The 57300-nt window shown below is 68.6% G+C and carries 58 protein-coding genes (1 of these 58 only partly in view); 8 read left to right on the plus strand and 50 right to left on the minus strand.

The genetic code is table 11. The features are described from left to right. The 4 genes from A5691_RS13240 to A5691_RS13255 form a co-directional block, all read right to left on the minus strand. Positions 1-497: DUF222 domain-containing protein (locus A5691_RS13240; RefSeq protein ID WP_156675671.1), on the minus strand; the 497-nt coding region annotated here is incomplete at its 3' end. Positions 498-598: 101 nt separating this feature from the next. Next, positions 599-1477, minus strand: coding sequence for a DUF4436 domain-containing protein (locus A5691_RS13245; RefSeq protein ID WP_068266636.1), 879 nt, complete (start codon positions 1475-1477; stop codon positions 599-601). A gap of 216 nt (positions 1478-1693) precedes the next feature. Then, a complete protein-coding gene (locus A5691_RS13250) occupies positions 1694-2608 on the minus strand; it encodes a formylglycine-generating enzyme family protein (RefSeq protein ID WP_067784037.1) in 915 nt (304 codons plus the stop codon). Between the two features lie 20 nt (positions 2609-2628). Beyond that, positions 2629-3582, minus strand: a complete 954-nt coding sequence (locus A5691_RS13255; RefSeq protein WP_067784042.1) for a DUF4436 domain-containing protein — start codon at positions 3580-3582, stop codon at positions 2629-2631. Between the two features lie 375 nt (positions 3583-3957). Here A5691_RS13255 and pstS point away from each other — a divergent pair, with 375 nt between their 5' ends. Then, positions 3958-5088, plus strand: coding sequence for a phosphate ABC transporter substrate-binding protein PstS (gene pstS / locus A5691_RS13260; RefSeq protein ID WP_067784043.1), 1131 nt, complete (start codon positions 3958-3960; stop codon positions 5086-5088). A 3-nt stretch (positions 5089-5091) separates the two neighbouring features. Here the strand turns inward: pstS and A5691_RS13265 are convergent, their stop codons facing one another. From A5691_RS13265 to A5691_RS13335, 15 genes are all read right to left on the minus strand, one after another. Beyond that, positions 5092-6027, minus strand: coding sequence for a DUF4436 domain-containing protein (locus tag A5691_RS13265; protein WP_067753520.1), 936 nt, complete (start codon positions 6025-6027; stop codon positions 5092-5094). Between the two features lie 43 nt (positions 6028-6070). Next, the gene (locus tag A5691_RS28630) at positions 6071-6748 is read right to left on the minus strand and encodes a hypothetical protein (protein ID WP_231981019.1); all 678 of its coding nucleotides are present in this window, start codon (positions 6746-6748) and stop codon (positions 6071-6073) included. Continuing rightward, the gene (locus A5691_RS13275) at positions 6729-9089 is read right to left on the minus strand and encodes an arylsulfatase (RefSeq protein WP_068017832.1); all 2361 of its coding nucleotides are present in this window, start codon (positions 9087-9089) and stop codon (positions 6729-6731) included. The genes A5691_RS28630 and A5691_RS13275 overlap by 20 nt, the downstream gene beginning before the upstream one ends. Before the next feature lie 115 nt (positions 9090-9204). Beyond that, positions 9205-9549: a 30S ribosomal protein S17 gene (gene rpsQ, locus A5691_RS13280; RefSeq protein ID WP_067753513.1), complete on the minus strand. Its 345-nt coding sequence runs from the start codon at positions 9547-9549 to the stop codon at positions 9205-9207. Next, complete coding sequence (gene rpmC / locus A5691_RS13285) at positions 9549-9782, minus strand: 50S ribosomal protein L29 (protein WP_067274850.1); 234 nt, start codon at positions 9780-9782, stop codon at positions 9549-9551. The genes rpsQ and rpmC overlap by 1 nt, the downstream gene beginning before the upstream one ends. After that, positions 9782-10198, minus strand: a complete 417-nt coding sequence (gene rplP, locus A5691_RS13290; protein WP_007167840.1) for a 50S ribosomal protein L16 — start codon at positions 10196-10198, stop codon at positions 9782-9784. The genes rpmC and rplP overlap by 1 nt, the downstream gene beginning before the upstream one ends. A 3-nt stretch (positions 10199-10201) precedes the next feature. Beyond that, a complete protein-coding gene (rpsC, locus tag A5691_RS13295; RefSeq protein WP_067753510.1) occupies positions 10202-11035 on the minus strand; it encodes a 30S ribosomal protein S3 in 834 nt (277 codons plus the stop codon). Beyond that, positions 11035-11577: a 50S ribosomal protein L22 gene (rplV, locus tag A5691_RS13300; RefSeq protein WP_067753507.1), complete on the minus strand. Its 543-nt coding sequence runs from the start codon at positions 11575-11577 to the stop codon at positions 11035-11037. Before rplV ends, rpsC begins: the two co-directional genes overlap by 1 nt. Further along, entirely contained in the window at positions 11574-11855 is a 282-nt protein-coding gene (gene rpsS, locus A5691_RS13305) for a 30S ribosomal protein S19 (RefSeq protein WP_007167837.1), read from the minus strand. The genes rplV and rpsS overlap by 4 nt, the downstream gene beginning before the upstream one ends. Before the next feature lie 18 nt (positions 11856-11873). Continuing rightward, positions 11874-12716: a 50S ribosomal protein L2 gene (gene rplB, locus A5691_RS13310; protein WP_067274860.1), complete on the minus strand. Its 843-nt coding sequence runs from the start codon at positions 12714-12716 to the stop codon at positions 11874-11876. A 29-nt stretch (positions 12717-12745) separates the two neighbouring features. Continuing rightward, on the minus strand, positions 12746-13048 hold the full coding sequence (gene rplW / locus A5691_RS13315; RefSeq protein WP_046183668.1) for a 50S ribosomal protein L23: 303 nt from the start codon (positions 13046-13048) through the stop codon (positions 12746-12748). Next, a complete protein-coding gene (gene rplD, locus A5691_RS13320; RefSeq protein WP_067753504.1) occupies positions 13049-13705 on the minus strand; it encodes a 50S ribosomal protein L4 in 657 nt (218 codons plus the stop codon). Further along, positions 13705-14358 carry a 50S ribosomal protein L3 gene (rplC, locus tag A5691_RS13325; RefSeq protein ID WP_067753501.1) on the minus strand — a complete coding sequence of 218 codons (654 nt, stop codon included), beginning with the start codon at positions 14356-14358 and terminating at the stop codon, positions 13705-13707. Before rplC ends, rplD begins: the two co-directional genes overlap by 1 nt. Before the next feature lie 14 nt (positions 14359-14372). Next, the gene (gene rpsJ / locus A5691_RS13330) at positions 14373-14678 is read right to left on the minus strand and encodes a 30S ribosomal protein S10 (protein WP_003873519.1); all 306 of its coding nucleotides are present in this window, start codon (positions 14676-14678) and stop codon (positions 14373-14375) included. A 337-nt stretch (positions 14679-15015) separates the two neighbouring features. Next, a complete protein-coding gene (locus A5691_RS13335; protein WP_082950301.1) occupies positions 15016-15621 on the minus strand; it encodes a TetR/AcrR family transcriptional regulator in 606 nt (201 codons plus the stop codon). 142 nt (positions 15622-15763) lie between these two features. On the opposite strand from A5691_RS13335, the gene A5691_RS13340 reads away from it, so the two are divergent. Then, a complete protein-coding gene (locus A5691_RS13340; RefSeq protein WP_068017835.1) occupies positions 15764-17359 on the plus strand; it encodes an MFS transporter in 1596 nt (531 codons plus the stop codon). A 656-nt stretch (positions 17360-18015) separates the two neighbouring features. On the opposite strand, the gene mftG is transcribed toward A5691_RS13340, so the two are convergent. The 7 genes from mftG to mftA form a co-directional block, all read right to left on the minus strand. Beyond that, positions 18016-19455: a mycofactocin system GMC family oxidoreductase MftG gene (gene mftG / locus A5691_RS13345; RefSeq protein ID WP_068017839.1), complete on the minus strand. Its 1440-nt coding sequence runs from the start codon at positions 19453-19455 to the stop codon at positions 18016-18018. 18 nt (positions 19456-19473) lie between these two features. Next, positions 19474-20886, minus strand: a complete 1413-nt coding sequence (mftF, locus tag A5691_RS13350; RefSeq protein ID WP_067783437.1) for a mycofactocin biosynthesis glycosyltransferase MftF — start codon at positions 20884-20886, stop codon at positions 19474-19476. Further along, positions 20883-21614 carry a mycofactocin biosynthesis peptidyl-dipeptidase MftE gene (gene mftE, locus A5691_RS13355; RefSeq protein ID WP_067753483.1) on the minus strand — a complete coding sequence of 244 codons (732 nt, stop codon included), beginning with the start codon at positions 21612-21614 and terminating at the stop codon, positions 20883-20885. Before mftE ends, mftF begins: the two co-directional genes overlap by 4 nt. Positions 21615-21778: 164 nt before the next feature. Then, the gene (gene mftD / locus A5691_RS13360) at positions 21779-22969 is read right to left on the minus strand and encodes a pre-mycofactocin synthase MftD (protein WP_068017841.1); all 1191 of its coding nucleotides are present in this window, start codon (positions 22967-22969) and stop codon (positions 21779-21781) included. Between the two features lie 3 nt (positions 22970-22972). Further along, on the minus strand, positions 22973-24139 hold the full coding sequence (mftC, locus tag A5691_RS13365) for a mycofactocin radical SAM maturase (RefSeq protein ID WP_067783447.1): 1167 nt from the start codon (positions 24137-24139) through the stop codon (positions 22973-22975). After that, entirely contained in the window at positions 24136-24408 is a 273-nt protein-coding gene (mftB, locus tag A5691_RS13370; RefSeq protein WP_067753474.1) for a mycofactocin biosynthesis chaperone MftB, read from the minus strand. The genes mftC and mftB overlap by 4 nt, the downstream gene beginning before the upstream one ends. Positions 24409-24412: 4 nt before the next feature. Next, a complete protein-coding gene (gene mftA, locus A5691_RS13375) occupies positions 24413-24502 on the minus strand; it encodes a mycofactocin precursor MftA (protein ID WP_046186817.1) in 90 nt (29 codons plus the stop codon). A gap of 98 nt (positions 24503-24600) precedes the next feature. Here mftA and mftR point away from each other — a divergent pair, with 98 nt between their 5' ends. Both mftR and A5691_RS13385 read left to right on the plus strand, forming a co-directional pair. Continuing rightward, positions 24601-25197, plus strand: coding sequence for a mycofactocin system transcriptional regulator (mftR, locus tag A5691_RS13380; protein ID WP_067753471.1), 597 nt, complete (start codon positions 24601-24603; stop codon positions 25195-25197). Beyond that, positions 25194-26240: a DUF2332 domain-containing protein gene (locus A5691_RS13385; RefSeq protein WP_068017844.1), complete on the plus strand. Its 1047-nt coding sequence runs from the start codon at positions 25194-25196 to the stop codon at positions 26238-26240. Before mftR ends, A5691_RS13385 begins: the two co-directional genes overlap by 4 nt. Positions 26241-26243: 3 nt before the next feature. Here A5691_RS13385 and A5691_RS13390 read toward each other — a convergent pair whose 3' ends face one another. The 9 genes from A5691_RS13390 to A5691_RS13430 form a co-directional block, all read right to left on the minus strand. Next, the gene (locus A5691_RS13390) at positions 26244-27422 is read right to left on the minus strand and encodes an NAD(P)/FAD-dependent oxidoreductase (protein ID WP_068017847.1); all 1179 of its coding nucleotides are present in this window, start codon (positions 27420-27422) and stop codon (positions 26244-26246) included. Between the two features lie 25 nt (positions 27423-27447). Continuing rightward, positions 27448-28266 carry a mycofactocin-coupled SDR family oxidoreductase gene (locus tag A5691_RS13395; RefSeq protein ID WP_082950302.1) on the minus strand — a complete coding sequence of 273 codons (819 nt, stop codon included), beginning with the start codon at positions 28264-28266 and terminating at the stop codon, positions 27448-27450. A 49-nt stretch (positions 28267-28315) separates the two neighbouring features. After that, the gene (locus A5691_RS13400) at positions 28316-29152 is read right to left on the minus strand and encodes an SHOCT domain-containing protein (protein ID WP_067753459.1); all 837 of its coding nucleotides are present in this window, start codon (positions 29150-29152) and stop codon (positions 28316-28318) included. Between the two features lie 89 nt (positions 29153-29241). Further along, positions 29242-29997 carry a PE family protein gene (locus tag A5691_RS13405; protein WP_067753456.1) on the minus strand — a complete coding sequence of 252 codons (756 nt, stop codon included), beginning with the start codon at positions 29995-29997 and terminating at the stop codon, positions 29242-29244. A 131-nt stretch (positions 29998-30128) separates the two neighbouring features. Then, on the minus strand, positions 30129-31319 hold the full coding sequence (tuf, locus tag A5691_RS13410; RefSeq protein ID WP_007167815.1) for an elongation factor Tu: 1191 nt from the start codon (positions 31317-31319) through the stop codon (positions 30129-30131). Between the two features lie 109 nt (positions 31320-31428). Continuing rightward, positions 31429-33534, minus strand: a complete 2106-nt coding sequence (gene fusA, locus A5691_RS13415; protein ID WP_073880591.1) for an elongation factor G — start codon at positions 33532-33534, stop codon at positions 31429-31431. A 69-nt stretch (positions 33535-33603) separates the two neighbouring features. Continuing rightward, positions 33604-34074 carry a 30S ribosomal protein S7 gene (gene rpsG, locus A5691_RS13420; RefSeq protein WP_066999224.1) on the minus strand — a complete coding sequence of 157 codons (471 nt, stop codon included), beginning with the start codon at positions 34072-34074 and terminating at the stop codon, positions 33604-33606. Continuing rightward, a complete protein-coding gene (rpsL, locus tag A5691_RS13425; protein ID WP_007167812.1) occupies positions 34074-34448 on the minus strand; it encodes a 30S ribosomal protein S12 in 375 nt (124 codons plus the stop codon). The genes rpsG and rpsL overlap by 1 nt, the downstream gene beginning before the upstream one ends. A gap of 269 nt (positions 34449-34717) precedes the next feature. Further along, a complete protein-coding gene (locus A5691_RS13430; RefSeq protein ID WP_067753453.1) occupies positions 34718-35362 on the minus strand; it encodes a TetR/AcrR family transcriptional regulator in 645 nt (214 codons plus the stop codon). Between the two features lie 137 nt (positions 35363-35499). On the opposite strand from A5691_RS13430, the gene A5691_RS13435 reads away from it, so the two are divergent. From A5691_RS13435 to A5691_RS28935, 3 genes are all read left to right on the plus strand, one after another. Further along, a complete protein-coding gene (locus A5691_RS13435) occupies positions 35500-35868 on the plus strand; it encodes a DUF3060 domain-containing protein (RefSeq protein ID WP_067753450.1) in 369 nt (122 codons plus the stop codon). Positions 35869-35946: 78 nt separating this feature from the next. Next, complete coding sequence (locus tag A5691_RS13440; RefSeq protein ID WP_369807416.1) at positions 35947-36402, plus strand: DUF3060 domain-containing protein; 456 nt, start codon at positions 35947-35949, stop codon at positions 36400-36402. A gap of 88 nt (positions 36403-36490) precedes the next feature. Next, positions 36491-37201, plus strand: coding sequence for a DUF732 domain-containing protein (locus tag A5691_RS28935; protein WP_067753541.1), 711 nt, complete (start codon positions 36491-36493; stop codon positions 37199-37201). Between the two features lies 1 nt (position 37202). On the opposite strand, the gene A5691_RS13450 is transcribed toward A5691_RS28935, so the two are convergent. From A5691_RS13450 to A5691_RS13495, 10 genes are all read right to left on the minus strand, one after another. Beyond that, positions 37203-37970 carry a crotonase/enoyl-CoA hydratase family protein gene (locus tag A5691_RS13450; RefSeq protein WP_067783817.1) on the minus strand — a complete coding sequence of 256 codons (768 nt, stop codon included), beginning with the start codon at positions 37968-37970 and terminating at the stop codon, positions 37203-37205. After that, the gene (locus tag A5691_RS13455; protein ID WP_067753444.1) at positions 37967-38686 is read right to left on the minus strand and encodes a PaaX family transcriptional regulator C-terminal domain-containing protein; all 720 of its coding nucleotides are present in this window, start codon (positions 38684-38686) and stop codon (positions 37967-37969) included. The genes A5691_RS13450 and A5691_RS13455 overlap by 4 nt, the downstream gene beginning before the upstream one ends. A gap of 3 nt (positions 38687-38689) precedes the next feature. Next, positions 38690-39628, minus strand: coding sequence for a crotonase/enoyl-CoA hydratase family protein (locus tag A5691_RS13460; RefSeq protein WP_067753440.1), 939 nt, complete (start codon positions 39626-39628; stop codon positions 38690-38692). Next, positions 39625-41253 (minus strand): acyl-CoA dehydrogenase family protein, encoded by a 1629-nt coding sequence (locus A5691_RS13465; RefSeq protein WP_067753436.1) that lies wholly within the window; start codon positions 41251-41253, stop codon positions 39625-39627. The genes A5691_RS13460 and A5691_RS13465 overlap by 4 nt, the downstream gene beginning before the upstream one ends. A 51-nt stretch (positions 41254-41304) precedes the next feature. Further along, positions 41305-42135, minus strand: a complete 831-nt coding sequence (locus tag A5691_RS13470) for a PHB depolymerase family esterase (RefSeq protein ID WP_067753433.1) — start codon at positions 42133-42135, stop codon at positions 41305-41307. An 11-nt stretch (positions 42136-42146) separates the two neighbouring features. Further along, positions 42147-42902: a deoxyribonuclease IV gene (locus A5691_RS13475; protein WP_068017880.1), complete on the minus strand. Its 756-nt coding sequence runs from the start codon at positions 42900-42902 to the stop codon at positions 42147-42149. A 147-nt stretch (positions 42903-43049) separates the two neighbouring features. Continuing rightward, positions 43050-47000: a DNA-directed RNA polymerase subunit beta' gene (locus A5691_RS13480; RefSeq protein WP_067753430.1), complete on the minus strand. Its 3951-nt coding sequence runs from the start codon at positions 46998-47000 to the stop codon at positions 43050-43052. A 41-nt stretch (positions 47001-47041) separates the two neighbouring features. Further along, complete coding sequence (locus tag A5691_RS13485) at positions 47042-50548, minus strand: DNA-directed RNA polymerase subunit beta (RefSeq protein ID WP_156670070.1); 3507 nt, start codon at positions 50546-50548, stop codon at positions 47042-47044. Between the two features lie 397 nt (positions 50549-50945). Beyond that, positions 50946-51956, minus strand: coding sequence for an ABC transporter ATP-binding protein (locus A5691_RS13490; RefSeq protein WP_067312439.1), 1011 nt, complete (start codon positions 51954-51956; stop codon positions 50946-50948). Positions 51957-52125: 169 nt separating this feature from the next. After that, positions 52126-53616, minus strand: a complete 1491-nt coding sequence (locus tag A5691_RS13495; protein ID WP_068017854.1) for a carotenoid oxygenase family protein — start codon at positions 53614-53616, stop codon at positions 52126-52128. Between the two features lie 62 nt (positions 53617-53678). On the opposite strand from A5691_RS13495, the gene A5691_RS13500 reads away from it, so the two are divergent. Continuing rightward, the gene (locus tag A5691_RS13500; RefSeq protein ID WP_369827123.1) at positions 53679-54365 is read left to right on the plus strand and encodes a TetR/AcrR family transcriptional regulator; all 687 of its coding nucleotides are present in this window, start codon (positions 53679-53681) and stop codon (positions 54363-54365) included. Positions 54366-54419: 54 nt separating this feature from the next. On the opposite strand, the gene rplL is transcribed toward A5691_RS13500, so the two are convergent. From rplL to A5691_RS13525, 5 genes are all read right to left on the minus strand, one after another. After that, positions 54420-54812 (minus strand): 50S ribosomal protein L7/L12, encoded by a 393-nt coding sequence (gene rplL / locus A5691_RS13505; RefSeq protein WP_068266640.1) that lies wholly within the window; start codon positions 54810-54812, stop codon positions 54420-54422. A gap of 43 nt (positions 54813-54855) precedes the next feature. Beyond that, on the minus strand, positions 54856-55473 hold the full coding sequence (rplJ, locus tag A5691_RS13510; RefSeq protein ID WP_067757458.1) for a 50S ribosomal protein L10: 618 nt from the start codon (positions 55471-55473) through the stop codon (positions 54856-54858). A 258-nt stretch (positions 55474-55731) separates the two neighbouring features. Beyond that, positions 55732-56640, minus strand: a complete 909-nt coding sequence (locus A5691_RS13515; protein WP_067891171.1) for an ROK family protein — start codon at positions 56638-56640, stop codon at positions 55732-55734. A gap of 5 nt (positions 56641-56645) precedes the next feature. Continuing rightward, on the minus strand, positions 56646-57254 hold the full coding sequence (locus tag A5691_RS13520; protein ID WP_067780510.1) for a malonyl CoA-ACP transacylase: 609 nt from the start codon (positions 57252-57254) through the stop codon (positions 56646-56648). Beyond that, positions 57251-57300 carry the 3' portion of an NEW3 domain-containing protein gene (locus tag A5691_RS13525; protein WP_068017861.1) on the minus strand. Its footprint extends 4105 nt past the window's final position, so only the last 50 of its 4155 coding nucleotides appear in the window; its start codon lies off the right edge, out of view — the gene reads right to left on this strand; its stop codon occupies positions 57251-57253. Before A5691_RS13525 ends, A5691_RS13520 begins: the two co-directional genes overlap by 4 nt.

A 57300-nucleotide genomic window follows, 5' to 3' on the forward strand; every position in this document is an offset into this window, starting at 1 on the left:
GCACCCAACCGGCCCTGGCTCATCGAGGGCCAGCGCGCCACGTTCGCCGCCAGCTGCGCGTCCACGGCCGCCAACACGTCAGCGTCGGTGAGCAGATCGGTGCGATACACCAGCGTCCGGAAGATTCCGAAGTCGATATCGCCGGCCGTGAAAACCTCACCCACCTTCGGCAGCCGCTCGCGCAGCGCCCGGGCATACCGCACCCGGCTGGCCGCCAACCCCTGACTGATCCGCAACTCCGCGGCCACCTCCGCGGCCACCGCCGCCTCGGTATCCACCGCCCACTCCTCACATTCGGCGCACCGGGAGAGCCGGTAGGCGAACAACTCCCCGATCGCCGCCAACTGCGCCGCCGCCGCCCGATTCTCCGCCCGCGACCAGCCCGAAACCTGCTCCAACAACGCCGACGACTCCGGCGTCACCGACGGATAGCGCCGCTCGAAGTGCTCATCCATCGCCGCGATCGACTCCGCCGACGGCACCCTCGAATCGAACATACATTCGATTATGCCACCCGGCTACGACAGGTCCAGCCCAACTTTCTCGGGCTGTGGATAACTCGCCGCGGCCCGGCGCGCCACGCCAAATCCGCGACCCGCTAGTCCCCCTGCCGGACCCAGGCGAAGATGTACAGGCTCATCGCCGTCACGAGCGCGATCAACACCCACTGCACGATGGCTTGGTCGATCCACGAGCCGGGCGGCGGCGCGCCGGGAAGGATGTTGCGCAGCGGCACGATGGCGAACAGATTCGCGGCGTACCAGGTTGCGAATGGCGGCAGGAACTTCCTTCTGCCCAGCGCCATCGGAATGGCGACCAGCAGCGCCAGGGTGGGCAGGCTGATCAGGACCAGACAGATGCCCAAGTCGAAGATCAGCGGGCCCTTCGCCCGCTTCAAGGTGATGACCACGTTCCCGTTGTCGGTGCCGCGCTGCGTCGGGAGCGCGCCGGGATCGTGGACGCGGTTGACGCTGATGTCCCAGCCGTCCAACTCCCCGGTCACCTCGACCCGCGCGGGCACCTTCTTCAGGTTGTCGCCCGACCCGACGAACGCGTCCGCCGAGATCGGCTCGGTCCGATAGGAGTCGAACGGCCAGTTGCCCGGATCGCCGTGCGCCACGACGGTGGTGTTGAGTTGCGCTGGCGCCTTGCCCTTGGGGTAATGCAGGTCGCCGAGGTCGCTCGTCGGATAAAGCCGCACGGCGACGTCGGTCCCCAGCACGTCGAAGCGGTTGTCGTATGCCGAAATGCCCGGGTAGACAAGCACATTCACCCCGAGGCGTTTGGCGACCGGTTTCAGCTCCTCCACCTGCAGCTGCACGATGGTCGCATCGCCGCCGCCCTGGCTCAGGTCAAGCGGAGGGAGTGGCCCCTCCGACCGTTCGAGCCAGTGCACCCCGAACAGGGACAACATGTAGGCGGTGACGACAACGGCCAGGATGGCCACGCCGATGACGATGCGGGGGCGTTTCGCCATGTGTTTGCCACTGGGCGGCGAGGACGGCGTCGGTGCGTCCGACGGGGGCGGCGGGGCCGGTGCCGCGGGGGCCTCGGCGGTCACGGGCAACCCACCGGTGTTCCGGGGCGCGTCGAGGGCCACACGTGGTCAGATGCTAGCGAACTCGTGCAGACCGTGCGCGCCTACGAACGCCCCGTCACTCGCCGTCCATGCGGCGGTAACCCGCTCGTCGCCTCAGTGTCGGGGGGCGTCTCCGCCAGCGGGGTCCGTTTGCTGCGCGACGCAGCGGAACCCGATGTGGGTTGTCGCGGTGTCCTGTGACTGTGGCGATCGGGCGGCCGGACGGTACCGGTGGCAGTACTCCGGCGCGCACAGGTGCGAACCACCCTTCAGCGTCTGGCTGACGGTCGGATCCGCGGGTCCCGTCGGGGCGCAACAGGCCTTGGGCGGCCCGCCGATCCGGTGGTGCGCGGAGAACTCCGTGGCGGTCCATTCCCAGACGTTGCCGATCATGTCGAGCAGGCCGAATCCGTTGGGTGGAAACGTTCCCACGGGCGACGTGCCCACCCAGCCGAGTGCGCCGTCGTTGCGGTAGGGGAACCGGCCCTGCCAGGTGTTGGCCATCAGTCGGCCGGCTGGTGTGGGCTCCTCCCCCCACGCGTACGTGCCGGCGCACCCGCCGCGGGCGGCGTACTCCCACTCGGCCTCGGTCGGCAGCCGCCGGCCGGCCCAGCGCGCGTATGCGGCGGCGTCGGGGTAGGCCACTTGCACCACCGGGTGATCGGGCCGGTCGGTGATGTCGCTGTCCGGGCCGAACGGATGCCGCCAACTGGCACCCGGCACCCATTCCCACCATTGCCGCCAGTCCCGCAGGTCGACGGGGCCGGAGGTGGGCCGGAAAACCATGGCGCCGGGACACAGGTCCGCCGGGTTGGCGCCCGGATACAGCGCCGGGTCGATCGGTTGCTCGGCCACGGTCACATACCCTGTGGCCGAGACGAATTCGGCGAACTGCGCGTTGGTCACCGGGTGCCGTTCCACCGCGAAGGCGGCAACGGTCACCGTGTGGATCGGGGCCTCTTCGGGGTAGAAGCTGGTCGAGCCCATGCGGAACGATCCGCCGGGTAGGTCGACCAACTCGCTGAGCACCCGTTCAGGGTACGAGCACCTCAGTCGGACTGGCGGTACCACGTGAGCATGTACAGGCCCATCGCACCGACCAGCGCGAGCAGCACCCAGATCACTAGCGCCTGGTCGATCCACGCACCGGGCGGCGGCGAACCGGGAAGGAAGTTGCGGATCGGTATGACGGCGAACAGCATCGCGGCGAACCATGTCACGAACGGCGGCACGAATTTGCGCTTGCCCAAGGCGATCTGGATGGCAACCGCGAACGCCAGGGCCGGCAGGGCGAAGAGGACCAGGCAGATGCCGAGGTCGAAGATCAGCGGACCCTTGGCCCGGTGCAGCGTGATGACCACGTTGTCCGGCCGGTCCGATTCCTGGCTGGCTTCGCCGACGCGCTGGACGCTCACGTCCCAGCCGTCCAACGCGCCCGCGACCTCGACCCGGGCGGGGATGTATTGGCGGGCGTCGCCCTGGCCGACGAGGACGTCGGCCGAGAGGGTGTCGGTCCGATAGGAGTCGAAGGGCCAGTTGTTGGGGTCGCCGTGCGCCTCGATCGTGGTGGCGACCTGCGCCGGCGACTTCCCCGCCGGGTATTGCAGATCACCGAGGTCGTTGGGGGGGTCCATGCGGACCGCGGTGTCGGTCTTCAACACGTCAAGGCGTTTGTCGAACATCGAGTCTTCGGGAATCACAAGCACTTTCACCGTCAGGCGATTGGCGACGGTGTCCAGCTTCTCGAGCCGGACCAGCACGATGGTGTCGCTCGTCGCGTTCAAATCCGGCGGCTTGAGCGGCTCCCCCGACCTGGCCAGCAGGTGGAAGCCGAACAGCGTCAGCGAATAGACCACGACGAAGCCGAGCAGGGTGACGAGACCGACGATCAGGCGCCGCCTGGGCTTGCGCGGCGGCTCGGGCGGCGCCGACGCCGTGGCGGCGGGCGGCGGCGTTGCTGGAGTTGCGGGCTGCTGCTGCGGGGGAGACGCGTGACTGGCCATCATTCTCCTTGGTAGAGATTGATCGATGCGCCACCCTGAGGCGACACCAGAGAGATCGTAGCGAACTTCGATCTCCCCGGCGGTGAATCGCATTCATATCCCGAGTCAGGCTTTTTAGCCGTTCCGGCGGCCGCGGATCGCCTCGGCAGCGAATCGTCGACGGCGCAGCTCGGCTCCGCCGGCAGCCGCAGCGGGCATTCATCGGAGCAGGTAGCCCGTTCACCTGATGTTTGTTTGCTTGGCGGGCGCGATGGCGGTAAGTCTCGACGTGTGTCGAATCGGGGCAGGTCGCCCCAGTGCTCGCCGCAGCCGCCGGGCGTCAGACGCATCGTCGCCCGCTCGGGCCGAGACCGCAGCCACCAGGAGCCAACCACCGTGAAGCGCAACCCACCGGCGACCGCCATCAGCCTGCTCGCCGCGGCGGCAGTGGCGGTGTCAGCTTGCAGCACCGACCCCCACCCGACGCTGGCCTACGCCGCCGGCGCCAAGGTGGACTGCGGCGGCAAGCAGACCCTGACGGCCAGCGGTTCGACCGCGCAGGCCAACGCGATGACGAAGTTCGTCGCGGCCTACGGCAAGGTGTGCGCCGGGCAGACCCTCAACTACACGGCCAACGGGTCCGGCGCGGGAATCAGCGACTTCCTGGCCGGCAAAACGGATTTCGGTGGATCGGACACGCCACTGGCCGGAAACCAGTACGCCGCAGCCAAACAGCGCTGCGGTGGCGCCGACGCCTGGAACCTGCCCGTCGTGTTCGGCCCGCTGGCGATCACCTACAACCTGGGCTCGGTTGACTCGTTGGTGCTCGACGCGTCGACGATCGCCAAGATCTTCGACGGCACCATCACACGCTGGGATGACCCGGCCCTCACCGCATTGAACGCGTCCATGCCGGCCGAAGACATCCGCGTCATCTATCGCAGCGACGCGTCCGGAACCACCGATAACTTCCAGTCCTATTTGCAGGCGGCGGCCGGCGGGGCCTGGAACAAGGGCACAGGCAAGGCATTCAACGGGGGCGTCGGCACCGGCGCGCAGGGCAACAACGGCACCGCGGCGCTGGTGAAGTCCACCGAGGGCGCGATCAGTTACAACGAGCTGTCTTTCGCGCTGCAGCAAGGGCTTTACGCCGCCGAGATCAAGACCCCGGCGAGCCGCAGGTCCTTGCGGCCGGTGCGCATCGGCACCGACACCGTCGGCAAGACCATCACCGGCGCCAAGATCATCGGCAGCGGCAACGACCTGGTGCTCGACATCTCGTCGTTCTACAACCCGGCCCAGCCCGACGTCTACCCGATCGTGCTGGCCACCTACGAGATCGTCTGCTCCAAATATGCGGACCCCGAAACGGCCAAGGCGGTCAAGGCCTTCCTGCAGGCCGCGATTGGTCCCGGCCAGGTCGACCTCGCCCGCAACGGGTACATCCCGCTCTCGCCGGACTTCCAGTCGCGGGTCTCGAGCGCCGTCGACTCGATCAGCGCTGCGGGAGTGACGAATTCGGAGTAGCGGCTAAGCCTTGTGCCCGCGCCTGCGGTCGCGTTGCCGCCACCAGCCGAACAGGAAGAGCGCCATCGCGGTGACCAGACCGATCAGGACCCAGAGCACGACGGCCTGGTCGATCCACGACCCGTACGGTGGGCTCCCCGGCAAGATGTTGCGCAGCGGAACAATGGCGAACAGCATCGCGCCGTACCACGTCGTCATCGGCGGCAGGAACGACGTCCTGCCCAGCGCCACCGGGATGGCCACCCACAACGCCAGCACGGGCAAAGCGATGAGCACCAGACAGATGCCCAGGTCGAAGATCAGCGGGCCCTTGGCCCTGTGCAACGTGATGATCACATTGTCCTGGACGTCCGGGTTGGCGTCCTCGGGATCATGCACTCGGGTCACCGTGGCGTCCCAGCCGTCCAGCTTCCCGGTGACTTCCACACGGGCGGCCGCCTTTTCGCGGTTCTGGCCGGTGCCGGTGAACACGTCGGCCGCGATGACTTCGGTCTTGTACGAGTCGAACGGCCAGTTACCGGGATCGCCGTGGGCCACCAGCGCGGTGCTGACCTGCGCGGGCGCCTTACCTACCGGATACTGCAAATCGCCCAGATCGTTCTCCGGATAGAGCCGCACCGCGGCGTCGGTGGTCAGCACGCCGAAGTTCTTGTCGTAGAGCGAATCCTTCGGGTAGACAAGCACGTTCACCGTCAGCCGGTTCGCGACGGTATCCAGCTTCTCGATATGGACCTGCACGACGCTGTCCTCGGCCTCGAGCTTGCTGAAATCGACCGGGGGCAGAGGGGGCGCCGATTTGGCCAGCAGGTGCACGGCGATCAGGGAAAGGACGTAGATGACGATGACGGCGACGACGATCCCGAAGGCGATCGCGATTTGCCGGCCGCGGGAACCGGTCGGCGCTGGCGGTACGGGCGGCGCCGGAGTCCCGGCGGTCATTGAGGCATCACGGGCCAGATGCTAGCAAGGGAAACGACAAGTTTCAGGGGATAATGACCGCGAATTGCTGCATCAGCGTGGATTTGGCCGCTTCGAACCCCTGGGCTTTGCCGGGGCCCTCGAGATGGACGACGACCAGATATTTCTGGGTGTTCGTCCAGACGTGGGTGACGCGGTCGGCGAAGTCGTTTGCGGCCGTGCCGCCGGTGCCGCTCAGTAGCTGGCTGCTGTAACCGCAGAACTGGGCGGCGGTGACGGTGACTTTGACTCCCGGATTCGCCGTTCGCAGATCGGTGGCGTAGCGCAGGAACGCCCCGCCCGGTTCGAGATCGGTCCGGGTGATGCTGACCCGCACCGCCATGCCGTCGGGGCCCGTCGCCGTCAGCGCGACGTCACCGGTACCCGGGGTCGGCGGCCAGCCGTCCGGCAGCGGCACCGTGAGCACCGGCGCCGCCGGGTCCGCGACCGAGGCCTTGGTCATGGATCCGCTCGCCGGCGGCGGCGGGAAGCACACCAGCGCATTGGGTGGAATGTGGTCGGGCAGGGTGGTTTCGACGCCGGGCACCGGCTCGGCCGGGTCGGGCACTCGTGTCGTCGAGGTCGCCGACGTCGTCGACGACGCCGGCCCGCTGGTCGCCGTGCCGGCGGTGGTCTTCTCGCAACCGACAGCGGCGACGGCCAGCAGGCACAGCGCCGCGGCTTCAGTCGCGCGAAAAGGCAAGCGCAACTTCGGCTTCCACGTCAACGTAGGGCCGACCGGACAGGTCGACGGTGACCTGCGCGATGGTGCCCCCCGTAAAGGAGAACGGGGCCTTGTAGCGGCTGCAAACCCCCGAGCCGCCGTTGCGCCCGACGGTGATCCCGGCGCCCGCGAGCCCGAACGTGCCGGGATGGGTTTGCACGTCCGCGAGCGTTCCGACCACTTCGTCGTCGATGAACAACGTGACATCGCCGAGTGGCGTGTGGCTGTTGGCCACGGTGCCGGTCCGCGAATAGCTCGCCCCCAGCAGGTGTTTGCCCAGCGGCACCGCGCCCGATGAGGAGACCACCTGCTGGCGCTCGCCCAGAAAGTTGTAGACGTAATGCAGCCGCCGGTCCTGGATGAACAGCACGTGCCCGCCGTGCGCGCCACCCTGCTTGAACAGCACCCCTTCCGCGCCGGTGGTATCTATGGTCACCTCGGCCAGCAGCGAGAACGACCTGCCCTGGATTTCGGCGGCGGCGCCGATGCTGACGTCCGCGCAGTCGGGATAGTAGACGTAGCTGGTCCGATTACCGCCGAGGTATGGGCGGGGCCGCGTCATCGTCTCGATGATGTTCAGGTCCGAGAGCGGCAGCCCGTTGTACTTGGCGGCCTCGGAGAACCACAGCGCCTTGAGTTCTTCCAGTTTGTCCGGGTGCTCGGCAGCCAGGTCGTGGCACTGGCTGCGGTCGGCCTCGATGTGGAACAGCTCCCAGCGGTCGGTGTCGAAATGCGACCAGCCGGCCGGGGTCGCCGCGTGGATGGTGTTGGCGAACCAGCCCTGATGCCAGATGCCGCGGGTGCCGAGCATGGAGTAGAACTGGGTCCGCTTCCCGGTGTCGGCGGCCGGATCGGTAAGGGCCGCTTTGAAACTCACTCCGTCCAGAGGCTTCTGAGCAATGCCCCTGACGGTCTCGGGCGGTGTCATGCCGAGCAGGTCGTAGACGGTGGGCGTGACGTCGCAGACGTTGACGTAGTTGTCGCGGATCTCTCCGTGTGCGGCAACGCCATTGGGCCAGGAGATGATGGCCGTGTCGGCAATGCCGCCTTCGTGCGAGGCGTACCGCTTGTACAGCTTGTACGGGGTGTTGAACGCCATCGCCCAGCCGATTGGGTAATGGTTGTACGTCTCCGGGCCGCCCAGGTGGTCGAACAGCTTCATGCTCTCTTCGACCGTGTCGATGTAGCCGTTGAAGAACTTGCCCTCGTTCACCGATCCGTTGGGGCCGCCCTCCCCGCTCGCGCCGTTGTCGGAGATCACCACGATGATGGTGTTGTCCAGCTGCCCGGATTCCTCCAGATAGTCCAGGATCCGGCCGATCTGGGCGTCGGTGTAGCTGAGGAAGCCTGCGAACACCTCGGCCATGCGGGCGAAGAGCCTCTGCTCGTCGGGGTTCAGCGAGTCCCACGGTCGCACCGTGTCCTGCAGCGGCCAGGGCTCGCCCTTCGGCCCCGTAACGTCCGCGTACGGGTTGACCGGCGAGAGCTCGGTGTCGGGCGGCACGATCCCCAACGACTTCTGGTTCTCCAGCACGATCTCGCGGTACCGCTCGTAGCCCATGTCGAACCGGCCGGCGTAGCGGTCCGCCCACTCGGAGAACACGTGGTGCGGCGCATGCCCGGCGCCCGGGCACACGTAGCTGAACCACGGCTTGTCCGGCGCGATCACCTTGGCATCGCGGATGAACTCGATGGTCTTGTCGGCGAGGTCCTTCGAGAGGTGGTAACCGTCCTCCGGTGTACCCGGCGGGTTGACCGGATGGTTGTCGTACACCAGGTCGGGATACCACTGGTCGGTCTCGCCGCCCAGGAAACCGTAGAACCGCTCGAAGCCGCGCGAGGTCGGCCAATGTCGTTTCGTCGACGCCAGATTGGACTCCTCGAGCGGCGTCAGGTGCCACTTGCCGACGCAGTATGTGTTGTAGCCGCGCTCGGCGAGCACCTCGGAGAGCAGCGCGGTGTCGAACGGGATGCGGCCGTTGGCGTTGGGGAACGCGTCGGTGAACTCCTCGATGGTGGCCATGCCGACCGTGGTGGCGTTGCGGCCGGTGAGCAGCGACGCGCGGGTCGGCGAGCACAGCGCGGTGGTATGGAACTGCGACAGCCGGACACCCCGCTCGGCGATGCGGGTCATCGCCGGCATCTCGACCAGGCCGCCGAAGCAGTCCCACGTCGCTATCCCGGTGTCGTCCCACACCAGGTAGAGGATGTTGGGCGAGTTCTCGGGGGCGGTCGGCGCGGCGTACGGGCCCCAGTCCGGTTCGGAGTCCCGGATGTCCAGCTCGATCTTGCCCTCGAAGGCGCGGGAGTCAGGCGACATGCGCCGAGAGTAACGCGGCCGCGAAAATTCCGATCGCTTTTCGCGGACCGTCAACCCTGCCAAAGCAAAACGCCCGGGACCATCGGGACCCGGGCGTTTCGATGTCGCTTCGGAGCTACTTGGCCTTCTCCAGGATTTCGACGAGCCGCCACCGTTTGGTGGCCGACGTCGGGCGCGTCTCCATCAGCGAGACGCGGTCGCCGATGCCCGCGGTGCTGTTCTCGTCGTGCGCCTTCACCTTCTTGGTGGTACGGATGATCTTGCCGTACAGCGGGTGACGGACGCGGTCTTCGAGCTCGACGACGATGGTCTTCTGCATCTTGTCACTCACCACGTAACCGATGCGCACCTTGCGCCGGCCACGCACCTTGGGGTTGGCCGGAGTGTGCTTGGGGCCCTTCTCTTTCGACCCGGTGTCCTTCGCGGCCGCCTTTGCCGGCGCCTTCTTCGCTTCTGCCATCACGATTCCTTACCGTCGGGCCCGGAAGCCAGGCCCAGTTCTCGTTCGCGCAGCACCGTGTAGACGCGCGCGATCTCCTGACGCACCGTGCGCAGCCGGCGGTTGTTCGACAGCTGCCCGGTCGCCATCTGGAAGCGGAGGTTGAACAGCTCCTCCTTGGATTCGCGCAGACGCTCGGTCAGCTCCTCGTCGGTGAGCTCACGCAGTTCACCAGGCGAAATTCCCACTGCCATCAGAACTGATCCTCTCGAGTCACGATGCGTGCCTTGATCGGCAACTTGTGGATTGCACGGGTGAGTGCCGCCCGGGCCACCTGCTCGTTGGGGTAGCTCAGCTCGAACAGCACGCGGCCCGGCTTGACGTTGACCACCCACCATTCGGGGGAGCCCTTACCCGAACCCATCCGGGTCTCGGCGGGCTTCTTGGTCAGCGGGCGGTCCGGGAAGACGTTGATCCACACCTTGCCCCCACGCTTGATGTGGCGGTTGATCGCGATACGGGCGGACTCGATCTGCCGGTTGGTCACGTAGGCGTGCTCGAGCGCCTGAATGCCGTAGTCGCCGAAGTTCACCGCGGTGCCACCGCTGGCGATGCCGCGCTGGCGGGGGTGGTGTTGCTTACGGTGTTTAACCCTGCGGGGAATCAACATGGTTCAGCTCTCCGTGCTCTGCGGTTCTGGAGCGGGCGGGGCCTCGGCCGCGGCGGCCTGCTCCTCGGCGCCCGCTGCGGCGCGGCCGGCCTCGGTGCTGGTCGCCGTCGTGCCCGACGCACCGCTGCGCCGGGGGCGGGTGCCCGACGGACGCTCGCGGCGCGGACGGTCGGCGCCCGCCGGCGCGGCCGCGGCCAATTCCCGCTTGCCACCGACGATGTCGCCCTTGTAGATCCACACCTTCACACCGATCCGGCCGAAGGTGGTCTTGGCCTCATACAGGCCGTAGTCGATGTCGGCGCGCAGCGTGTGCAGCGGCACCCGGCCCTCGCGGTAGAACTCCGAACGGCTCATCTCCGCACCGCCGAGACGACCCGAGCATTGCACCCGGATGCCCTTGACGTTGGGCTGGCGCATCGCCGACTGGATGGCCTTACGCATGGCGCGGCGGAACGCCACCCGGTTGCTCAGCTGCTCGGCGACGCCCTGCGCCACCAGCTGGGCCTGCGACTCGGGGTTTCTGACCTCGAGGATGTTGAGCTGAACCTGCTTGCCGGTCAGCTTCTCCAGGTCCGCGCGGATGCGGTCGGCTTCGGTGCCGCGACGCCCGATCACGATGCCGGGGCGTGCGGTGTGGATGTCGACGCGCACCCGGTCACGGGTGCGCTCGATCTCCACGTCGGCGATGCCGGCGCGCTCCAGACCGGTGGACAGCAGCCGCCGGATCGCGACGTCTTCCTTGACGTAGTCCGCGTACTGCTTGTCGGCGTACCAGCGCGACTTCCAGTCCGTGGTGATGCCCAGCCGGAAGCCGTGCGGATTGATCTTCTGGCCCACTAGTCTGAGCCTCCCTTCGCCTCAGAAGTCTCAGACGTTTTGGCAGGTGCCTTCTTGGCCGGCGCCTTCTTGGCGGCCGCTTTCTTGGCCGGGGCCTTGGTGGCCGCCTTCTTCGCGGGCGCCTTCGCGGCCGCCTTGCTGGCCTCGGCCCGGCGGGCCCTCGTCGACTTCGCCGAACGCTGGTCCTTGGCCGGCCGGCTCTCCACCACGACCGTGATGTGGCTGGTGCGCTTGCGGATCCGGAACGCGCGCCCCTGGGCGCGCGGGCGGATGCGCTTGGCGGTCGGGCCCTCGTCGGCATAGACCGTGGCGACCACCAGGGTGGCCGGGTCCAGCCCGTTGTTGTTCTGCGCGTTCGCCGCGGCGCTGGCGATCACCTTGGCCACCGGCTCACTGGCCGCCTGCGGCGCCCAGCGCAGGATGTCGAGCGCGTCGTTCACCGACTTGCCGCGCACCAGGTCGATCACCCGGCGTGCCTTGGTCGGCGACACCCGCACGAACCGCGCCTTGGCGACCGCGGACGGGAATTCGGTTGTGGTCATCGCCGTTTGGCCTTCCGGTCGTCCTTGATGTGTCCCTTGAAGGTGCGCGTCGGCGCGAATTCACCAAGCTTGTGGCCGACCATCGCCTCGGTGACGAACACCGGGACGTGCTTGCGCCCGTCGTGGACGGCGAAGGTGTGGCCGATGAAGTCCGGGATGATCGTCGAACGCCGCGACCAGGTCTTGATGACCTGCTTGGTGTTCTTCTCGTTCTGCGCGTCCACCTTCTTCAGCAGGTGGTCGTCGACGAACGGGCCCTTCTTCAGGCTGCGTGGCATGTGTTACTCCTCGACTTCCTAGCGACCGTGCTTCTTGCCGGTGCGCCGGCGCCGGACGATGAGTTTGTTGCTGGCCTTATTCGGGTGGCGGGTGCGGCCCTCCGGCTTGCCCCACGGGCTCACCGGGTGCCGGCCACCGGAGGTCTTACCCTCACCACCACCGTGCGGGTGGTCCACCGGGTTCATGACCACACCGCGGACCGAGGGGCGCTTGCCCTTCCACCGCATGCGGCCGGCCTTGCCCCAGTTGATGTTCGCCTGCTCGGCGTTGCCCACCTCGCCGACCGTGGCGCGGCAGCGCACGTCGACGCGGCGGATCTCACCGCTGGGCATCCGCAGCGACGCGTAGGTGCCCTCCTTGCCGAGCAACTGGATGCTCGAGCCGGCGGACCGCGCCAGCTTGGCGCCACCGCCCGGCCGCAGCTCAACGGCGTGGATCACGGTACCGGCCGGGATGTTACGCAGCGGCAAGTTGTTGCCCGGCTTGATGTCGGCGTTGGCGCCCGACTCCACCACGTCGCCCTGCGAAAGGCCCTGCGGCGCGATGATGTAACGCTTCTCGCCGTCCAGGTAGTGCAGCAGCGCGATGTTGGCGGTGCGGTTGGGGTCGTACTCGATGTGCGCCACCTTGGCGTTGACCCCGTCCTTGTCGTTGCGACGGAAGTCGATCACCCGGTAGGCGCGCTTGTGGCCACCGCCCTTGTGGCGGGTGGTGATGCGGCCGTGCGCGTTACGGCCACCGTGGCCGTGCAGCGGACGCACCAACGACTTCTCCGGCTCCGCCCGGGTGACCTCGGCGAAGTCGGACACGCTGGAGCCGCGGCGGCCCGGGCTCGTCGGCTTGTACTTACGAATTGCCATGTCTCATCAGGTCTTTCTCTCGCGCGCGGCTAGGCCGGGGCCCCGAACAGGTCGATCGGCTTGCTACCTGGCGCCAGCGTGACGATGGCCCGCTTGGTGCCCTTGCGCTTGCCGTACCCGGTCCTGGTGCGCTTGCGCTTGCCCTGCCGGTTCGCGGTGTTCACCGACGCGACCTTGACGGAGAAGATCTTCTCGATGGCGATCTTGATCTGCGTCTTGTTCGAATCGGGGTGCACCACAAAGGTGTACACGTTCTCATCCAGCAGCCCATAGGACTTCTCCGAGATGACCGGGGCCAGGATGATGTCGCGGGGGTCGGTGATGGTCGCCATCTACGCCGAAACCTCCTCGGTGCTAGCCGTGTTGCCACCGATGTAGGCGTTGAGGGCCTCGACGCTGAAAACCACGTCGTCGGAGCGCAGCACGTCATAGGTGTTGAGCTGATCGGGCGTCAGGATGTGAACGCCGGGCAGGTTGCGCACGCTCTTGGCGCCGGCCTCGTCGCTGCGGCCGATCACGATCAGCACCTTCTTGCGATCGGTCAGCGTGCCCAGGAACGCCTTGGCGTTCTTGGTCGACGGCGTCTGACCCGACACCAGCTCGGTGACCGCGTGGATGCGGCCGTTGCGGGCCCGGTCGGACAACGCGCCGCGCAACGCCGCGACGATCATCTTCTTCGGGGTGCGCTGGGAGTAGTCGCGCGGCTTGGGACCGTGCACCACGCCACCGCCGGTGAACTGCGGGGCCCGCGTCGAACCCTGACGGGCGCGGCCGGTTCCCTTCTGCCGGTACGGCTTCCGCCCACCGCCGCTGACCTCACCGCGGGTCTTCGTCGAGTGCGTGCCCTGACGCGCCGCCGCCCGCTGCGCGGTGACCACCTGGTGCATCAGCGCGATATTGGCCGGGGCGTCGAACAATTCGGCCGGCAACTCGACAGAGCCCTCGACCTTGCCGTCGGGCGTCTTGACGTCGATCTTGAGTGCTGCCATTACTTCTCACCTCGTTTGATCGCGCTGCGGACCACCACGAGCCCACCGGTGCGGCCGGGGACCGCGCCCTTGATCAACAGCACGCCGTTCTCGGCATCGACCTTGTGCACCACCAGGTTCTGCACCGTGACCCGGTCGTTGCCCATCCGGCCCGCCATCCGGGTGCCCTTGAACACCCGGGCGGGGGTGGCACAACCACCGATGGAACCCGGCCGGCGGTGGACCGCCTGCGCACCGTGGCTGGCGCCCTGGCCGCGGAAACCGTGGCGCTTCATGGTGCCGGCGAAGCCCTTCCCCTTGGAGGTTCCGGTCACGTCGACGTAGCTGCCGTCGGCGAAGATCTCCGCGGTCAGCTCCTGGCCGACCTCGTATTCGCTGGCCGCGGCCTCGTCATCGAGCCGCAACTCGGCGAGGTGCCTGCGCGGGTTGACACCCGCGGCGCTGTACTGCCCGGTCACCGGCTTGTTCACCTTGCGGGGGCTGATCTCGCCGTACGCCAGCTGAACGGCGCTGTAACCGTCGCGCTCGGGTGTGCGGATCCGGGTGACCACATTGGGCCCTGCTTTGACCACCGTCACCGGGACGACCCGGTTGTTCTCGTCGAACACCTGCGTCATGCCCAGCTTGGTACCCAGAATGCCTTTTCTTGCCATGAGCTCTGGATCTCCTACTGGATGTTGACGTCGACACTTGCCGGAAGGTCGATGCGCATCAGCGCGTCGACGGTCTTCGGCGTCGGGTCGAGGATGTCGATCAGCCGCTTGTGAGTACGCATCTCGAAGTGCTCCCGCGAGTCCTTGTACTTATGCGGAGAGCGGATGACGCAATACACGTTCTTCTCGGTCGGCAGCGGCACCGGACCTACGACACTGGCACCCGTGCGGACGACGGTCTCGACGATTTTGCGCGCCGATGCGTCGATGGCCTCATGGTCGTAGGCCTTGAGCCTGATGCGGATCTTTTGTCCCGCCACGCTTCTCCTACCCTCACTCCACTTACAAAAATCCGTGTCCGGACCTGGTGCTCCCAGCGCGCTGATCGGCCTGGCCGATCGAGCGTCGCGCCGGATACTGCGCCGCTGTTTACCTGTCGTGGTCCACCGGCCCCCGCGGTCGGGTGTGTCACCCTCACGCAGCCTGGACCGCGGCGAAATTGTCGCGCTCCAAGGATGGGACCGGACGCGCCCGTTTGGGCGCTGGTCGTATGCCCGACCAGGCGCGAACCTGGCCCAAGGCAACCTGAACAGTATGCCCTAGATCATGGGTTTGGCCAAATCTCGGGCGAAGGCCGCCGACCTGCCCTTTTGGCCCTCAGGCGCCCGCCGGTTCGACGCTCGCGGCGCCCGCCCGGTTGTGTGCGCGCTGAACATAGAGGAAACCGTCGACCGCGGCGAGCGCGCACTCGCGGTAATCGAAGTCGGGAAGCGTGGACAGGCGGCCCAGCACGAGGGGCCCGATGAGCAGCGCGATGGCCCGCGACCGGTCCACCTCGCCCAGCTCGGCGGCCTCGGGGCTGTCGAAGATGGCGTCGAACGGCGCGGCGTACTGCTGGGCGATGCGCTCACGCAGCGTGGTGATCGCCGTGCTGTTCACGGCGCAGTCGCGGGGTTCCGGCAGCTCGTCCAGGTCCCGCCCCATGGACAACCACGACATGGCCGTCATCAGCGCCGGCGCCTGTGCCACCGACTCCGCCTGGGCCAGCACCACCGCCACCAGGCGATCACGCAGCGATCCCTCGGCCGGCGGCGTCGGAGACGGCGGGATGAGGCTGTTGAAAGCCGCTGCCAGCAGGTCGTTTCCGCTCGGGAAGTGGCGATACAGCGTGGCCCTGGCCACGTTGGCGGTACGGGTGACCGCGTCGACGGTCACCGCGCTGGGCCCCCCTGACCGCAGCAACGTGGCCGCGGCCTCGAGCAAACGGGCCCGCGAACGCGCTGGACGGGGATCGGTGGTACCGCCGGTAATTGTGACCCACCTCCGAGTTTGAGAACGAGACTATCGGTCTACCTACAAGACCATTGGTCTCGAAACTCCCAACGCCACCGTGAGGAGGCGCAGCATGGTCGAAACCCTGGCCCGGCCCGACCAGCGTACTGACGCAGTCGGCATCGGCGGTAGCCCCCGAGCGCGAAACTGGACGCTGGCCGTCGCCTGCATGGGCGTCGCGCTGGTCGTCGCGTCGATGACGGCGCTGAACACCGCGCTTGGGGACTTGGCGGTGGCCACCTCGGCCACGCAGTCCCAGCTCAACTGGGTCGTCGACGGCTACACCGTGGCGCTCGCGTGCCTGCTGTTGCCGGCGGGCGCGATCGGCGACCGCTACGGCAGGCGCGGCGCCCTGTTGATCGGGCTGATCGTCTTCTCGGTCGGCTCGATGGCGCCGGCGATGCTGCACAGCCCGGCGCAGCTCATCGCCGGGCGGGCGGTGGCCGGCATTGGCGCCGCCTTCGTGATGCCGGCGACCCTGTCGCTGCTGACCGTGGCCTATCCGAAAGACGACCGCACCAAGGCGGTCGGCATCTGGGCCGGCACGGCCGGATCCGGCGGCGTGCTGGGCATGCTCGGTTCGGGCCTGCTGCTGCGGTTCTGGGACTGGCACGCGATCTTCTGGTCCCTGGGCGCCGCCGGGCTGGTCATCTTCGCGCTGGCGTGCACCGTCGCCTCGTCGCGGGACAGCGGCGCGCCGCGGATCGATTCGCTGGGCGCCGTTCTGATCGGCGCCGCGGTGGCCATCGCCGTGGCCGCGATCCTGGAGGCGCCGACCCGAGGGTGGAGCGACCCGCTGGTCTGGGGCGGCCTGGCCGCGGGTGCGGTGCTCGCCGCGGCCTTCGCTGCCGTGCAGTTGCGGCTCGCCGGGCGCGGCCGCCAACCGCTGCTGGACGTCCGGCTGTTCGCCGACCCGAATTTCGCCACCGGCGTCTCCGCGATCGTCATCCTGTTCGGCGCGACGTTCGGGTTCTTCTACATCGGGATGCAGTACGTGCAGCAGATCATGGGCTATTCGCCCCTTGCGACGGCCATCTCCTTCGGGCCGTTCATGGTGCCGCTGGCCATCTTCTCGGCGCTGTCCTTCTGGTACGTGCCCAAACTCGGTCTGCGCCTTGTGCTGTTCGTCGGGACGCTGCTGATGGCGGTCGGCTTCGCCTGCATGTACCGGCTGAACCTGCACTCCTCTTATCTGGAATTCGCTTGGCCGACATTGATATTGGCCACCGGCATCGGAATCTGCACGGCGCCGACGACGTCGGCGATCATGGGGGCGGTGCCCGACGAGAAGCAGGGCGTCGCCTCCGCGGTGAACGACACCTCCCGGGAGATGGGCGGCGCGCTGGGCATCGCGGTGGCCGGTTCCATTCTGGCCGGCCGGTATTCGCACGAGCTCGCGCCGAAGTTGGCGGGCTTCCCCGAGCCGGTCCGCGGCCCGGCCACCGATTCGCTGGCCAAGGCCGTCGAGGTCGCCGGCCGGCTGGGGCCCCAGGGCCACCAGCTCGCCGAGGCCAGCAAGACCGCGTTCCTGGCGGCCTTACACGCGTCGACCATCACGATGGCCGTGATCGTCGCCGTCGCCGCGATGCTGGTCGGCATTTGGGCCCCGGGCCGCGACGGCCGGCAGCTGCGGCCGATCCGCCGCCTGCTCGCCCGACGTCGGCGCTAACCCGCTCGGAGCCGCCCAATACCGTTGTCCGACATCGGGTTCAACCGACTCGACCCCGCCGGGAGTGCTTGAAAACGTCCGCCGATTCTGGTATCACCGGATGTACATCGACAGATACAGGTCATCTCTGAAGTAAGCGCGAGGTGGATGTGGTGTTGATAAGTGATACGAGCGTGGTCGAGCCGGGATGCCCGGCGCTGTGCGAGGCGGCGTCGATCGTGGAGGCCGAATGGATACGCCTGCGGCGACCGAGCGGCCCAGCTCGACACCCCACCTGCGAATTGCCCTCGGTGCGGCGGCGCCCCCGCCGCACGGGCACCATCGTGTCCACCGAACCGACTGACACCGCGTGCTCGACGCACGCCCGCAGACGCCGAACCGACTGGCCGGTCTCCCTGGTCTGGGCGCGGGAGCGTTCACCTCCGCGGCAAGCGTGACACCAAGCCGCTAAGCCCTTTTCAGACGATCGAAGGGAGGTCGAACGAGCGAGACAGCGGTCGTGCCGTCCACGAATATTGCGACGCATCGTTCGCGCGACGCACTCTTGCGCGCGCACCGCCACTTGTCGTGGCCATCTACGTGGACCGCATGAACATCAACCGCTCGCGGGCGGGCCCCATGCCTCACCGTGGGGCCCGCCCCCATACCCGGGCGCCTCAATCAACGAATTCCGCGGCCCGGTGCCCGAGCATCACGATGGTGGCGTGCGGCCCGCGGCTGGTGATGGCCGGCAGGATCGAGCCGTCGATCACCCACAGGTTGTCGACGCCGTGCACCCGGCAGCGCGGGTCGACGACGGCCCGCGGGTCGGTATCGGGACCCATCGGCGCCGTGCCGCACAGATGTTGCGATGTCGACCACACCGGGGCGCCGACATCCGTTGCCGCACCGGCCAATTCACGAGCCATTTCGGCCCCGCGCCGCAGCGCCGCGACGTCGTCCGGCTCGCTGTCGTAACGATGCTCGATGCGGGGAGCCACGTCGGGGTCCGCCGACACCAGCGTGATGCGCCCGCGCGCCCGCGGCTGCATCAGCGCCACGCCGATGTGCGGCCAGTCGGCATGCCCGGCGGTGCCGTCACCGGTCATCGCGACGAATCCGCCCGTGTAGGGCCTGATCTCGAGGTCATCGGCGGTGCTGAGGACGGCCTCGAGAACCGGCCGGCCGGGCGCCACCGTCCAGTCGGTGGACAGCACCCACTCGGGGTGATCGCTGAACGACTCCCCCACCGGCAGCCGGGCCAGCACGGGCACGCCAACGGCCCGCAAACCCTCCTCCGTTCCGACGCCGGAAAGCATGAGCAGCTGCGCCGTTTGAATGGCGCCGGTGCACAACACGATCCGGTCGGCGGTGACGGTCACGCCGCCGTGCGGGCCGATGGCGTCGACACCGACCGCCCCGGTCCCGGCAAATCGCAAACGCAGTGCGCGTGTCCGCGCGTGCAACGTCAGGTTCGGCCGGCCAAGAGCCGGGAGCAGAAAGCCGGCTCCGGATCCGGTGCGCACGCCGTCGACGATGTTGAGCGGAACGGCGCCCACCCCCGAAACCGGTTCGGGCCCGACGTCGTTGAGATCATCGATCCAGTCGAACCCGGCGCCGCGCACGGCGGTGATGAAACGCTCGGTGGTTCCGGTCATTTCGTGGGTTCGCCGCACCCGGATGGGGCCGCTGTCGCCGTGGGCGGGGCCGGCGAAATCCAGGTCGGTCTCGATGGCCCGGAAGCTGCCCAGGACATCGGACCAGGCCCACCCGGGCAGCGCCAGGCTATCGAAGTCGCGGGGCAGCCCGCGGCAGAAGTAGCCGCCGTTCACCGCGCCCGAGCCGCCGACCGTGGCCCCGCGCACGATCGGATGCCGGCGCATGGGGCGATCGGTGAGGCTGGTCTGGTACCGCCGCACCAGTGGACTGCCGGCCCCGATCGGCAGCTGCAGACCGTTGGCGGTCTGAGCGAGCAATCCGGGGTCATCGAGGGCCGGCCCCGCCTCCAGCACGGTCACGGTGCGGCGGGGATCGATGGAAAGACGTTCGGCAACAACCGATCCAGCGCTGCCGGCACCGACGATCAGCACGTCGCTGTGCGGGGCGGCCTTACTCAAGGGGGGTCAAGGTGGCGGCTAGCTCCGAATCTGCGGTTTCAGCGCGCGCAGGTTGCGCTCCCGCAGCACACCCCACCACAATCCGAGCCCGTACGCCAGGTCGTCGACACGTTTGAGCACCAGGTAGGTGAGCAGGCCGATCGGTTCGGCGTCGTCGCCGACGGCGTCCCTGCGGCGCAGCCAGTCCACCACGCCGTCCATGATCGCCGCGACCAGCACGACGTGTCGGAAATGCCGCGACAGCGTGGCGGCCAGCAACGCCAGCGGCCAGTAGTGCCTGCACAGGGCCGACGCCAGCTGCAGCGCCGCCGACCACAGGCCGCGGCCGGCGATCAGCACCACGTCGGTGATCGACGTCTCGGCGCCCCGCATGGCCCTGGCGATCCGGCGACCGGTGAGCACGGCGACGAGGACAGACGCCAGCTGGGTCAGGCTGGTCCCGAACGCCACCAGGATCCAGGTCATCAACGCCCAGCCGGAGATCACCACCGGCGCCGTCTTGTCCGGGTGGCGGACGGACAGCGGCGCGGCCGAACCGCCATAGAATGCCTTGCGCGCGATCCAATCCCGCAGCTCGGTGCGATGGTCGTGGGCGACCAGCGCGATGGGCTCGTAGCGCAGCCGCGCGCCCGCTTCGATGAGCCGCCAGCACAGGTCGACGTCCTCGCCCGATTGCAGGGTCTCGTCGAACCCGCCGACCCCGCGCAGGGCGGCGCAGCGACAGATGATCGCCGCGCTGGGCACGTAGGACACCGTGCTGTGGGGCAGCACCGGCGCTTCGCGCTCGCCGAGGTCGAGCGACGAGTGCACCGCCTCGTACCGCGCCACCACGTTCTCGCTGTGCGACAAACCGACGATGCGCGGGGCGACCAGGGCGACGGTGGGGTCGCAGAAATGCCCGAGCAGCGCCTCCAGCCATCCGCGCCGGGGCGCGACGTCGGAGTCCAGGAAGGCGACGAAGTCGGTGGTGCAGGCCGCCAGCCCGGTGTTGCGTGCGGCCGCCGGGCCCTTGCTGCGCGAATGGCGCAACACCTCGACGTCGCAGTGCGCGCCGACGAAGTCGGCCGGCTCGATCGGCGGGGAGGAACCGTCGTCCACCACGATGACGCGCAGGCCGCGCAGCGAGCTGACCAGGCGGCGCACGCCGGAAAGATTGTCCCGCACCGGGATTACCACGGTCACGTCGTGGTGCGACGGTCCGCCCGCGGGCCGCGGATGCGCCACCGTGGCGTCCAGCAGCGTGCGGGCCAGCTGCGCGCTCACGTCGTCGCGCACCTTCAGCCGGCCGTCGCAGAGCAAGTCCTGGGCGGCCGGCGCCAGCTTCAGCAGCCGCGTCGGCGAACCACCGAGCAGCGCCGAGCCGTCGCCCAGCACCCGGACGCGGCGATCGACCTGGACGGCGAAGCCGTCGGGCAGCCGGGGCTGGCTCATGTCAGCATTCCGTCGCGCCCGGGCGACCAGCGGACCACTCGACGGACACAGGTGTCCACCATCTCGGCGAGGATGCGCTCGCCGTCGGCGGCGGTCGCGGTGGTCGGGTCCCCCAGCACGCCGACGGGGCTGACGGCGGCGACTCCCCCGCGGCGCATCGACGGCAGCAATTCCGGCAGCGGCGCCCTGTTGCCCGCGAGCCACCGGTCGGTCAGCACGTCGGCTGGCGAGATGTGCAGCACCAGCGAGGTTTCGGTGTGCCCGGCGTGGGCATCGCCGCCGCCGGCCAGGCATGGGCACCAGCCGGCGTCGCGGCCCTCGGCCCGCAGCCGGGTCACGGCGGCGGTCAGGGCGGCGATGTTCCCGCCGTGGCCGTTGACGAAGACCAGGCGCCGGGCCCAGTCGGCGGCCGACCGGCCGTACTCGACCAGCAACGCGGTCAGGGCTTCGGTACCGATGGAGATCGTTCCGGCGAAGCTCTGGTGCTCGCCGCTGGCGCCGTAGGCGACGGCCGGCGCCACCCACCAGTCGCCGTCCAGACCGGCCCGGGCGCCGCGCGCGACCGCGGTGGCGATGCGGGTGTCGGTGTCCAACGGCAGGTGCGGACCGTGCTGTTCGGTGGACCCGAGCGGGATCAATATCGACGGCGAGGTGCCCGATAGCCGGCCTGATGTGGCCATCGCCAATTCGCCGAGTACGGGCACTCGGTGATGGTAGGACGAATTCACCTGGCGTGCACCAATTGTTGTCTGGTGAAAACTATTTTTTTCTGGCTGGTTCATCGGGCGTTCGAATTTTGTGCTCGTTCGTCACGGGCACCACGCTTGTACCACCGTTTGCGGGGGCGTCAATCATCCGGATAGGCCTGCCCCGGATATCGGTAATTGGCTGCTCAGGCATTCCCGGTGGGTGGCACGCCGAGCGCCCGGGTGAAGCCGGGCGGCACCAGGATGTCGTCCGCGCCGAGGTCTGCCACACTCGCGTGGCCCAGCCCCATGAGCGCCGAGTCGATGCCGCCGCGCAGGATGTCGAGGACGTTCTCCACGCCGGCCTGGCCGGCGGCCGCCAGGCCCCACAGGTAGGCGCGGCCGATCATCACCGCGCGGGCGCCCAGCGCGACGGCCTTGACGACGTCGCTCCCGCGGCGGATGCCGCCGTCGAGCAGCACCTCCACCTGATCGCCTACCGCGGCGGCCACCGCGGGCAGGGCCCGGATCGACGCCGGCGTGCCGTCCAGGTTGTTGCCGCCGTGGTTCGACACCGAGATCGCCGAAACTCCGGCATCCACAGCCCTTTTCGCGTCGTCGACGCGCATCACACCCTTGAGCATGAAGGGCCCGCCCCACAACTCCCGCAGCCAGGCGATGTCCTCCCACGTCGGGGGCGGCGTGCCCATCCACTCCCCGTAGGCCGCGAAGAACGGCGGGCCGGGCTCGCCGCGGCGCCCCTGGTTGGGCACCCGCAGCTCGGGCGGGTGCAGGGTCTTGCCGAACTTCCACAGCCACCGCGGACGCGTGATCGCCTCCGGCGACAGCCGCAGGATGGTCCGCAGGTTCATCTGCTCGGGGATCTGCGGGCTGCCCCAGTCGCGGCCGTGGGAGAAGGTCCAGTCGGTGGTGACGATCAGGCCGACCGCGCCGGCCTGACGGGCCCGTTCCACCCGCTCGGCGATCGCGTCCCGCCCGCCCAGCCAGTACACCTGGAAGAAGACCTTGGGGTTGGCGGCGATGACCTCCTCGATCGGTTTGCTCGCGAACGAGGACAGGCCCATCGCAGTTCCGCGCGCCGCGGCGGCCCGCGCGACGGCCACTTCCCCGTCGGGGTCGACCGCCTGGACACCGGTGGGCGAAATGATCACCGGCAGTGAAATATCTTGGCCCATAACGGTGGTCGCCAGGTCGCGCTTTTCCTGTGCGCCGACGACGTGGGGCGCGAAACCGAGTTCGCTGAACGCCGCGACATTGTCGCCGACCGTGACCCCTTTTTCGCTCGCGGAAATCAGGGACGAATAGACGGATTTGGGCAGCCGCCGTTTCGCGCGTTCCTGCGCGATGGCGACCGTTTCGAACCATTGGCCGGCCATGGTCTAGACGGGGCTTTCGTTGCACAGGCGGGCGGGCGGCCGAGACAGTGTCAGGGGTACCGGGCCGCCGGACTTCCGGGAGTGGTCGGCGCGGGGGCGCGGCGTCTCGCGCCGCCGGGCCAGCGCCGCCTCGCTGTGGCCCTGGACGCACTCGGGGTCCGGGCCGTCCATCGGCAGGCCGGTGAAGAACTTGGCCGCCATGCAGCCGCCCCGGCAGGCGTCGTAGTGCCCGCAGCTGCCGCAGGCGCCCGCGGACTGCGGCTTCCGCAGCTCGCGAAACAGCGGGGCGTTCTTCCAGACGTTGTCGAACCCGTTGTCGGTCAACACATTTCCGGCCAGGAAGCGGTCGTGGATGGCGAACGGGCAGGCATACACGTCGCCCACCGGGTCGATCAGGCACACCACCCGGCCGGCGCCGCACATGTTCAGGCCGGCCAGCGCCCCGGAGGAGCCCAGTGGCGCCAGGTGGAAGAAGGAGTCGCCGGTGAGCACCCGCTCGCCCTTGGCCACCAGCCACTCGTAGAGCTGAACCTGCTGGGCGGCCGTGGGGTGCAGATCCTCCCAGACGTCCGCGCCGCGGCCCGAGGGCCGCAGCCGGGTGATCCGCAAGGTGGCGCCGTAACGGCTTGCGAGCGCGGCGAATTCGTCAAGCTGGTCGACGTTGTGGCGGGTCACCACGACGGAGATCTTCGCGTCGGCGAAACCGGCGGCGGCCAGGTTCTCCAGCGCGCGCACCGCCATGGCGAAGGACCCCGGACCGCGGACCGCGTCGTTGACCTCCGCGGTGGCGCCGTCGAGCGAGATCTGGACGTCGACGTAGTCGCTGGCGGCCAGCCGGGCGGCGACCTCTTCGGTGATGCGGACCCCGTTGGTGGAGAACTTCACCCCGACGTGGTGCGCGGTCGCGTAGTCGACCAGCTCCCAGAAGTCCGGCCGGACGGTGGGCTCCCCGCCGCCGATGTTGACGTAGAACACCTGCATGCGTTCCAGCTCGTCGATGATGTCCATGCACTGACGGGTGGAGAGCTCTCGCGGATCGCGCTTGCCCGAGGACGAAAGGCAGTGCACGCACGCCAGGTTGCATGCGTACGTGAGCTCCCACGTCAGGCAGATGGGCGCGTCCAGGCCGCTCTCGAACTGCTCGATGAGCCGCGGCACGGTGGCAGTCATGGGGCCTCCTGGGGTACCAACATCTTCGAATCGGCCAACACGCCGAGCGCGTGCAGATAGGGCGCCTCGCCGGCGTCGTCCACCCCCGCCGCGCGGCAGGCGGAATGGACGTCGGCATGGTCGGCCAGCGACCGCACCACGGTGAGGATGGTGCGGTTCTTCAGGAAGGACAGCTTGCGGGTGCCGAAGTGGTAGAGCAGCGCCCCGAAGGGTTCGGGTCGAACCGCCACCTGCGGGTGCAACCGCCAGCCGCGGTCGGGGTCGAACACGGGGTCAGTAGACCCCGCACATGCCGTCGATGGACACCTCTTCGACCAGGGTCTCGGTGACGAGCTGGGTCTCGGTCTCGGTTTCGTGGTCCACGGGTCATTGCCTTTCGTCGGTTCTTGACAACGATGGGGATCGAGTCACAAGCTTCGTCAGAATATGGCATCGAGTGCCGAAATGGAAGGGCGGGTCTCATGGTGCCGCAGCCGCGGGTAGGCCGTCGCCGCTCGACAACGCCGCACCACATCACCGACGTCGCCATCGAGCTGTTCAGCGCCCGCGGCTTCGCCGACGTCAGCGTCGACGACGTCGCCCAGGCCGCCGGCATCTCCCGGCGAACGCTGTTCCGCTACTACGCCTCCAAGAACGCCATCCCCTGGGGTGACTTCGACACCCACCTCGCGCGCCTGCGCGACCTGCTCGACGACGTCGACCCGCGCGTGCCGCTGGGTCAGGCGCTGCGCGATGCGCTGTTGGCGTTCAACACCTTTGACGAGTCCGAGACGGCGCGGCACCGCCAGCGCATGCGGGTGATCCTGCAAACCGCCGAGCTGCAGGCCTACTCGATGACGATGTACGCGGGCTGGCGCGAGGTGATCGCCGGATTCGTGGCCCGCCGGTCGGACCTCAAGACCACGGACCTGCTGCCCCAGACCGCCGCCTGGACGATGCTCGGGGTGGCGCTGGCGGCCTACGAGCACTGGCTCGGCGACGAGTCCGTCCCGCTGCCGACCGCGCTGGGCAACGCGTTCGATGTCGTCGGCGCCGGGTTGGACGGGCTGGATCGGTGACCGCGGACCACCTGCTGCACACACTGCGCGCGCAAGGGCGGTTCTGCGCCCGCTCCGGGTCCCCGATGTACGGCGAACTCTTCGAGCTGGTGGCCCGCGACGTCGAGTCGGGGGGCGTCTTCGCAACGATCCTGTCCGGGCACGAGGAGGACCCCGCGCCCCTCGCGGTGCCGCTGCGCCTGCTCGGCGGGTTACACCGGTTGGTGCTCGACGGCCGGACACCGGGATTGCGCCGGTGGTACCCCAGCACCGGAGGCAGCTGGGACGCCGAGGCCGCCTGGCCGGAAATCGAGGGCGTCGCGGCCGAACACGCCGACGCGCTACGCGCCGCCCTGCGGCAACCGCCGCAGACCAACGAGGTCGGCCGATCGGCCGCCCTGATCGGCGGCTTGCTGCGCGCCAACAGTGAATCAGGTTTGCCGATAAGGCTTTTCGAGATCGGCTCCAGTGCGGGGCTGAACCTGCGCGCCGACCATTACCGTTACCGGTTCGCCGACGGCCAGTGGGGCCCGGGCGATTCGCCCGTGACCATCGAGGACGCGTGGCGCGGCGCGCTACCGCCCGACGGCGGGGTGCGGATCGTCGAGCGGCACGGTTTCGACATCGCACCCATCGACGTCACCGCCACCGACGGGGAGCTCACGGTGTTGAGCTACGTCTGGCCGGATCAGACCGCGCGGCTCGAGCGGCTGCGCGGCGCCGTCGAGGTCGCCCGCCGGGTGCCCGCGCTGCTGGAGCGCCGATCGGCGGCCGACGCGGTCGCCGGGCTGACGCTGGCCGCGGGCGCGTTGACGGTGCTGTGGCACTCGATCACGTGGCAGTACCTGAGCCACGAGGAGCGCGACACGGTCCGCGCCACGATCAGCGCGCTGGGCGAGCAGGCCGACGAACGGTCGCCGCTCGTCCACCTCACGCTGGAACCGGCGCGCGACGCGCCCGGCGCGCCGATCCGGTTCCTGGTGCGGGCGCGTCGCTGGCCGGGCGGCGGTCTCGAGATTCTCGGCGAATGCCATCCGCACGGCCCGCCGGTGCAGTGGCGCTAGGGCTCAGCCCAGCACGTCGGAAATGGGCGCGCCGGCGGCGATCTTCGCGCGCACCTTCATGACCTTGCCGGGCATCCCGCCGCCGACCACGCCCACGAGCACGCCGTCTCGCTCGTAGTAGGCCAGGAACTTGCGGCCGTCGTCCTCGACGAGGTGGACGGTGTCGGTGGCTTCCGGTTCGCCCAGGCACTGGATCTTGACGTCGTACTGGTCGCTCCAGAAGTACGGAACTACGACGACCGACGACGAGGAGTCCTGTCCAAGCATCGCGGGCACCACGACGCGGGTCTGGTCGGCGACGTTGCTCCAATGTTCCACGCGCGCTTGATGTCCCGTGGCGTCGCGCCAGGAGGCGACGTCGCCGAGCGCCCACACGTTGGGCGCGCTGGTCCGCCCGGCCCCGTCGCAGAGCACACCGTTGTCCACGGCGACGCCGCTGCCCTCGAGCCAACCGGTCGCTGGGTGCGACCCGATGCCGATGACCACCAGGTCGGCCGCCAGCTCGGTGCCGTCCGTCAGCAGCACCGTGTCCACCCGTCCGTCGCCGCGCACGTCGGCCACCCCGACGCCGAGACGGACGTCCACCCCTTCGTCGCGGTGCAGGCGCGCGACCAGCTCGCCGATCCGCTCGCCGAGCACCGACGCCAGGGGCGTCGGCTGCGGCTCGACCAACACCACGTCCACGCCGAGGCTGCGCAGGCTGGCCGCGACCTCACAGCCGATGAATCCGGCGCCGATGACGACGGCGCGCCGCGCGGAGGACGCGTGCTCGCGCAGCGCCATGCTCTCGTCGAACGTGCGCAGGACCCGGATGCCCTCGAGATCCGGCAGCGTCGGGATGCGCCGCGGCACCAGGCCGGTCGCGATGACGAGTTCGTCGTAGCCGATCACGGACCCGTCGGCCAGCGTCACCGTCTGCGCCACGGTGTCCAGGGCGGTGGCCGCCGCGCCCAGCCGCAGGGTGATGTCGTTGTCGTCGTACCACTCCCGGGGCTTGAGGGCGACGTCGTCGACCTCCTTGCGCAGCACCTCTTTTGACAGCGGCGGGCGATCGTAGGGCAAATGCACCTCGTCGCTGACGATCGTGACGCGGCCGGCGTACTCCGCCCGGCGAAGTTGCTCGGCGGTCCGGGCGGCGGCCAGGCCGCCACCGACGATCACTATTCCTTTGCTCGCGGTCACGTGGAGTTCATACCACGATCGCCGATCAGTACTTCAATGCGCCCTTGTCGACGGGGACCTGCGTGCCCGTCACCGTGGCCGACCCGTCACCAGCTAGCCACGCCACCACGTCGGCCACTTCGTCGGGCGACATGAACCCGTTGGGCTGCAACGGCATCGGGGGGAAGCTGTGCACGAAGCTGGGATGGCGGGCAAATATCTCCATCATCGCCTCGGGCTCGATCATCGGGGTGTCGATGGAGTACGGATGGATGGAGTTGACCCGGATGTCGTATTCGCCGAGCTCGATGGCCAGCGTGTTGGTCAGCGCGGTGAGCCCGTGCTTGCTGGCCGAGTAGTGCCCGTTGCCCGGTGTGGCTTTCAGCCCCGCGGACGAGCTGACCACGATGATCGAGCCCCCGTTGCCCGCCTCGATCATCGCGGGCACGGTCGCGCGCAGCGTGCGCCAGGTGCCGGTCAGGTTGACGCCGATCACGGTGTCCCACTGCTCGTCGGTGAGCTCCCAGAGCCGGCCCCAGCTCAAGACCCCGGCGTTGGCCACCACGATGTCGAGCCGGCCGAATTGCTCGATGCCGTCGGCCACCAGCTGGCGCAGTGCGGCATCGTCGCGGATGTCGGCCTCACGGGCCAAGACCTTGCGGCCCTCGGCCTCCACCAGCCGCACGGTCTCGTTGAGGTCCTCCGGCGTGGCCGGCGTGTAGGTGATGCTCTCTGACGCGGGCGCGCAGATGTCGAGCGCGATGATGTCGGCGCCTTCGCGGGCGAGCCGCACCGCGTGCGAGCGGCCCTGGGCGCGCGCGGCGCCGGTGATGAATGCCACCCGGCCTTGCAGTGAGTCAGCCACGAGGCAAGGCTAGCAGCGGAACTGAAACCTGTTCTAACTCGCCCGGCGGTCAGATTTCCGAGATGATCTGGGCCCGCCGGCTGTTGTATTCCTGGTCGGTCAGCGCGCCGCTGGCGCGCAGGGTCTCGAGCTCCTGGAGCCGCTGAGCGATCGACGGTTGCGGGGGCGTCACCACCGGTGCCGGCCCTCCGGCGGTGGCCGGCTGCGGCTGGGCGGCCGGCGCCTGTTGTTCGGCCGCCCGGCGCACCACCGCCTGGATCTGTTGGCGCAGCGCAGGGTTCGACCGGATGTCGACCATCCGGTTCAGCGGAACGTTGTTGGCCTTGAGGATCTGCAGGATCTCCATCAGCGGGCCGGCCTGGCCGCTCAGGTCGTAGGTCTTGTTGTCCTCGGCCACGGTGAACTGCGCGGGGACCAGGCCGTTGACCAAAGCGCTTCGCTCCCAGTCGATCCGGTACTCGTTGGTAGTCGGGTTGACCAGCACCACCAGCTTGCGGGCGGACAGGTTGCCGAGGCGGGTGACGCTGGCGATCACCCGGTCTTCGCTGTCGAACGGCAGGAATCCGGGGCCCGCGATGTGCAGGTGCACCTTCACGACCTGCTGGTTGTTGATCCAGGTGCCCGTCTCGGTGACCCCGGTGATCTGGGCCAGCGCCAGCACGCCGCTCTGCTCGAGCTCCGCGTTCTTGGCCGACGACTTCGCGCCGTAGTTGGCCAGTGCGAGCGCGATCAGCACGTCGGCCACGGTGATGAGCAGGCCGGCGTAGAACATCCACTGCAGCAGGCTGCCGAACCCGAGGGTGAAGTAGACGACCAGGAAGATCGGCCCGACCAGGCCGCCACACAGCAAAACGATCAACTGTGCCTTGAGATAGCGCGCCAACACGAGTGTCTCCTTACCCTTGCTGGGGATTTTCGTGCCAGGGTAGCTTCCGCGCTGTCGCCACGCGCGCCATACGCGCAAACCGGCGAGCGTCAGTCGATCTTGGGTATCACCGTCGGCGCCGGGCGCTCCGAAGACCCCGCGGGCGTCGCCCCGACGGGCGAATGCGCCGACACCATCTTGACCGGCGTGCCGGTCGACACCGGCATCGCGGGCGCCGCGGCGGCCTGCGGCGTCTCGACCTGCGCCGGCGCCGTCGCGAGCGGGTTCACCGGCGCCGGTGCCGGCGCCGCCGGCTGCGTCGCGGTGGCCGGGGTGTAGGCGGGGGTCACCATCCGCACCGGCGTCGCCGGTGTGGCGGCCGGGGCCATCGCCGCCGGCCCCGCGGTGGCGGCGGCCGCCGTCTGGCCGGCCTGCGCCTGCGCTCCCGCGAGCGCCGAAGCGGGGGCGATCGCCGAGGCCACGGGTCCCGCGGGCACGCCCGGCGCCGACCCACCCGCGGCCGTCACCGCCGGCAACTGCGCGGCCATCGAAGCGGGCGCCGCCGCGCTCTGCAGGGGCGAGGTGTTGGCCGCCTCGGTGGCGAGATACTGCGCCGCGCCGCCGTTCATCAGCTGCACGAACTGCTGGTGGAACGCCGCGGCCTGCGCGCTGAGCGCCTGGTACACCTGGGAGTGCGCGCCGAACAGGGTCGCGATGCTGGCCGACACCTCGTCGGCACCCGGGGCCAGCACGTTCGACGTCGGACCCAGCGCCATCGTGTTGGCGGACGTGATCGTCCAGCCGATCCTGGCGAGGTCCGACGCCGCGGCGGCGACGTACTCAGGCGTCGTGAATACGAAGGACATCTAACCTCCCGGCCGTCTTCCCCCGACTCCCTTATCACGGAATCGTAGCGGAGCCGCCCGCATCAGGCCCGGTAAACGCATAAAGCCCGGATTGCCGCTTTCGGCAATCCGGGCTTTATGGCGAACTGGACCTACTTGATGATCTTGACGACCCGGCCGGCGCCGACGGTGCGGCCACCCTCGCGGATCGCGAACCGCAGCCCCTCGTCCATGGCGACGGGCTGGATCAGCTTGACCGAGATGTTGGTGTTGTCACCGGGCATCACCATCTCGGTGCCCTCCGGCAGCGTCACCACACCGGTCACGTCGGTGGTGCGGAAGTAGAACTGCGGACGGTAGTTGTTGAAGAACGGCGTGTGCCGGCCGCCCTCGTCCTTGGACAGGATGTAGACCTGGCCCTCGAACTCGGTGTGCGGCGTGGTGGTGCCGGGCTTCGTGACGACCTGACCGCGCTCGACGTCCTCGCGCTTGATACCGCGGAGCAGCAGACCGACGTTGTCACCGGCCTGGCCCTGGTCGAGCAGCTTGCGGAACATCTCCACACCGGTGACCGTGGTCTTGGTGCTGGCGGGGCGGATGCCGACGATCTCGACTTCCTCGTTCACGTTGATCACGCCGCGCTCGACACGACCGGTGACCACGGTGCCACGCCCGGTGATGGTGAAGACGTCCTCCACCGGCATCAGGAACGGCTTGTCGGTCTCGCGGACCGGGTCCGGGATCGACTCGTCGACGGCCTCCATCAGCTGCTCGACGGACTCGACCCACTTGGCGTCGCCCTCGAGCGCCTTGAGCGCCGAGACCCGCACGACGGGGGCGTCCTCGTCGAACTCCTGGGCGGCCAGCAGCTCGCGGACCTCCATCTCGACGAGCTCGAGGAGCTCCTCGTCGTCGACCATGTCGGCCTTGTTCAGCGCGACCAGGATGTAGGGCACGCCGACCTGACGCGCGAGCAGCACGTGCTCACGGGTCTGCGGCATCGGGCCGTCGGTGGCGGCGACCACCAGGATCGCGCCGTCCATCTGGGCGGCGCCGGTGATCATGTTCTTGATGTAGTCGGCGTGACCCGGGGCGTCGACGTGCGCGTAGTGGCGCTTGTCGGTCTGGTACTCCACGTGGGAGATGTTGATGGTGATACCGCGCTGACGCTCCTCGGGAGCGTTGTCGATCTGGTCGAACGCGCGGGACTCGTTCAGGTCCGGGTACTTGTCGTGCAGAACCTTGGTGATAGCCGCGGTCAGCGTCGTCTTGCCGTGGTCAACGTGACCGATGGTCCCAATGTTGACGTGCGGCTTCGTCCGCTCGAACTTCGCCTTCGCCACTTCGTTGTCCTCCTGGACTGTTGGTGCTCGTTAAAGCAGTGTTGGTGTTTTCAGTTGTGCCGCGCCCAAGGCTTTGCAATGACCCGGCAAGATTACTCCGAGGGGATTTTTACTGACCCGTCGCCTTCGCGATGATCTCCTTCGACACGTTGGCCGGTACTTCGGCGTACGAGTCGAACACCATGGAGTAGTTCGCCCGGCCTTGGGTCTTGGACCTCAGGTCGCCGACGTAGCCGAACATCTCCGACAGCGGCACGTGCGCCCTGACGACGCGTGCACCGCTCCGCTCCTCCATGGCCTGGATCTGGCCACGGCGGGAGTTCAGGTCGCCGATCACGTCGCCCATGTAGTCCTCGGGCGTGGTGACCTCGACGGCCATGATCGGCTCCAGGATGACCGGTTGTGCTTGCTGCGCAGCCTTTTTCAGGACCTGCGAACCGGCGATCTTGAACGCCATCTCGGACGAGTCGACCTCGTGGAAGGCGCCGTCGAGCAGGGTGACCTTGAGGTTCACCAGCGGGTAGCCGGCCAGCACACCGTATTGCATGGCGTCCTGCGCCCCGGCGTCCACCGACGGGATGTACTCCCGGGGGATGCGGCCACCGGTGACCTTGTTCTCGAACTCGTAGGTCGCACCGTCCTCGCCGGTGAACGGCTCGAGGTTGATGATCACCTTCGCGAACTGGCCCGAGCCACCCGTCTGCTTCTTGTGGGTGAACTCGACGTTGTTCGCGGCCCGCTTGATGGTCTCCTTGTAGGCCACCTGCGGCTTGCCGACGTTGGCCTCGACCTTGAACTCGCGACGCATGCGGTCCACCAGGATGTCCAGGTGCAGCTCGCCCATTCCGCCGATCACGGTCTGGCCGGTCTCCTGGTCCAGGTGCACCTTGAAGGTCGGGTCCTCCTCGGCGAGCTTCTGGATCGAGAGGCTCAGCTTCTCCTGGTCGCTCTTGGTCTTGGGCTCGATGGCCACCTCGATGACCGGGTCCGGGAAGGTCATCGACTCGAGGACGACCTGGTCGTTCGGGTCGCACAGGGTGTCGCCCGTGGTGGTGTCCTTCAGGCCGATCACGGCGTAGATGTGACCCGCCGACGCGGTCTCCACCGGGTTCTCCTTGTTGGAGTGCATCTGGAACAGCTTGCCCAGCCGCTCCTTCTTGCCCTTGGTGGCGTTGATGACCTGGCTGCCGGAGTCGACCTTGCCCGAGTAGACCCGGACGTAGGTCAGCTTGCCGAAGAACGGGTGCGTGGCCACCTTGAACGCCAGCGCGGCGAACGGCTCGTCGGTCGACGGCTTGCGGATGACCTCGACGTCCTCCTTGCCCGGCGCGTGGCCGACGGCCGGCGGCACGTCCAGCGGCGAGGGCAGGTAGTCGATGACCGCGTCCAGCATCGGCTGGACGCCCTTGTTCTTGAACGCGCTGCCGCACAGGACGGGGTAGGCCTCCGAGCTGATGGTCAGCTTGCGGATGGCGCCCTTGATCTCCTCGACGGTGAGCTCCTCACCACCCAGGTACTTGTCCAGTAGCGCCTCGTCCGTCTCGGCGACGGCCTCGAGCAGCTTGGTGCGGTACTCGTCGGCCTTCTCCTGCAGGTCGGCCGGGATGTCGACGACGTCGTACTTCTCGCCGAGCTTGGCCTCGGCGCTCCACACCTTGGCCTTCATCTCGACCAGGTCGACAACGCCCTCGAAGTCACCCTCGGAGCCGACGGGCAGCTGGATCGGGATGACGTTGGCGCCCAGGCGCTCCTCCATGGTGCGCACGGAGAAGTAGAAGTCGGCGCCGATCTTGTCCATCTTGTTGACGAAACAGATCCGCGGAACGTCGTACTTGTCGGCCTGGCGCCACACCTGCTCGGACTGCGGCTCGACACCCTCCTTGCCGTCGAAGACGGCGACGGCACCGTCGAGCACGCGCAGGCTGCGCTCCACCTCGACGGTGAAGTCGACGTGGCCCGGGGTGTCGATGATGTTGATCTGGTTGTCGTTCCAGAAGCAGGTGGTAGCCGCGGAGGTGATGGTGATCCCCCGCTCCTGCTCCTGCTCCATCCAGTCCATGGTGGCGGCGCCGTCGTGCACCTCACCGATCTTGTAGCTGATACCGGTGTAGTAGAGGATGCGCTCGGTCGTCGTCGTCTTGCCGGCGTCGATGTGCGCCATGATGCCGATGTTGCGGACCTTGGTCAGGTCGGTCAGCACGTCCTTCTGTGCCACAGAAGTCTTCCCACTCTTTCGATTGCTTGGTTCGCTGTCTTGTTTGCGCCGGCCCCGTCGCCGGCTAGATCACCAGCGATAGTGCGCGAAGGCGCGGTTGGCCTCGGCCATCTTGTGGGTGTCCTCGCGTCGCTTGACGGCGGCACCCAGGCCGTTGCTGGCGTCCAGGATCTCGTTCGCCAGCCGCTCGACCATGGTCTTCTCGCGACGCTGCTTGGAGAAGCTGACCAGCCAACGCAGGGCCAGCGTCACCGAGCGGTCCGGTCGCACCTCGACCGGAACCTGATACGTCGCACCACCGACGCGGCGACTCCGCACCTCGAGGGAAGGCTTGACGTTGTCCATGGCGCGCTTGAGAGTGATCACCGGGTCGGTGCCGGTCTTCTCACGAGCTTGTTCGAGCGCACCATAAACAATGCGTTCGGCCAGCGATTTCTTCCCGTCCAGCAGGACTTTGTTGACGAGCTGCGTGACGAGCTGCGAACCGTAGACCGGGTCGTTGACCAGCGGACGCTTGGGCGCGGGCCCCTTGCGCGGCATTAGCTCTTCTCCTTCTTGGCGCCGTAACGGCTGCGGGCCTGCTTGCGGTTCTTGACGCCCTGGGTGTCGAGCGAACCGCGGATGATTTTGTAGCGCACGCCGGGCAGGTCCTTGACTCGGCCACCACGCACCAGCACCATCGAGTGTTCCTGGAGGTTGTGGCCCTCGCCCGGGATGTAGGCGGTGACCTCGACCTGGCTCGTCAGCTTCACGCGCGCGACCTTCCGAAGCGCCGAGTTCGGCTTCTTCGGGGTGGTGGTGTACACGCGAGTGCATACGCCACGGCGCTGCGGGCTGCCCTTCAGGGCCGCGGTCTTGACCTTGGCGATCTTGTCGCGGCGACCCTTGCGGACCAGCTGCTGAATGGTTGGCATCTAGGAGGCTTTCTGTGTTCGTGTTGGGCGTCTGTCGGCGGTTCTCAAGTCTTCGTACTGCAGTTATGCCCGGTCGCACTACCCCGCGGCCGGGTGTGTCGCACGCGTTGCGCACCGGAGGACGATCCGATGCATCGTGGACATGCGAATTCGCCCGGCATCCACTTCCTTACGGTTAGGCGCCGTAAGCCGCCAGGCACGAGCCTCCACAATACCCGCCGCCGGTCTTGCAGGTCAAAGCGGCGGTCAAACCCCGGACACCGTCGAAGCTAGCCCCTGACGCCGTCGTGGGTGACGCGCCGCTCCAGACCCGCCGCCAGGCGCAGCACCATGTCCGAAAACAGCGCGTCGGTGTCGATGTCGTCCATGACACCGGTCATCTCCAGCAGCACGAAGCCGTGCAGCGCGGACCAGAACTCCAGCGCCGCGTGGAAGGCCTCGTCGCCGTCGAGCCCGTAGGAGGACAGCACCGCGATCACCGGCGCGGCCGCGCCCCGGGTGGCCGCCGTGTACTCCGGGTCGTCGCCGCCCAGCGGCATCCGGGTGAATGCCGAGTAGCGGCCGGGGTGGTGATGCGCATAGCTGCGGTAGGCGCCCGCCATGACGAGCACCGCGTCGTCGCGGGCGCGGCCCTCGCCGACCCGGTTCAGCATCGTGATGATGTCGTCGATGACGCGGATCCGCACCGCCCGGCGCAGGTCCTCCAGGCTGTCCACGTGGTTGTACAGCGACGGCCCCTTGGTGCCCAGCTGCGTCGCCAGCGCGTTGATGGTGAGGGCGTCCCAGCCCTCCCGGTCCAGGAAGGTCAGCGCGCCGTCGATGATGCCCTCGCGGCTCAGCTTGGCCGGGCGGGAGCCGGCCCTCCCCCCGCGCGGGCGCCCGGCCGCCGTCGGCGTTTCGGGCTGAGCTGCCATGGCGGGGCCCTTCGCTCGGGATGTTCGGGGTGCTTAACTAATGACTCTAGTTGACGCCGGTCGCGAAACTATTTCAGCCACGGCCGGATGGACGTAATCTCAGTCCAGCTGATCACCCGTCACCAAGGGGGCCCGCAGTGCACTGGACAACCGTCGCCGGGTCGCTGGCTACCTGTGTCATCACCGTCGCCGCCACCCCCGCCCCCGCGGCGCACGCCAAGAACGGCGACACCCACGTCGTCGGCCAGGGCATCCAGCAGACGCTGGACTGCAACGACGCCACGCTGTTCGTCAACGGCTCCTTCAACAACGTCACGGCGCTGGGCAACTGCTACGCGGTGACGGTGATGGGCTCGTCCAACACCGTCGTCGCCGATTCCGTCTCGCACGACATCACCGTCTACGGCTACGACCAGACCGTGTTCTTCCACAACGGCGCGCCGGTCCTGTGGGACCGCGGCCGCGAACTGGGCATGACCAACCGGCTCCAGCAAGTGCCCGGCTAGGCCCGACACGACGTCACCATCCAACTTCAGGGGAATCGAGGAACATTGTCCGCCCGCATCTTTGACCGCCCCTCGGGGCTGATCGCGCTCACCGTGGCCCCGGCGCTCGCGGCCGTGTTGGTGGCCGGCTGCAGCTCGACGGCCAACCCGCCCGGCGGTTCCAGCACGACGACCAAGAGCAGCCCGACGACGACGACAAGCGCCGGGGCGGCCACCACCACCAAGTCGGGCGGGGCCAGCACCACCGCGTCGGTCGAGATCGGCAACACGCTCACCTACGGGTCGATGGGGACCACCGCGACGCTTGACTGCGCCAGCGGCAAGTCGCTGAACGTGGGCGGCTCGGACAACACCCTCACCATCACCGGCTCCTGCGCGACGGTGACCGTCGGCGGCGCGAGCAACAAGATCACCCTGGACAAGGTCGACACGCGGATCAGCGTGATCGGATTCAACAACACCATCACCTACAAGGACGGTGAGCCCAAGGTGGACAACCTCGGGTCGGGCAACACGATCACCAAGGGCGGCTGACGGTAGTCGTTCCCTGACAGGGGCATTCGCCGTGAGGCGAGCGTTTTGATTGGGGCATATGATGATCCCGGCAGAACGGAATCCAGCCATGCTCACCCGCACCACCATCCGCGCCGGCGCACTGGTCACGGCGATCGTGGTGCTGACCGGCGTCGTGATGCTTCCCCACGAGGTGGCGGCGGCCGACCCGACCGACGACCAGTTCGTATCACTGCTCGACCAAAAGGGAATCCCCGCGCTGGACAACATTCCCAGCCTCATCGGCACGGCACACCGGATCTGCCGCCAACTCGATGGCGGGATGCCGGTCGACGGCGTAGTCGACGACCTGAGGGAACGGGCCTTCAAAGCCAATCCGGGCGGCGGCCAGTACCCCGCCGATCGCGTGGCGCGCACCATCGCCCGATTCATCTCTGCTTCGGTCGAGGCCTATTGCCCGAACAACCAGCCGAAGATCGCTTCGCTGCAGGGCGTGGCCAATCGCGGACCCGGTTCGAGCGAACCAACCGCCCAACCGGCCGGGGTTCGGCTGGCGTCGTACGGACCGTTGCCCGCGGGGGAAACCGCGCAGCCGGACCCGCCGCAACTTCCGCCGCCGCCCGCCCCGACGGCCCAGATCCTGGCGCCGCCCCCGCCCGTCGCGGCCCCGTCGCCGCGGCCGCAAGCGCCCGCACCGGCGCAAGAGCCACAACCGGGACCGCAGCAGGGACCGACGGTGGCTCCCGCACCGGGTGGCCCTCCCGGCGCCGGCGGTGACACCCCTCCCACGCCGCCCGGCAGGGTGCGGCTCGCGCCGTAGGCTAGCCCGCGGGAGCGCCGTGCCGGCCCGCGCCGGCGGCGAACCGCCCAGCCCCCTCGTTCGCCTCGGCGGCGACGCGGGAGATGCTGGCGAATTCGAAGTCGATCGCCTCGGATTCCGTTGTCCCCCATTGATGTAACGCCGAGAGTCGATCGGACCGCAGGCACTGCTGCGGCAGCGCGGCCAGTTGCGCCGCCAATTCCTCCGCCGCCTGCCGCGCCTGGCCGTTGGGCACGACGCGGTTGGCCAGCCCCATCGCGAGGGCTTCGTCGGCCTTGACGCCGCGGCCGGTGAGGATCATGTCCATCGCGCGGCTGTGTCCGATCAGCCGCGGCAACCGCACCGTGCCGCCGTCGATCAGCGGCACGCCCCAGCGGCGGCAGTACACCCCGAACACGGCGTCCTCCTCGGCCACCCGCAGGTCGCACCAGACGGCCAACTCCAGACCCCCGGCGACCGCGAAGCCGCTGACGGCGGCGATCACCGGCTTGGACAACACCATTCGCGTCGGCCCCATCGGGCCCGGGCCCGTCCGGTGCACGGCGTTGGCGTCGGGCGTGCCGAAGGCCTTCAGATCGGCGCCGGCGCAGAACGTTCCGCCGTCGCCCCACAACACGGCGACCGATGCGCTGTCGTCGCGGTCGAATTCTTCGAACGCCGCGTACAGCGCGGCGGCCGTGGGGCCGTTGACCGCATTGCGGGCGGCCGGCCGGTTCAGGATCACCGTCGTCACCGGGCCGTTGCGTTCGATGCGCACTGGGTCGCTCATTTTGCCTCCGCGAATAGTGGTTCCCGCCGCTGCAGCAGCTCAGTGGCGAAGTCGTGGTAGGCCGCCCGCAGCCGCGCACCGGGCCAGTCGGCGGGCAGCAGTTCGTCGGGCAGGACCGGGTCGGTGAGCAGGTGTCGCACCGTCGCCGCGGCCACCACGAACCGGGCGGGAATGTCCGGCGCGGCGGCCATCTCGTCGAGCAGCCGGTTACCGGCCCGGGCCCACGCGGGCAGGTCCCACAGCTGGGTGGCGAGTTCGGCGGCGTCGTCGACGCGCGCCCGCAGGACCCGCACCCGGGCGTCGATCTCGGGATCGAGGTCGGACTCCAGGTTGTCGGGGCGCATCCACACACCCTCGCGCAGTTCACCGAAGCGCTTGCCGTGCATGGCGTTTCGCAGCGAGGCCCGGGTACGCGCGTCGCCGCCCACGCTGGTCACGATCAGCGTGACCCACTCCCCGCCCCACGGGCGGACCCGCGGGTCGATGGCGTCGTCCTGGCGGCGCTGCCGGGCCAGCAGCCGATCCGAGAGCCGATAGCCGTCGGCGGAGCGGATCAGGTCACCGGCACCCACCATGCGGGTCAGCGCCACCCGCAGGGTGGTCTCTTTGATGCCGAAATCCGCAGTAAGCCTGACCAATTCGCTGGCCCGGGCGTGCGCCGGGTGGGCGCCCAGCAGCACGCTGAGCACCACCGACCGGGCCGTCATGGTGGCCATGGGCTAGACCTGTGACGCGCGGCGGCCGTAGTCACCGAAGGGCTCGTCGCGATGCCGCACCGCTTCCCGGAAGCCGTGTTCGGTCGCGTCGGCGACGAAGGCGTGGCCTTCGGGGGTATGCCGGGCGACACCGTCGAACACGGTGCTGACCATCCTGCTGGTGGCCACACCCTGTTGCAGCAGAGCCGAATTGAGCGCGAGCTTGACCATGATCAGCTGGTTGACCGGCACCGCGGCGATCCGCTGCACCAGCCGCTCGGTGCGCTCGTCGAGGTCTTCGGGCTCCGGCGCCTCGACCGCCAGGCCCCATTCCGCGGCCTGAGCCCCGGTGATGCAATCGCCGGTGAACAGCAGGCGCTTGGCGCGCTGGTCGCCCAGCCGGTGCGCCCACAGGCCCGCCGCCGGGACGCCCCATACCCGGGTCGGCGGGTACCCGATCTTGGCGTCGGCGGCAGCGATCACCTGGTCGGCGTGCAGCGCGATGTCGGTGCCGCCGGCCACGCAATAGCCATGGATCTTGACCACCGTCGGCTTGTCGGCGTGCATCAGGCTGGAGAAGCCGCGCACGAACCGGCTCATCATCTGGTAGTCGATCATCGGGTCCCACGGCTGATCGGGTAAGTGGTTGACCGCCTGGGTTTTTCCGCTGAGAACGGTCCCCGCATAGGCGCCGGTCCCGCCGGCCGAGCCGGTGCGATCGGCGTACGCGCTCAGGTCGAAGCCCGCACAGAAGCCCTCGCCACGACCCGACACCAGGATCACGTGCACATTGGGATCCAGATCGGCGCGCTCCACCAGCGCCGAGAGCTCCAGCGGGGTGTCCGCGACGATCGCGTTGCCCTTCTCCGGCCGGTTGAAGGTGATCCGGGCAACCCGATCGGTGACCTCATAGGTCATCGTCTTCAGGTTGTCGAAGTCGACCGGCCTGATCGCGTGAGTCATCCCTTTACTAGAGCACGCTCGAGAATGGGAGCCAGGTCGAGCCCGGTGGGCATCGTGCCGAACGCGCCGCCCCACCGACGGTCGAGCCGGGTGGTCAGGAAGGCCTCGGCGACCGCGGGGTGGCCGTGGCGCACCAGCAGCGAGCCCTGCAGCGCCAGACAGATGTCCTCGGCGACCTTGCGGGCCCGATGCGCGATGGTGTCCAGGTCGCTCAGGTCCTGCCGCAGCCGGTCGACGTGCGCGCCCAGTCGCGGGTCGGCCGCGGCGCTTTCGGAGAGTTCACCGAACAACACCTCGACGCATTCGGGGCGAGTTGCCATGGCGCGCAACGTGTCCAGCGCGCTCACATTGCCCGAGCCCTCCCAGATGCCCATCAGCGGCGCCTCACGGAACAACCGCGGCATGCCCGAGTCCTCGACGTAGCCGTTGCCGCCCAGGCATTCCAGCGCCTCGGCGGCGTGCGGGGTGGCGCGCTTGCACACCCAGTACTTGCTGGCCGCCAACCCGATGCGGCGCAGCAACGCCTCCCGGTCGTCGCCGCGCAACGCCTTGTCGGTGGCGCCGGCCATCCGCATCGCGACGATGGTGGCGGCCTCGGCCTCCACGGCCAGGTCGGCCAGCACGTTGCGCATGAGCGGCTGGTCGATCAGGTAGGCGCCGAACGCCTTTCGGTGCTGAGCGTGGTGGATCGCGCGGGTCAGGCCGGTGCGCATGCTGGTGGCACTGCCGAGGGTGCAGTCCAGCCGCGTCAGGTTGACCATCTCGATGATGGTGGGGACGCCGCGGCCCTCCTCGCCCACCAACCATGCGGTGGCGCCGTCGTACTCGACCTCGCTGGACGCGTTGGCGTGGTTGCCCAGCTTGTCCTTGAGCCGCTGCAGGAACATGCGGTTGCGACTGCCGTCGGGCAGCACCCGCGGCAGCAGGAAGCAGGACAGCCCGCCCGGGGCCTGCGCGAGAACCAGGAAGATGTCGCACATCGGGGCCGAGGTGAACCACTTGTGACCGACGAGGCTGTAGGTGCCGTCGCCGTTCGGGGTGGCCTGCGTCGTCCCCGCCCGCACGTCGGAGCCGCCCTGCTTCTCGGTCATCGACATGCCCGCGGTGATGCCGCGTTTGGTGGTGGCCAGCTTGAGCTCGGGATCGTATTCGCGGCTGGTGAGCAGCGGCTCGTAGACCGCCGCGAGTTCGGGGTTGTAGCGCAGCGCAGGGACGACGGCGTAGGTCATCGAGATCGGGCAGGTGTGGCCGGGCTCGACGTTCCAGACCGACATCTTGGCCGCACGCACCACGTGGGCGCCCGGGCGCCCGTCGGCCCACGGTGCCGCGTGGATGCCGCTGGCGATCGCCGTGCGCATCAGTTCGTGGTAGGCCGGGTCGTACTCGACCTCGTCGACCCGGTGGCCGTATTTGTCATGGGTGTGCAGGATGGGCCGGTTGCGGTCGGCGAGCTCGCCCCAGCGCTGGGCTTGGGCGCCGCCGGCGATCGCGCCCACCTCGGTCACCTCTTCGGAGCCCCATTCCCCACCCTCACGGATCAGGGCCTCGGCGAGTACCGCGGACGTCGCGGGGTTGTAGTTCTCCAGCGGGGGAACCTGGTTGGTGACGACATGCGTATCCGACATGCCCCTCATGTTACATTTTTTCGACAGCCGCACAAGAGGTGTAATGCGACGTCACCGTGGGTGCGCGGCGAAGAACTCCCACAGGGTGCGGGCGGCGAACGGCGGCCACTCGTGGCCGCCCTGATCGATCGTGATGAGCGTGACGCCGCGGTTGCCTGCGCAGCCCGCCGTCGACGTGGTGATCGGGCCATTGCTGGTGGTGGCCGGGCTTGCGCACTGATCGACGTTGCGCCAGAACGCATTCACCTCGGGCACCGCGGGGCCGTTGATCACGCTGAAACCCTGCCCGCCGCCGTAGGGCACCAGCCGGTCCGCCGTGCCGTGAATGTGCATGATCGACGTCGGACGCGGGTTGGGGCATCGAGTCAGCTGCGTGGCGGCGACCGGCCCGATCGCGGCGAAGATGTCGGTGGCGCACGCGAGCGTAAAGGACATGATGCCGCCGTTGCTCATTCCGGAGACATAGACACGGGCGGGGTCGGTGCCGACGTGCTTGGCGACGTCGGCGACGACCGCGCTGATGAACGCGACGTCGTCGACGCCCTCCCGTCCCGGCCGGCCGCAGCAGGTCTCCCCGTCGACGTTCCAGGCCCGGTCCAGCCCGTCCGGGTAGGCGACGACGACCTTGGCCGAATCGGCCAATTCGTCCCAGCCGTAATCCCTTTCGACCTGCCGGGCGCTCCCGGAATAGCCGTGCAGCACGACGACCAGCGGAGGCGATGCGGATTTGCCCGCCGGCTCGTAGAGCCGGTAGCTGCGATCGTGCCCGCCCACATCGAGGTGGTGCAGGCTGGTCCCGGTGACGAAGCCCGAGGGCGGCGCAGGCGAACAGCTCGCGACCAGGAGGACGACCCCGAGGAGCGTTGCGAGCCGACCGAGCACGGGCGGAGATCTCAGCCGCCGGTCTTTTCCCGCAGGAACGCGATGTCGTCCTTGCGTCCCTCGTCGGCGGTCTCGCAGATGACGGGTGCAGCGGCCGCCGTGACCACCGCGACGAGCAGCTCGGGATCGATCTGGCCGGTGCCGAAGTTGGCGTGCCGGTCGGCGCCCGAGCCCGCCGCGTCCCTCGAGTCGTTGCAGTGCACCAGGTCGATGCGGCCGGTCAGCGCCTTGATCCGGTCGACCGCGTCGACCAGCGCCTCGCCGGCGGCCCAGGCGTGGCAGGTGTCCAGGCAGAAGCCGATTCCCTTGTCGCCGATGTGATCCCAGAGTTTGCCGATCGTGTCGAAGTGACGCGCCATCGCGTGGTCGCCGCCCGCCGTGTTCTCCAGGTACACGGGCACATCGGTTTCCAGGTAGTCCAGCGCCTTGACCCACCGCTCGAACCCGGCCTCCATGTCGTCGTCGTCGGCGTGGCCGCCGTGCACGATCACGGCCGTCGCGCCGATCTCCGCGGCCGCGTCGCAGGTGTCCTGCAGGATCTTGCGCGACGGGATGCGGATGCGGTTGTTGGCCGACGCCACGTTGATGAGGTACGGCGCGTGGACGTAGAGCGGCACGGCCGACGCCTTGAGCGTGCCGGCGTCGTCGCGGGGCTTCGGCTTCTTCCAGCTCTGCGGGTTGCCGAGGAAGAACTGCACCACGTCGGCCCCGTCCGCCTGGGCGGCCGCCAGCGGGTCTTCGTTGCGGACGTGTGAACCGATGAGCACCCGGCCAGTGTAGTAAAGGGCGGCCGACGCGAGCGTCACGCCAGCGTGACATTGGGTCGCCAGAGCCACGCTGGCGTGGCAGTCGGCGGGTACGAGCGGGTACGAAAAAGCCCCGGGCGAGTGCCCGGGGCTTTTCCCTTGATCGAACTACCGGTAGTCGCTGTAGCCGTAGTCGTCCAGCGGAACCGCGGCTCCAGTCGCCTGGCCGAAGTCCGGGCTGTAGTACTGATCCTCGTAGGACGGGATCGTGTACGCGGCGGCCCGGGCCTCCTCGGTCGGCTGCACCTGGATGTTGCGGTACCGGTTGATGCCGGTACCGGCCGGGATCAGCTTTCCGATGATCACGTTCTCCTTCAGACCGTTGAGCTTGTCGCTGCGGCAGTTGATGGCCGCATCGGTCAGCACTCGCGTGGTCTCCTGGAACGACGCCGCACTGAGCCACGAATCGGTGGCCAGCGATGCCTTCGTGATACCCATCAGCACCGGGCGCCCGGCGGCGGGCTCGCCGCCCTCGGCCACCACGCGACGGTTCTCCGCCTCGAACTCCGCGCGGTCGATCAGCGAGCCGGGCAGGAACTCCGTCGAGCCCGAGTCGATGATGGTGACGCGACGCAGCATCTGGCGGACGATCACCTCGATGTGCTTGTCGTGGATCGACACACCCTGGGCGCGGTAAACCTCTTGGACCTCACGGACCAGGTGGATCTGCACCTCGCGTGGGCCCTGCACGCGCAACACCTCGTGCGGGTCGGCCGAACCCTCCATCAGCTGCTGGCCCACCTCGACGTGGTCGCCGTCGGACAGGACCCGCTCGGAACCGTCGTCGTGCTTGAACACGCGCAGCCGCTGCCGCTTGGAGAGCTTGTCGTACACGACCTCCTCGCTCCCGTCGTCGGGAACGATGGTGATCTTGTAGAAGCGCTCACCCTCCTCGAGTTGCACCCGCCCGGTGACGTCGGCGATCGGCGCCTTGCCGCGCGGGACGCGGGCCTCGAACAGTTCCTGGACCCGGGGCAGACCGCCGGTGATGTCCTCACCGACACCACCCTGGTGGAAGGTACGCATGGTCAGCTGCGTGCCGGGCTCACCGATGGACTGGGCCGCGACGATGCCGACGGCCTCGCCGATGTCGACCAGCTTGCCGGTGGCCATCGAACGCCCGTAGCAGGTCGCGCACACGCCGGTGCCCGTGGTGCAGGTCAGCACCGAGCGCACCTTCACCTGCGTGATGCCGGCCGCCAGCAGGGCGTCGATCTCCGGGTCACCCAGGTCCTCGCCGCGCGCGACGACGACGTTGCCGGCCTCGTCGACCGCGTCGGTGCCCAAAGTCCGCGCGTACGCCGAGGTTTCGATGTACGGGTCGCGGATCAGGGTGCCGTCGGGCTGACGCTCGGCGAGCTCGACGATGATGCCGCGCTCGGTCTCGCAGTCGTGCTCGCGGACGATGACGTCCTGGCTCACGTCCACCAGACGACGGGTCAGGTAACCCGAGTCGGCGGTACGCAACGCGGTGTCCGCCAGGCCCTTTCGGGCGCCGTGCGTGTTGATGAAGTACTCCAGCACCGTCAGGCCCTCGCGGAACGACGACTTGACCGGACGCGGGATGAACTCACCCTTCGGGTTGGTCACCAGACCCTTCATGCCGGCCAGCGTTCGGGTCTGGGTGAAGTTACCCGTGGCACCCGAGTCGACGATCGTGATGATCGGGTTGTCGCTGGGGTAGTGCTCGCGGAGCGCCTGACCGACCTCGTCGGTGGCTTCCTTCCAGATCTCCACCAGCGCCTCGTTGCGCTCGTCGTGGTTCAAAGCGCCTCGCTGGAACTGCTTTTCGACCTTCTCGGCCCGCTCCTCGTACTGGTCGAGGATCTCCTTCTTGCGCGGCGGGACCAGCACGTCGGCCATCGACACGGTGACCCCACTGCGGGTGGCCCAGTAGAAGCCGGCGTCCTTGAGCTTGTCGACGGTCTGCGCCACCACGATCATCGGGTAGCGCTCGGCGAGGTCGTTGATGATCGCGGCCTGCACCTTCTTGTGCATCTGCTTGTTCACGAACGGGTAGCCCACCGGCAGCAGCTCGTTGAACAGCACCCGGCCCAGCGTCGTCTCGGCCATCCAGGCGTCGCCCGGCTGCCAGCCGTTGGCGCCGAACAGCTCGGCCTCGATCTCGGCGGGCGGACGCAGCTGCGTCAGTCGCACCTTGATCTTGGCCCGCACCGACAGCACGCCGCGGTCGGCGGCCATGATCGCCTCGGCCGGCGAGGAGTACACGCCAACCTCCGGCTGATCCTTTGCGGCGGGCGAGAATTCGCCCTTGTCGCCGTCGACCTCGGTGGTCAGGAAGTACAGCCCGGTCACCATGTCCAGTCGCGGCATGGCCAGCGGGCGGCCGGAGGCCGGCGACAGGATGTTGTTGGAAGACAGCATCAGGATGCGCGCCTCGGCCTGCGCCTCGGCGCTCAGCGGCAGGTGCACCGCCATCTGGTCGCCGTCGAAGTCGGCGTTGAACGCCTCACACACCAACGGGTGCAGCTGAATCGCCTTGCCCTCCACCAGCATCGGCTCGAAGGCCTGGATGCCAAGCCGGTGCAGGGTGGGCGCGCGGTTCAGCAGCACCGGGTGCTCGGCGATGACCTCTTCCAGGACGTCCCACACCTGGGGACGCTGCCGCTCCACCATCCGCTTGGCGCTCTTGATGTTCTGCGCGTGGTTGAGGTCGACGAGCCGCTTCATCACGAACGGCTTGAACAGCTCGAGCGCCATCAGCTTGGGCAGGCCACACTGGTGCAGCTTGAGCTGCGGGCCGACCACGATGACGCTGCGGCCCGAGTAGTCGACACGCTTACCGAGCAGGTTCTGACGGAACCGGCCCTGCTTGCCCTTCAAAAGATCCGACAGCGACTTCAGCGGACGGTTGCCCGGCCCGGTGACCGGGCGGCCGCGACGGCCGTTGTCGAACAGCGCGTCGACGGACTCCTGCAGCATCCGCTTCTCGTTGTTGACGATGATCTCGGGCGCGCCGAGGTCGATCAGCCTCTTGAGGCGGTTGTTGCGGTTGATGACCCGGCGGTACAGGTCGTTCAGGTCACTGGTCGCGAAGCGGCCACCGTCCAACTGCACCATCGGGCGCAGTTCCGGCGGGATCACCGGGACGGCGTCGAGCACCATGCCCATCGGCGAGTTGCCCGACTGCTGGAAGGCGGCGACCACCTTCAGGCGCTTGAGGGCGCGAAGCTTCTTCTGCCCCTTGCCGTTTCGGATGACGTCACGCAGCGAGTCGGCCTCGGCGTCGATGTCGAAGTTCTCGATGAGCTTCTGGATCGACTCCGCGCCCATGGCGCCGGTGAAGTACTCGCCGTAGCGGTCGACGAGCTCGCGGTAGAGGTTCTCGTCGACGATCAGCTGCTTGGGGGCCAGCTTGGTGAAGGTGCTCCAAATGTCCTCCAGCCGGTCCAGCTCACGCTGGGCGCGGTCGCGGAGCTGACGCATCTCCCGCTCGCCGCCGTCGCGCACCTTGCGGCGGGCGTCGGCCTTGGCGCCCTCGGCCTCCAGCTCGGCCAGGTCGGCCTCGAGCTTCTGCGCGCGGGCCTCCAGGTCGGCGTCGCGCTGGTCCTCAACGGCCTTGCGCTCCACCATCATTTCGGCCTCGAGCGTGGACAGCTCGTTGTGCCGCATCTCGTCGTCGACCGACGTGATCACGTACGCCGCGAAGTAGATGATCTTCTCGAGATCCTTCGGGGCGAGGTCGAGCAGGTAACCGAGGCGGCTCGGCACACCCTTGAAGTACCAGATGTGCGTGACTGGCGCGGCCAGCTCGATGTGACCCATCCGCTCGCGGCGCACCTTGGCGCGAGTCACCTCGACGCCGCAACGCTCACAGATGATGCCCTTGAAGCGGACGCGCTTGTACTTGCCGCAGTAGCACTCCCAGTCACGAGTAGGTCCGAAGATCTTCTCGCAGAACAGGCCGTCCTTCTCCGGCTTCAGCGTGCGGTAGTTGATCGTCTCCGGCTTCTTGACCTCGCCGTAAGACCATTGCCTGATGTCCTCCGCGGTGGCCAGGCCGATACGGAGTTCATCGAAGAAGTTGACGTCGAGCACGTAACTCCCTTTCCCCTTGCGGGTTTAGTAACTAAAAGTGATTAAGCCAGGTCCTCAACGGAGGCGGATTCGTTGCGCGACAAGTTGATTCCCAGGTTGGCCGCAGCCCGCTCCAGGTCCTCGTCCTCGCCTTCGCGCAATTCGATCGCCGCGCCGTCCGACGAGAGCACCTCGACGTTCAGGCACAGCGACTGCAGCTCCTTGAGCAGCACCTTGAACGACTCGGGGATGCCCGGCTCGGGGATGTTCTCGCCCTTGACGATCGCCTCGTACACCTTGACCCGGCCGACCGTGTCGTCGGACTTGATGGTCAACAGCTCCTGCAGCGTGTACGCGGCGCCGTAGGCCTGCATGGCCCAGCACTCCATCTCACCGAACCGCTGGCCACCGAACTGCGCCTTACCGCCCAGCGGCTGCTGGGTGATCATCGAGTACGGGCCGGTGGAGCGGGCGTGGATCTTGTCGTCCACCAGGTGGTGCAGCTTCATGATGTACATGAAGCCAACCGTCACCGGGTACGGGAACGGCTCACCGCTGCGGCCGTCGAAGAGCACCGCCTTGCCGTCGCCGTCCACCATCACCTCGTTGTCCCGGTTGGGCAGCGTGCAGGACAGCAGCCCCTGCAGCTCCGCCTCCCGGGCGCCGTCGAACACCGGCGTCGACACGATGGCGTTCGGCTCCGCGCTCTGCAGCTCCTTGGGCAGGTTGGCCGCCCACTCGGGGGAACCCTCGATGTTCCAGCCGGACTTGGCCACCCACCCGAGGTGGGTCTCCAGGATCTGGCCGATGTTCATCCGTCGCGGCACACCGTGCGTGTTCAGGATGATGTCCACCGGGGTGCCGTCCGGCAGGAACGGCATGTCCTCGACGGGCAGGATCTTGCCGATCACGCCCTTGTTGCCGTGCCGGCCGGCGAGCTTGTCACCGTCGGAGATCTTGCGCTTCTGGGCCACGTAGACGCGGACCAGCTCGTTGACACCGGCTGGCAGCTCGTCGTCGTCCTCGCGGGAGAACACCCGGATGCCGATCACCTTGCCGGACTCGCCGTGCGGCACCTTCAGCGAGGTGTCGCGGACCTCGCGGGCCTTCTCACCGAAGATCGCCCGCAGCAGCCGCTCCTCCGGGGTCAGCTCGGTCTCCCCCTTCGGGGTGACCTTGCCGACCAGGATGTCGCCGTCGCGCACCTCGGCGCCGATGCGGACGATGCCGCGCTCGTCGAGGTCGGCCAGCACCTCGTCGGAGACGTTCGGGATGTCCCGGGTGATCTCCTCGGCGCCCAGCTTGGTGTCGCGGGCGTCGATCTCGTGCTCCTCGATGTGGATCGAGGTGAGCACGTCCTCCTCAACCAGGCGGTTGGACAGGATGATCGCGTCCTCGTAGTTGTGGCCCTCCCACGGCATGATCGCCACCAGCAGGTTCTTGCCCAGCGCCATCTCACCGTTCTCGGTGCAGGGGCCGTCGGCGATGACCTGGCCGGCCTCGACCCGGTCCCCGGCGTCCACGATCGGCGACTGGTTGGCGCAGGTGCCGTGGTTGGACCGCTCGAACTTGCGCATCCGGTAGGTGTGCCGGGTGCCGTCGTCGGCCATCACCGTGATGTAGTCGGCAGAGACCTCCTCGATCACCCCGGCCTTGTCCGCGACGACGACGTCGCCGGCGTCGATCGCGGCGCGCAGCTCCATGCCGGTGCCCACCAGCGGCGCCTCGCTGCGCACCAGCGGAACCGCCTGACGCTGCATGTTGGCGCCCATCAGGGCACGGTTGGCGTCGTCGTGTTCGAGGAACGGGATCATGGCGGTGGCCACCGACACCATCTGGCGCGGCGACACGTCCATGTAGTCCACCTCGGACGACGGCACGTACTCGACCTCGCCCGCCTTGCGGCGGACCAGGACGCGCGACTCCTCGAACCGGCCCTTCGCGTCGATCGGCGAGTTGGCCTGCGCCACCACGTGGCGGTCCTCCTCGTCGGCGGTCAGGTAGTGGATCTCGTCGGTGACCACACCGTCGACCACCTTGCGGTACGGCGTCTCGATGAAGCCGAACGGGTTGACCCGCGCGTACACCGACAGGGAGCCGATCAGGCCGATGTTCGGACCCTCCGGGGTCTCGATCGGGCACATCCGGCCGTAGTGCGACGGGTGCACGTCACGGACCTCCAGCCCGGCCCGCTCACGGGACAGACCGCCGGGGCCCAGCGCCGACAGGCGGCGCTTGTGGGTCAGACCCGACAGCGGGTTGTTCTGGTCCATGAACTGGGAGAGCTGGCTGGTGCCGAAGAACTCCTTGATCGCGGCGACGACCGGCCGGATGTTGATCAGCGTCTGCGGCGTGATCGCCTCGACGTCCTGCGTGGTCATCCGCTCGCGGACGACGCGCTCCATCCGGGACATGCCGACCCGGATCTGGTTCTGGATCAACTCGCCGACCGTGCGCAGCCGCCGGTTGCCGAAGTGGTCGATGTCGTCGGTCTCCACCGGCACCTCGATGCCGCCCGGGACGGTCATCGTGGCCTGGCCCTCGTGCAGGCGGACCAGGTATTCGATGGTCGCGACGACGTCTTCCTCGGTCAGCGTGGACGACGTGATCGGCTCGCCGGCGTGCAGGCCGAGCTTCTTGTTGACCTTGTAGCGGCCGACGCGGGCCAGGTCATAGCGCTTCTCCTTGAAGAACAGGTTCTCCAGCAGGGTCTGCGCGGACTCCTTGGTCGGCGGCTCGCCCGGGCGCAGCTTGCGGTAGATGTCCAGCAGCGCCTCGTCGGTGCCCGCGGTGTTGTCCTTCTCCAGCGTGCCCATCATGATCTCGGAGAAGCCGAACCGCTCGTGTATCTGCTCGTTGGTCCAGCCCAGCGCCTTGAGCAGCACGGTGACGGGCTGGCGGCGCTTGCGGTCGATGCGCACGCCGACGGTGTCGCGCTTGTCGACGTCGAACTCCAGCCACGCGCCGCGGCTGGGGATCACCTTGACGCTGTGCAGCAGCTTCTCGGTGGACTTGTCGATGGTCTCGTCGAAGTACACGCCGGGCGAGCGAACGAGCTGGCTGACGACCACGCGCTCGGTCCCGTTGATGATGAAGGTGCCCTTCTCGGTCATCATCGGGAAGTCGCCCATGAACACCGTCTGGCTCTTGATCTCGCCGGTGTTGTTGTTGATGAACTCGGCCGTGACGAACAGCGGGGCCGCGTACGTCATGTCCTTGTCTTTGCACTCGTCGACCGGCGCCTTGACCTCGTCGAAACGGGGATCGGAGAACGACAGCGACATCGAGCCGGAGAAGTCCTCGATCGGCGAGAGCTCGTAGAGCACCTCTTCGAGGCCGCCGACCGGGCTGGGCTCGCCACGATCGGTGGCGGCCTCGCGCCAGCGCGGTGAGCCGATCAACCACTCGAAGGAGTCGATCTGCACGTCGAGCAGGCCGGGAACCTCGAGCGGTTCGCGGAGCTTGGCGAAGGAAACTCGGTTGGGCGCTCCGGGGACGGAGCCGTTTAGGGAACTTCCATTAGAGGAACTTTGTGGGCGATCCGTTTTGCTCTGGCGAGAATCAGCCAAGATGCATCCTTCCAGCACCTCGTGCGACTCACGAAGACCGGAACCACCGGTTGCGTTCGCCGCGAATTGTGTCGGTTAGGCCGGCGAACGAACTGTCCGGATCTCACGCGCACGGTGAAAGAACTAAGCCGCTTGCAGGGGGCTCAGGCTTAGACCACGGTGTCAGGTGGCGGGTGAGGTGGGCAGGAGGTAGCCAGCGCAACGTCCAACAATAGCGTAGGGCGGCGCATTCCTCAACTGTCCAGCACAGGACATCCAGGGACATCGGCGCTGGCTGGCATCTCGACTCTCCGCTGGATACATGCTGCCCAACAGACTGGCCCGTTTACGGCCCGTCGTCAAGAGGGCGGGCCGGGGGAGTTACGCGAAGTTATCGCGAAACCTCGGGCCGGACGAGCTAGTCGCCGACCTCGTGCGCGCGGTACTTGTGGGTGCCCTCCATGTCGTCGATGATCGCGGCTTGCGCCTTCTGCGGCAGGGTGTGCAGGATCTCGCGCACCCGCGCCTGGCGCCGGCCGACGGCCTTGCGCTCGGGCATCCCGGGGGACGCGACGATCTGCGGCGGCACGCCCTCGATCTCCTCCACACCGCCGGCGTGCTGGCCGGCCTCGAGGGCGGCCTGCTCTTCGGCCATCGTCGCCTCGTCCTTTTCCTCGGACATGCCGATCGGGCCGATGCGGCGGCCGTTGAGGAACTGCCGCACGACCGGCTCGTCGCTGGTCAGCAGCACCTCGCGGGGGCCGAACATGACCAGCTTGCGCCGGAAGAGCATGCCCATGTTGTCCGGCACGGTGCGGGCGATGTTGATGTTGTGCGTGACGATGAGGACGGTGGCGTCGATCTGGGCGTTGATGTCGAGGATCAGCTGGCTCAGGTAGGCGGTGCGGACCGGGTCCAGACCGGAGTCGGGCTCGTCGCAGAGGATGATCTGCGGGTCCATCACCAGGGCGCGGGCCAGGCTGGCGCGCTTGCGCATACCGCCGGAGATCTCGCCGGGGAACTTCTTCTCGTCGCCGCCGAGACCCACCATCTGCAGCTTCTCCATGACGATGTCACGGATCTCGCTTTCCTTCTTCTTGGTGTGCTCGCGCAGCGGGAAGGCGGCGTTGTCGAACAGGTTCATCGAACCGAACAGGGCACCGTCCTGGAACATGACGCCGAACAGCGTGCGGATCTCGTAGAGCTCCTTGGCCGAGCACTGCAGGATGTCGGTGCCGTCGATGACCACCGAGCCGCGCTCGGGACGCAGCAGGCCGATCAGGGACTTCAGGAACACCGATTTGCCGGTACCGGACGGCCCCAGCAGCACGCTGACCTCCCCGGCGGGGATCTCCAGGGTCACGTCTTCCCAAATTCTCGACGATCCGAAGGACTTGGTGAGGCCGTTCACCTCAATAGCGACACCCATGGGAGATCCTTCCGTCGACGCTCATGCCCGCCACCTGCCCTTTTATGTGGCATGAGTCACTGTAGCGCACGCTTGCTGCACGGCATCAGGGTTGCAAGGCACAGCCGGGAAAAATTGGCTGACCTGAGATCCGGCCGTCGCCGGCGGCCGCCATCCTATTCGACGCGCGTTAGCCAGTGGGCGCCCAATTGCCGTGAAAGCCCATCGGCACCCGCTGCGGCAAATGCACGGTGGCCACGGACTCGAGCGTCTGCGCGTCGAGCAACACCAGCTGGCCCTCGTCGCGGCCCCGGTGGTAGCCGTAGCCCATCAGAACGCCGTCGTCCTCGACTCGTCCCTTCTGGGAGCCGGGGTTGGGCACAAAGGACATCTCGCCGAGCAAAAGGTCGGGATCGAGCGCGGCGACCTCGCGGGCGCCGGTCTGGTAGTCGTGCTTGTACAGCGCGGCGGCGCCGCCGGCGAAGTAAGCCCCGACGGTGTAGCCGAAGCGGTGCGGGCCGCCCAGCATGTCCTCGTTGATCCGCGGAAATTCCTGCGGCTGATCGTCGCGGCATTCGGTGGCCACCGCGCCGGTCGCCAGGTTGATCGTCCACCGGTCCAGCGTCGGCGGGGTCTCGCCGGGCCCGTGCCGGTCGCGGTCGAACATCCGCGCGTATCGCACCACGTCGAGCACCAAAACCTCTGCGCCGTCCCGCATCTCGGAGTAGGCGTTGAGGGGGTGGTAGACGTAGCAGGGCTCGATCTCGAACCAGCGGACGTCCGCGTTGCCGCCCTCGCGCGGCATGACCCCGATGCGCGCCGGGTAGCCGGGGTTCCAGGCGTACGGCATGCGGTCGGAGTGCTTCGGGTTCCGGTTCATCAGGGCGTTGATCGGGCTCGGCACCCGCACGCGCCCGATCAGCGACTGCATCGCCAGCCGGGCCGGCAGGCCGAGCCAGCGGGGCATGGTCTGCGGCAGCGCCTGCACCGGGTCGAAGGTCACCGGCAGGTCGTAGATGACGACGTACTTCTCGGTCAGTGAGAAGTCGTGCATCATCGGCGACCCGGACACCTCGATGTCGACCGTGCGGCGGGCGCGGCCCCGGGTGTCGATCACCGAATACTGCACGGTGCGTCCGCGGGCGAACGAGTAAGAGACGGCGTGCAATTCGCCGGTGCGCGGGTCGCGGTGCGGATGGGCGGTGTAGCCGCCCGCCAGCGTGCCGTCGAAGTCGCAGGTGCCGACCGTGTCCAGCTCGTCGGTCAGCTCGTAGTTGGCCACCCCGCCCTCGACCAGCGCCAGGGTGCGCCCGGCGTGGGTCAAGACATTGGTGTTGGCGCCGAGCGAGAGCATGCCCGCCCGCGGGTCGAGCCGGCCCGGCGTCGCCTCGCCCAGGGCCGCGCACACCGACAGGCTGCGCACCCAGCGGTTGCGGTACCAGCGGGCACTGCCCCCGCTCAGCGCGACGCCGTGCACCATCCCGTCGCCGCTGAACCAGTGGTAGGTGGCCGGGTCGACCTCCTCGGCGGGGTTGGGACCGTTGCGCAGGTAGCGGCCGTCGAGGTGTTCGGGGATGCGTCCGGTGACCGGCAGGTCGGTCGCGGTCACCTCGGCGCCCACCGGCGCCAGCAGGCCCTCGAGGTACTGGTTCCGGGTTTCGGCGGTGTGCGCGACAGTCATCGCTGAGCTCCTATAACATTGATATGACGCTGTTATTTCGACGCTACGCCGCGGATGGGAGGATGGCAACGATGACTTCGGAATTGACTCAAGGGCAGCGCGGCGTCCGCGACGAGATGCTGCGCGCCGCGGTCGGCCTGCTGCACGAGCACGGCCCGGACGCGCTGCAGACCCGCAAGGTCGCCGGCGAGGCCGGAACGTCGACGATGGCGGTGTACACCCACTTCGGCGGGATGCGCGGCCTGATCGCCGAGGTGGCCGAAGAGGGCTTGCGCCAGTTCGACGCCGCGCTGGCGGTGCCCGCGACCGACGATCCGGTCGCCGACCTGTTCGTCATCGGTGCGGCCTACCGGCGCTACGCCATCAGGCACCCGCACATGTATCGGCTGATGTTCGGCAGCACCAGCGCGCACGGCATCAACGCCCCCGCGGGCAACGTGTTGACGCTGACGGTCGACGAGATCGAGCAGGACGTGCCCGGCTTCGTGCACGTCGTCCGGGCGGTCCGCCGATCGATACTCGCCGGCCGCATCACCGCCTGCGCCCCGGACGACGACCCGACGATCGTCGCCACCGCGGCCCAGTTCTGGTCCCAGGTGCACGGCTTCGTGATGCTGGAGCTGGCCGGCTTCTACGGCGACGACGGCGCGGCCGTCGCGCCGGTGCTCATCTCGATGTTCACCAATTTGCTTGTAGCACTGGGTGATTCCGCCGAGCGGATCGCCCTGTCGGTGCAGTCCACGCGCTGAGGACCACGAAACCCCCGGGAGCCGCAGGGCGGTCCCGGGGGTTTCGGCGTGGAGCTACTTGACGGTGACGGTGGCGCCGGCGGCCTCGAGCTTGGTCTTGGCCTCGTCGGCGGCCTCCTTGGCGACCTTCTCCAGCAGCGGCTTGGGTGCGCCGTCGACCAGGTCCTTGGCCTCCTTGAGGCCCAGGCCGGAGACGATCTCGCGGACGACCTTGATGACGCCGATCTTCTTGTCGCCGGCGGCCTCGAGGATGACGTCGAACTCCGACTGCTCCTCGGCGGCCTCGGCGGGGGCGCCACCGGCGGCCGGGCCGGCCGCGGCGACGGCGACCGTGGCGGCCGCGGTGACCTCGAAGGTCTCCTCGAACTTCTTGACGAAGTCGGAGAGCTCCAACAGGGTCATTTCCTTGAAGGCGTCGAGCAGGTCGTCGGTGGACATTTTCGCCATGGTGTGGGTCCTTCCTTGTGTTCCCAGGTTTGCGGGTTGGTTTTTATTCGGCTTCGGCCGGTGCCTCGGCCGTTTCGGCCGGTGCCTCGGGGGTTTCTTCTGCGGGCGCCGCCGGGGCTTCCGCGACCGGAGCGGCGGGCTCCGGCTCGGCGGGCTTCTTTTCCTGCAGGGCGGCCAACAGGCGGGCCATCTGCGAGGTCGGGGCGGCGAACAGGCCGGCCGCCTTGGCGAGGTTGCCCTTCATGGCGCCGGCCAGCTTGGCCAGCAGCACCTCGCGCGACTCGAGGTCGGCGATGCGCTCGACCTCGGCGACGGTCAGCGCGCGACCGTCCATGTAGCCGCCCTTGATGACCAGCGCCTTGTTGTCCTTGGCGAAGGTCTTGATGGCCTTGGCGGCGTCGACCGGCTCGCCGGTGACGAATGCGATCGCGGTCGGCCCGGCGAACAGCTCGTCGAGGCCTTCGACGCCCGCCTCGGACGCCGCCCGCTTGATCAGCGTGTTCTTGGCCACCGAGTAGGTGGCCGAGCCGCTGAGCGACCGGCGCAGCTCGGCCAGGTTCGCCACGGTCAACCCGCGGTACTCGGTGATCAGGGTCGCGGTCGCCTCCCTGAACTGCTCGGCGATGTCGGCAACGGCGGTGGCTTTGTCAGCCCTGGCCATGCGTACCTCCTGAAGTGAAAGCCATGCGACGTGTCGTCTGTGATCACCCGTGGAACGACGAACGCCCCGGCGCAGGATGCGGCCGGGGCGTGAACGCGCGCCGGCGCGGGCCGGCGCTGCTGCCTCGTCCTCCTGCGTGGGCCGCCGGGATGCTCCCGGACCTTCAACCGATTGCTCGGTGACCGACGGTCTTCGGTGGATCGGGCACCAGGATAGCCTGACCCGCCCCCGTCAGCCAAAACGGCGGCCGTCGTGCGGTCAGCGCAGGCCGGCCAGCCTGGCCGCGCCGACCAGGCCCGCCTCGCCGCCGAGTTCGGCGGACACCACCCGCAGGCCGGCCAGGAAGTCCAGCCGGGCGTACTCGGCCAGCTTCTCCCGCAGGGGGTCGAAGAGCAGGCCACCGGAGTTGGCGACGCCTCCCCCGATGACGACGAGATCCAGGTCGCAGACCGCGCCGACCGAGGCGATCATCGCCGCGAGCGCGGTGGCACCCCGGCGGAATGCCCGGCCCGCCAACGGATCCCCGGCCGCCGCCGCGGCGGCCAGGTCGCGGGCGCCGGCCGAGGGCGGGGCGGACCACCCGTTGGCCCGCGCCCAGCGCACCATGGACGGCCCGGACGCGATCGCCTCGACGCAGCCGCGCCCGCCGCACACGCAGGGCGGACCGCCGTCCTCCACCACCACGTGCCCGACGTGGCCGGCGTTGCCGGTGCGGCCGGTGTACGGGGTGCCGCCGAGCACCAGCCCGCCGCCCACCCCGGTGGACACCACCATGCCCAGCAGGAAGTCCGCGCCGCGGCCCGCGCCACGCCAGTGCTCGCCCAGCGCCATGCACAGGCCGTCGCCGCCGAGCCGCACGGGCACGCCCGGCACCGCGGCCGCGACGCGGTCGCGCAGCGGGAACCGTTGCCAGCCTTTGATGTTGACGGGGCTGACGGTTCCGGCGCGCAGGTCGATGGGGCCGGCCGACCCGATGCCCACCGCGGCGACCGCACCGCCGGCCGCGCGCAGCGCGTCGGCGATCGCCGCATGGAGAGCGGCCCACACCTCCTCAGCCGCGCCGCCGCCCGGCGTGGGCCGGACGACGGTGTGCACCAGCGCGCCGTCGGGGTCGGCGAGGCCGGCGGCGATCTTGGTGCCGCCGATGTCCAGGCAGAGGGTGAGCATCGCGATCAGTGCCGGTGGGTGTTGTCGGGTTGGCGGGGGTCGCCGGGATGCTCGTAGCCGGGAGCGAGCCGCACCAGCGCGGCCCGCCGCGCGTCCAGCCACACCCGGAAGGCGCGGCGGCGCGCGGCGCCGAGCAGATGGCCGGCGATCGCCGACCGCACGTCGTCCAGCTGCGGCGTGGCCGGCGGCGACCGCCAGCCGTGCGAATCGCGGCCCGGCGCGGCGAACCGCAACGGGTTGCGGGCGTGGTAGGAGGCCACCTCCTCGTCGGGGACCCGCACGGCGGCGGTGACGTCGGCGAACAGCGCCCGCGCGCGGGGGTCGGCCAGCACGGCGGCCGCGACGCTGCCGATCTCCAGCCGGGCCGTCGCGTCGGGCAGCAGCTCCTCCTCGCTCGGCGCGCCCCGCCCGCGCAGGCCGCGGGCCTCGACCTCGGCGGCGACGACCCGCTCGGTCACGATCAGCTGGGTCAGCCAGCGCCGCAGTTGACGCCCCTCGGCGGTGCCGACGGCCGGCAGTGCGGCCGCGCCCCGCCGGGCGCGCAGCCGCGTTTCGGCGGCGTCGACCTCGTCGACCGGGACCGCAACACCGGCGACCGTCGCGACCTCGCTCATGTCACGGTCACCCTGATCGCCGGGGTGTAGACCAGCCGGCCGGCGC

It is taken from the genome of Mycobacterium sp. E183 (genome assembly GCF_001667735.1).
Classification (GTDB): Bacteria; Actinomycetota; Actinomycetes; order Mycobacteriales; family Mycobacteriaceae; genus Mycobacterium.

Coding starts and splice junctions, on each gene's coding strand:
- A5691_RS13520 (WP_067780510.1), bottom strand. CDS start 57,254: ATGAGCGAGGTCGCGACGGTCGCCGGTGTTGCGGTCCCGGTCGACGAG.
- A5691_RS28935 (WP_067753541.1), top strand. CDS start 36,491: ATGCTCACCCGCACCACCATCCGCGCCGGCGCACTGGTCACGGCGATC.
- A5691_RS13455 (WP_067753444.1), bottom strand. CDS start 38,686: ATGGCCACCATGACGGCCCGGTCGGTGGTGCTCAGCGTGCTGCTGGGC.
- A5691_RS13255 (WP_067784042.1), bottom strand. CDS start 3,582: ATGGCCAGTCACGCGTCTCCCCCGCAGCAGCAGCCCGCAACTCCAGCA.
- A5691_RS13275 (WP_068017832.1), bottom strand. CDS start 9,089: ATGTCGCCTGACTCCCGCGCCTTCGAGGGCAAGATCGAGCTGGACATC.
- mftR (WP_067753471.1), top strand. CDS start 24,601: ATGGTGCCGCAGCCGCGGGTAGGCCGTCGCCGCTCGACAACGCCGCAC.
- rplW (WP_046183668.1), bottom strand. CDS start 13,048: ATGGCGACCATCACCGACCCCCGCGACATCATCCTGGCCCCGGTCATC.
- A5691_RS13490 (WP_067312439.1), bottom strand. CDS start 51,956: ATGGGTGTCGCTATTGAGGTGAACGGCCTCACCAAGTCCTTCGGATCG.
- A5691_RS13465 (WP_067753436.1), bottom strand. CDS start 41,253: ATGTCGGATACGCATGTCGTCACCAACCAGGTTCCCCCGCTGGAGAAC.
- A5691_RS13430 (WP_067753453.1), bottom strand. CDS start 35,362: ATGGCAGCTCAGCCCGAAACGCCGACGGCGGCCGGGCGCCCGCGCGGG.
- rpsL (WP_007167812.1), bottom strand. CDS start 34,448: ATGCCAACCATTCAGCAGCTGGTCCGCAAGGGTCGCCGCGACAAGATC.
- A5691_RS13405 (WP_067753456.1), bottom strand. CDS start 29,997: ATGTCCTTCGTATTCACGACGCCTGAGTACGTCGCCGCCGCGGCGTCG.
- rplJ (WP_067757458.1), bottom strand. CDS start 55,473: ATGGCCAGGGCTGACAAAGCCACCGCCGTTGCCGACATCGCCGAGCAG.
- rpsG (WP_066999224.1), bottom strand. CDS start 34,074: ATGCCGCGCAAGGGGCCCGCGCCCAAGCGTCCGCTGGTCAACGACCCG.
- rpmC (WP_067274850.1), bottom strand. CDS start 9,782: ATGGCAGTGGGAATTTCGCCTGGTGAACTGCGTGAGCTCACCGACGAG.
- rplV (WP_067753507.1), bottom strand. CDS start 11,577: ATGACCACAACCGAATTCCCGTCCGCGGTCGCCAAGGCGCGGTTCGTG.
- rplB (WP_067274860.1), bottom strand. CDS start 12,716: ATGGCAATTCGTAAGTACAAGCCGACGAGCCCGGGCCGCCGCGGCTCC.
- rplL (WP_068266640.1), bottom strand. CDS start 54,812: ATGGCGAAAATGTCCACCGACGACCTGCTCGACGCCTTCAAGGAAATG.
- A5691_RS13460 (WP_067753440.1), bottom strand. CDS start 39,628: ATGACTCACGCGATCAGGCCGGTCGACTTCGACAACCTGAAGACGATG.
- mftC (WP_067783447.1), bottom strand. CDS start 24,139: ATGACTGCCACCGTGCCGCGGCTCATCGAGCAGTTCGAGAGCGGCCTG.
- A5691_RS13500 (WP_369827123.1), top strand. CDS start 53,679: ATGGCAACGATGACTTCGGAATTGACTCAAGGGCAGCGCGGCGTCCGC.
- A5691_RS13495 (WP_068017854.1), bottom strand. CDS start 53,616: ATGACTGTCGCGCACACCGCCGAAACCCGGAACCAGTACCTCGAGGGC.
- A5691_RS13340 (WP_068017835.1), top strand. CDS start 15,764: ATGGTCGAAACCCTGGCCCGGCCCGACCAGCGTACTGACGCAGTCGGC.
- rpsQ (WP_067753513.1), bottom strand. CDS start 9,549: ATGGCAGAAGCGAAGAAGGCGCCGGCAAAGGCGGCCGCGAAGGACACC.
- rplP (WP_007167840.1), bottom strand. CDS start 10,198: ATGTTGATTCCCCGCAGGGTTAAACACCGTAAGCAACACCACCCCCGC.
- A5691_RS13245 (WP_068266636.1), bottom strand. CDS start 1,477: ATGGCGAAACGCCCCCGCATCGTCATCGGCGTGGCCATCCTGGCCGTT.
- rpsS (WP_007167837.1), bottom strand. CDS start 11,855: ATGCCACGCAGCCTGAAGAAGGGCCCGTTCGTCGACGACCACCTGCTG.
- A5691_RS13450 (WP_067783817.1), bottom strand. CDS start 37,970: ATGAGCGACCCAGTGCGCATCGAACGCAACGGCCCGGTGACGACGGTG.
- mftF (WP_067783437.1), bottom strand. CDS start 20,886: ATGAGCCAGCCCCGGCTGCCCGACGGCTTCGCCGTCCAGGTCGATCGC.
- mftD (WP_068017841.1), bottom strand. CDS start 22,969: ATGGCCGGCCAATGGTTCGAAACGGTCGCCATCGCGCAGGAACGCGCG.
- rplD (WP_067753504.1), bottom strand. CDS start 13,705: ATGGCAGCACTCAAGATCGACGTCAAGACGCCCGACGGCAAGGTCGAG.
- rplC (WP_067753501.1), bottom strand. CDS start 14,358: ATGGCAAGAAAAGGCATTCTGGGTACCAAGCTGGGCATGACGCAGGTG.
- A5691_RS13265 (WP_067753520.1), bottom strand. CDS start 6,027: ATGACCGCCGGGACTCCGGCGCCGCCCGTACCGCCAGCGCCGACCGGT.
- A5691_RS13515 (WP_067891171.1), bottom strand. CDS start 56,640: ATGCTCACCCTCTGCCTGGACATCGGCGGCACCAAGATCGCCGCCGGC.